We start from the raw sequence: 46,526 nt of genomic DNA on the forward strand, positions 1-46,526 counted from the left end.
AGAAAGGTGCATATTCTTCCATTGGATCACCCTTGGAGGAAGTTTAAAATAAACCCATATAAAAGATCATTTTTATCTAATACAAAATAGGACATTTCTATTTAACGGAAAACAGGACATTTTCATTTTGCTGTTACATAAAATTTGTTCAATAGATTCTTCAAAAGCATTTTCGTTGATTATACTCATTGCTCCACCTCATCAAGAAGTTTTCGTATCTGCTCTGGTGCCGGCAATTCTTTCTGACTTTCAGTTCAATGGCAACCAGACATTTTAACCTGCGGTGATAGAGTAAAATATCAATGAAAAATTCTTCACCCTCTATCTCAAGACGAAACTGATTGCCCATAAATGCAAATGCCCCACCCATTTCTACCAGAAACTTGTTAACCTTCGCTATCAATGCCCGTTCAAGCTCCATCTCTCTATGTTCTTCGCCTAATTCCAAAAAATCAAAGGTATATTCATCCTTGACCGCCAGTTTTGCCTGATTTTTGATTTTTTCAGGCAGGACTTTATTGAAATTCGTCTGACCCAGCAAGGTTTTTTCATAACTCTGATTTTCAATTTGGTGAATCAGGACATTCTTTGTCCAGCCGAATTTTTTGGTCATGCGGATATAGAATTCACGCTCAAGATCGTCTTTACATTTAGCCATAATAATAATATTATTATGTGTCCATCCAATTTCTGCAACCATTGGTTGCAGATTTGGCTTGTTCTCATATTCCACAAAGAAATTGCGCATGTACCATATATTTCTTTCGGAATAACCCTGTACACCAGGAAATTCAAGCTGTAAATCTTTAGCAAGGTTTTCTACTATGGATTTGCCCCAGCCATGCTTCTTTTGACGGTCAACAATCATCTTACCAATATCCCAGTAGAGGCTGATGAGTTCTTTATTGACCGCTCTCAAAGCTTCATATTGTGCCGAACGGATACGCTGCTTTACATCCTGCAACAAATTGCCATATTCATTTGTTGGAATTTTATTTATCATTGATGTTCACTCCTTACATCAATTTTTCCGGTTACTACATTGCTGATAAGAGACTGACGGTATTCTTTGAGGGTTTCGATTTGGGATTGGATGTTCTGAGTTAAATCATCAATCTTGGCAGTTTTCTGGTCAAGAAAGTTGGCGATGAATTGTTGTTCGGAGAGAGGAGGGAGAGGGATTAAAAGATTTTCGATAACATTCATGCCAATATTCTGTTGTGTGCCATAACTCCAAAACAACTGCACCGATGTTTGAAACTCCTTAGAATTCATTGCTGACAAAACAAACCTCGCATCAACTTTTTTTTGATGCACACGAATTACAGCTAATGGTGACCATATGTTAAATTCCTCATCGGTTTCAACAATAGCCAAATTTCCAGTTGTTGCCCCTGACTTAATCATATAAATGTCATCACGCTTGGGATGGTATTTCAAACTATATCTTCTATGATCATATTCTGAGATAAAACCTCTTTTTCTTTCAAAATTAATTTTGTTATCCCGAATAGCTTCCGCAGAGACAAATGGCACACCTTCATCAAGGATTTCAGGTGTTTCATGTGGTCCGTCCGTAACTGGTGTGTCAACGATTCTTTTTATTGGTGAAACTCCCCAATGCTCCGGCACCTTGCCAATCCATTCAACCCCTGAATCCTTCATCTCTACATTTGGGTCAAGTCCCTTTGTCACCGCGTGAGAGATAATCGCCTGCCGTTTTTCTTTCAGAAGCTCTACCAGCTTTTCATTCTTCTTAATCAGCTCATCAATTTTGGAAGTTTTCTGGTCAAGGAAGTTGGCGATAGATTGTTGTTCAGAAAAAGGGGGAAATGGAATAATGATACGAGATAAATCTGATTGAGTTAATTTGTCTCTTGTGCTTCCTGTAATATATTTTTCGTAATCAACACAATTCAGAGAATGCATGACAAATCTTATATCACTATTTTCATAGATTTTCAGAATGTGTGCATGATTATTCACCCAAAACTTGCCTTTTGCAGTGAATGCTACATCTTTATTTTCAAGAAAGAAGGGAGCCCCATCTTCACCAATCAACAAATATTCTCCATCAAATAGGTAATCATTTACATAGCCTATAATTCCTGTTGCTCCATAGTACGGATAAGAACCTTCCACTTGTCCTCGTTCTTCTGCACTTAATGGAACCCTAATATTATCGAGGTTCTCCGTAGCATACTTCAACCTCTTCACTTCCCACCCCTCTGGTATCTCTCCCAACCATTCAATCCCTGAATCTTTATATTTTGGATATTTCTTCATTTATTTTCGTCCCCGCCTTTCTGACCAAGGCAATTGTGTCAGCACTGCTGACACTTTTTCTTACAAACACATGTTTACTTAACACCCGTAATATATTAAAGTATAATATAAAAATCCATATTATACTTTAACGCCCCCAAAGTATAATATAAAAACCTATAGTTTACTTTGGAACAATTTTAGATAATCATCAAAAGCAAACAATTTGTTTCTTTTATATCCGGTTACTTCCTTTAATATTCCTAACTTCTCAAAATCATTAACCAAAGAAATGGCAGACCTCGGAGTTATCTTAAAAAGATTAACCACATCATCAATACTTACTATTGGTTTACTATAAAGATAAAAAATAAATTCCCTTCCTTTTTCTGCTTTTCTGTTGAGTTTCACTATTTTTGCGTCAATATCATTTTTAAGTTTTAATGTTTCTTGAAATGTTTTTTTTCCTTTCTCTGCGGTCGATATAATCCCGTTTAGGAAAAATTTCATCCAGTGTGATAGATCGTTAGTTTCTCGTACATGAGAAAGAGCGTCATAATAAGATGTTCTGTTTTTTTCAAAGAAATCAGACAAATACAATGAAGGTTTCCTAAGCAGTTTATTGGCAACTAAATAAAATGTTATCATTGCTCTGCCGCAGCGACCATTTCCATCATTAAATGGATGAACGGTCTCAAATTGATAATGTGCAATGGCTATTTTAATAAGATGAGGCACTTCTATCTCTTCGTTGTGCAAAAACTTCTCAATATCACTCATAAGTTCAGGCACTTCATCGTGGGTTGGTGGTACAAAAACAGCATCTGATGGGTTTGAACCCCCAATCCAGTTTTGGCTTCTACGAAATTCTCCCGGTAATTTGTGTTCCCCACGAACCCCGGTCAGTAAAATTTTATGCATCTCTTTTAATAATCTATTGCTTAATGGTAATTTCTCAAGTTGTCCAATAGTATGCTTCATTGCCGTTATATAGTTTTGTACCTCTTGCCAGTCATCTCTTCTTTCAGGAACTATAACACTCTTATCCATTATTGCTTCATCTATGTTAGTTTTTGTACCTTCAATTTTGCTTGATGCCTGTGCTTCTTTGACAATATGCATTTGAATAAAAACATCTACATCCGGGACTATTAATGAAAATGCGTTTAGTTCACCCAATGATTGAGTGGCTTTTTCTAATAAGACATTGATTTTGGGGTCATCCCAAATCCAGGAATGATTTATTTTTTCAGGTAGAAAACTTTTATATTGATATTGTTGTCTGTAAGCACCAGACTTATAATCTCTAAGGTTCATCTTAATACCTCTATCAATAACCCTTCTGTTTCTTTTTCCAACACCAGAATATCTTTGCGAATCTCTTCAAGGCTTCTGAGTGGTTTATATTTATAAAATTCTTTTGTAAAGCTGATTTCGTACCCAACCCTTGTCTTCTTCTCATCAATCCAGGCATCAGGCAGATGGGGTTTTACCTCTTTCTCAAAATATCCGTGTATATCCTCATTAAGGGGGACATTCTCATAATCCCGCAACTCAGGGTTTGGCTCAGGGTTGCCATGCTTGTTAGAGATTATGTCTGCTGTTTCGTCATGCTCTGAAAGGGCTTTTAATATTGCCTTATTCAAGGATTTGTCCGCATCAAGGTTTCGTTCTCTGAAAACATCAGCCAATACTGATTGAAATTTATCTCTGTTTTTATACACTGTATCCCCAATAGATTTGAGAGCTATGATAATCCTTTCCTGCAGATTTTTCCCTTCTTCTATCTCCTTAAGCTGTTCATCTATTTTCTTCTTCTTGCTTTCTGCCAATTTAAGAAAAGCCTGTTCATCCTTCAGCCGCTTGATACGCTCAGCACTTGCCTGAAAATTAAGCTGAAAAGGTCTTTCAACCGTAATCTTGTAATAGCCGAAAGTCTCATTTAAGAATATCTTACTCTTGTCTGATTCCTCAAAGGATTTGTAAATATCCACAATCTTACCCATCTGTTCATCTGTTATGTGATGCCGTTTATTCCCTAAGCTCTTTCGCATATTCTCAAAATATTCCCGGGCATCTATCAATTGAACCTTACCTTTTCTTTCTGTTGATTTTTTGTTGGTAACAATCCAGATATAGGTAGAAATCCCTGTGTTATAAAATAACTGGTCAGGTAAGCCAACTATTGCCTCAAGCAAGTCATTCTCAATAATCCATTTCCTAATCTCGCTTTCACCGCTTCCGGCATCGCCTGTAAAAAGCGGAGAGCCATTAAAGACAATGGCTATTCTGCTGCCATTTTCTCGGACAGGCTTCATTTTGGAGATCATATGCTGTAAAAATAACAATGAGCCGTCGCTGATACGGGGAAGCCCGGCACCAAACCTGCCCTCAAAGCCAAGTTCCTCAGCCTCCTTCCTGACATCGGATTCTACCTTTTTCCATTCAACACCAAAAGGCGGATTTGAGAGCATTAAATCATAGGTTTCACCAGCAAGCTGGTCTTCTGAAAAGCTATTGCCCTTTTTGATGTTATCAGCCTCTTCACCTTTTATTAAGATGTCCGACTTGGCGATGGCGAATGTTTTGGGATTAAGTTCCTGGCCAAAAAGAAAGATCTTTGCCGTAGGGTTTATATGTTCAAGGTCATCTTTGGCTGTAGTAAGCATTCCTCCTGTGCCGCAAGCCGGGTCATAAATAGTGCGGATAATATTCTTTTGTTTTAATCCGCCGTTGCCTGCGATGAGAAATCGTACCATTAACCTTATAACTTCACGCGGGGTAAAGTGTTCACCGGCTGTCTCGTTTGACTGCTCGCTGAATTTCCTGATAAGTTCTTCAAAGATTGTACCCATTTCATGGTTTGCGACAATATCTGGATGCAGGTTTGTTTCGTTAAACCGCTGGATAATCAGATAGAGAAGATTTGCTTCATCTAATTTCTTTATCTCATTTTCAAATTCAAAATTTTCCAATATGTTGTACATATTCTGGCTAAAACTGTTAATATAGGCTCTGAGATTTTTAGCGATGTTGTTAGCATCCTGCAATAAGCTCTGGAAGGTAAATTTAGAGATGTTGTAAAATGGATAGCCAGAGACCTTTGTGAGTATTAAGTCTTTATTTTCTATGCCTCGCTCCTTGAGTTCCTGATTCTTTTCCAAAACCCTTTCTTTCGTTGGCTCTAAGACATCATCAAGCCTTTTAAGAATAGTAAGGGGAAGAATCACATCCTGAAATTCTGCCTGTTTATAATCACCACGCAGTAGATCCGCAATACTCCAGATAAAATTAACCTTCTCCTGAAAATTATGATTCATAAGATATCTTTCTCCTTAAAACTGAATGAGTTATTATCGGCAACAATAATATGGTCTAACACATCTATTCCAACAATTTTGCCTGTCTCAAGTATTCTTTTGGTAATATCTATATCGGCATCTGACGGCTCAGGATTACCAGAGGGATGATTATGGATTAAAATTATTGAAGACGACAGGGATTGGATTGCCTCCTTAAAAACCTCACGCGGATGAACAAGGTTTGTATCTAATGTGCCTGTAGAGATGGTGCTTATTTTAATAAGATTGCTTCTTGTATCTAAGCAGAGTATCAAAAACTGTTCCTTCTTTTTGCCCTTTAGCTGTTGTTTTACTAATTTGATAACATCTTGATGGCTTCTAACCGCTATCTGTTCTCCGTCATGCCCATCTTTCCTTTTTGCCAGCTCAAAGGACGCTTTTAACTGGGAGGCTTTTGCTGGTCCTATTCCTTTTATGGCAGACAATTCCTCTATGGAAGCCTCTGATATATTTTTAATATTACCAAAGGCACTCAATAACCGCTGTGCCGTAACCATTACTGATTCGCCTTTTATCCCCCTGCCGAGTATCAAAGCCAGAATTTCCTGCGAAGAAAGTGCCTCTGCTCCGTGTTTTTGAAGCCGTTCCCTTGGCCTTTCAGATTTTGGCAGGTCATTGATGGTAAAGTTGCTATTTATTGTTTTAGACATCTAAATTATCCTCTTACATAATGAGACCAACTCAATTTTGCAGACACTGTCTACAAAATTGGATATGTTTTATAAAATAATAAGGCATTATATATATTTCTCCAAGCAATAGTCAAGTCCCTTGCCAGCTGTGTAACAGTAACTTTTAGTTCTTTGTCAACAATTCTAATTATGAAAACCTTGCAAGAAGATTGAGAGGACTGTGGCTAATGATAACACTATCTCTATTGATGGACAGGTTACTCAGATACCACCCAACAAAATAAGATTCTCTTTGGTTAAAACTAAGGTGACTGTTTGTATTCTTGAGGATGACAGGGTCTTTGTTTTATGTAAAAGCTCTATCATTTGTGAAGAGATCCTGTTAAAAGGAAACAAAAACAAGACAAAAAGGGTATTTTATGGACACGGATAGAGGGAAGTTCTGTTTTAGGTAAGTGTTCATAAGTATTTCTTATTCTTCCCTTCTTGTTTGTCTGGCGTAAACTAAAGCTATGGTGCGATAGACGAAGTGGGCTAATTTGGAATATGGGGCGTAAAAAAAGAGGAAGAATACGGATACTAAGTGGATAAAATAAATGGGATAGGCAAGGATAGCCATATCTGCCAACCTTGTAATTTCAGCAAGCAAGCCGGATAAGACTACGGCGTAAAGGACACCAATAAACAACCAGTCGAAATAACTGCCAATACTCGCCTGTTTCTTTACCTTAAGTCGGTTGATGACCATCAAACTAATTCCTACAAGGAGTATTACCCCACTAACATTACCAATGAGTTTTAGTGGAGATAATTGTGGATAGGGTGAATGCTGACCCAGGATATACAGGTAAAACACGGCTAAGGCTGTGGTAATAGCAAGTCCGATAAATCCATACAATACACCTATATGAGCCAGGGATCTTCCTTTGTTCACCTCGCACTTGTTAAACCTGCTGTGTGTCAATATCTCGATTATCACCGGGATAATGGAGGGAATAAGTCCAACCCCGACACACTTATTCTCGCCTTGTGTATGCAAATCCTTCCAGAATCGTAGGACACCTATTCCAAATGCCAGTGTTGCCAATATTGCTATTGGAAGAAATATAGCATCTACAAGGGTGTGCGGCAGGAAATGACCAAAAACTATCTTGCCTTGCGGGATATTCAAATGTCCGCTAACTCCAAGCACCGCCAGAAGAACCAGGACAGGAAAGGCAATAAGGAGTGGTAGATATTTTATTTGCCCAACCATCATCGCCAGGAATTTAGGGAAGGCATAATGGGCAATCGTGAGTTTTCTGATAGCACCAATTACCTCACCCGGCTTGGCTCCTCTTGGGCAATATGCCGTGCAGTCACTACATTGGTGGCAAAGCCAGATATCCGGGTCGCTGACTAATTTATCCTTCAGACCCCACTGAGCATTAATCATCTCCTTTCTTGGAAATGGGTTATTGTCCGGGGATAATTTACATATCACCGCACAGGTAGCGCATTGGTAGCATTTTTTAAGCGAGCTTCCACCTGCTGAAATTATTTGTTTGACAAATTTTAGGTCAGGCTTTATATTCGCCATTTTTTTCCTCCATATTTATCCGCAGATAAAGGATATAGGTTTTATAGGACATATAAGACTTGTATCCTTTATCTGTGAAATCTGTGGATTTAAAATCCCTTAAACGGATTCGGTCCTACCTTCTCTATCGTTTCCATAAACTCCTTAAATATCCCAGGCAATAAGTCATATTCGTTTATCGAAAGTTGCACCATCTTAACTCGATCAGATTCAAGTCTCAGTCTATCTAATGTCTCTTTAACCTTACTCAGCCTATAATTTGCCAGCTCACTTCCTTTGATAAAATGACATTGGTAATCATCCCCATGCTTACACCCTATCAGCATTATTCCATCAATCCCTTTTGACAGGGCATCGGATATCCAGACAAGGTTTATTGAGCCAAGACATCGGACAGGGATAACCCGAAGATATGGGGTAATCAGGAGTCGGTTAGCACCAGCCATATCAAGGGCAGGAATCGCATCGTTTTCACACATAAAAGCCAGTATCCTGGGTTTTTCCTCGTCCTCTTCCGGCACCTCAATTGCCTTCATCATAGATGAGATTATATCAATGGAATAATTCTTGAAATTGATTATTCGTTCCGGGCAGGCACCAAGACAAGTCCCACACCTTCTACATCTGGTCAGACCGGGCAATGGGTTAAATTTTTCGTCTTCATTAATAGCACCAAATGGACACTCGTCTGTGCATCTCTTACACTGGGTACATCTTTGCATAAAAAACTCCGGGTAGCTTTCGTCCCCTACCCTTGGATGGACAGCCTTGCCCTGGCTGATAAGTTCAATACATTGGATAGCCTTAAGTGCCGCACCGCGGGCATCATCCATACTTGCCCCCATATCCATCGGATGACGGACACAACCTGCGGCATATATTCCTGTGCGACGGGTTTCATACGGGAAGCAAATGAAGTGGGAATCAGGGAAGCCATACCTTAACTGCGGTAGCTCAGGCCCCTGTCGATAGTCAAGATTCAAGATGTCAGAACGAATGATAACCTCGTTAGGTGCGACTGCCTCTGCTACCTTACATTCCTCTCCTTCCTGCGTCGGTTCTTCGCCGGTTATAGCCTCATCAAGGCAAGCCTTTATCGCTGTTGCCGGCACTATCCCTGTTGCCAGAACAACCAAATCTGCCTCGACACGGATATTTTCTCCAAGCAAGGTATTTTCAACCGTAACGGCTAAATTATTCCCCTCAATCGGCTGGACATTAACTACCTCTCCCTTAGTTAAAAATATTCCCTCGTCCTCCTGGGCACGGATATAAAAATCCTCATATTGCCCCATAGTTCGCATATCCTTATAAAATATATAAGCCGCAGCATCTTGATTTTGCTCACGGACATAAATTGCCTGTTTCAGAGAGGTCATACAGCAAAAGGTTGAGCAATAGGGAAGATGGTCAGGGTCACGACTGCCGGCACATTGAATAAAGGCTATATTCATTGCCTCCTTACCATCAGATGGTCTGGTAATTTTGCCCTTTTTTGCCATCTCTTCCATTTGGACATTGGTAATCACATTTGGTGAGTTGCCAAATCCAAGATGGGAGAGTTTCGTGGCATCATACGGCACAAAGCCGGCGGCTAAAACGATTGCCCCCACACGAAATTGCGAAGGCTTGCCTTCCTGCTCCAGCGTTACATCAAACACCCCGGGTCCACCGGCAATTTTCTTAATCTTAGCCGAGGTATAGACCTTAATATTGGGGTTTGCCTCTATCTCCTTGACCATTGTTTCATAGGGTAGTGATTGCAGCTCTTGATACGGGGGTTGCTTGGGGAATTGTTTATAAAGCTTAGTAGCAAACCCTCCAAGTGTCTGTTCCTTTTCCACCAGTACCACCTGTCGACCGGCTTTACCTGCCTCAATAGCCGCAGTCATACCGCTAATGCCGCCACCAACCACCAGTATAGTTCTACTTATCTCACCCTCAGGTTTATAAGGGATTGACACCTCAGTCTTTTGTGCCTTAATGATACCCATACGGAGATAGTCTTCTGCCATCATCTGGGTATCTTCGTTATTTATCGGCTGACTCCAGATAACTTGTTCACGCAGATTCACCCGCTCCATGATTTTATTGGTATCAAAGGCGAATACATCCTGATTCACCCGTGAGGAACATGCGGCAATGACTATGGTATTTACTCCCTCCGTCTCGCTATCGTTATTAATAATTCCAATTCCTTCTTCGCCACACAAATACGGATGAGTTTTACACACAAGGGCTTTATACTTTCCGGTTGCCACCTTTGAGAGTTTTTCTATATCAATGGATTCTCCAATCCCACAGCCTGTACAAATATAGACGGCTAATTTCTTATCCATAGTTTTTTACCCCCTCACCACACTCTGAATAGCTCTCAAGGCGGTTCCGGTAGCGTCCTGAACAGATGAGGATACATCTGCCGGTCTTTTGGCTACACCAGCCGCATAAATTCCATTGCCCTGCTCAAAATTGATAAATCCATTTTTATCACGAACGAGGCAAGCCTCATTAATATTTACCGACAACCCATTCGTTGGTTGCATGCCGCAGGCTAAAACCACCATATCCACATTTACCCTGATTTTCTTGCCGGCCAATATGTCTTCAGCCTCAACAATCAATTCCTTAGTATTGGCATCCTCAACGAGGTGGTACACCTCCTCAACAGAGGCTACCTTACCTTTAATCAGAGATACCTTTTCATCGCCGGATACCTTTGTCAAAAAGTCCTCATACTTGCCGGGTGTTCGGACATCAATATAAAACATGTAGGCTTGCGAGTCAGGAATATTTTCCCGCACATAGGTAATCTGCTTCAAGGATGCCAGACAGCAGACAGCCGAGCAATATGGCAGGTGATTTTCATCACGCGAGCCGGCGCATTGCACAAAGGCTACCTTCTTTGGCTCTTTCCGGTCAGATGGACGCAGGATTTTACCTTGCGTGGGTCCGGTTGGCGCCGCCAACCGCTCCATCATTATATTGGTAATTACATCCTTATATTTGCCAAAGCCGAGGTTATCAATTCGTGTGGCATCGTAAGGCTGCCAGCCGGTGGCGACCACAATTGAGCCGACATTGATATTTTTAGTTTCTGCCTGCATCTCAAGGTCAATCGCTCCATATTTGCAGGCGTCAACGCAAGAGCCACATTTTATGCAGGCTTTCTCATCAATAACATAATTATACGGAAAGGCTAACTGATGGGGAAGATAAATGGCTTTGGTACCTGTCAACCCAAGATTAAACTCATCCGGTCGCTGGGCAGGACATACCTTGGCGCATTCTCCACAGGTAGTACATTTTTGTGTTACAAACCGTGGCTGAATCCGCAGGGTAACCTCGTAATCCTTTTCCTTGCCGGTAATTTTCTCTACCTCTGTGAGGGTAAAGTATTTAATCCGATTGTTTGTTCTGATGCGGCGGAGGTTTATCTCCAGCCCGCAGTAAGGTGGACAGAGTTTAGGGAAATAACGATTCATCTGAGCGACCCTGCCGCCAAGGTATGGGTTTTTCTCAACGAGAATAACATTATACCCGGTTTCAGCCGCCTCAACCGCAGTGGTTATGCCGCTGATTCCACCACCAATTACCAGAATATCCTTAGCCATCAATTTACCTCCAGTTCTTATCAGTCAGACAAGTCAGACTTGTCTGACTTGTCACTGTTACCTCTCTCACACCTGCCAAAAATTACTTACTTAGACACTAAATCCTTATGTGCCTTTTTCATCATTGTCCATTGACCTGTCTTTGTATCTACCTTGGAATTGACAAAACATTTCCAGTTCGCATCATCAATCAGGTTATAGTCTGCACGGTAGTAAAAGCCTGGATACCTTGATTCTTCACGGAATAAGATATGTCGCAGATGTGCCTCTGCTGTCCAGATTCTGTGATAATTCTCCCAGCATCTCAACAACTCGTGCAGGTCCTTAGCCCCCATCTTTCTGGCATCTTCCTTGAGTATATCAAGGAGTTCCAACGCCTTTCCCAACATAGTCTTACCGGTTACATACCATGTTCCACAACCACCACCATATTCATCCATAATCTTGTTAAGCCGAAACATCAACATTCTCGGCTTGATATAATTTGGATTAATCTCCGGGTCTGTCGAATACCCTTTATTTGCCTCATAATTAATGAACGGCAGGTAAATTTCATCTGCCAATTCCCTTTTGTCTTTGGTAATAGTTTGGACAAAATCCTTATGGTCAAGCACGAATTTAACCGCAGATTTAGCGGCAATTCTACCTTCAACATGAGAGCCTGATGAGAATTTGTGTCCTGATGCACCCACACCATCACCTGCCGTAAATAAACCTTGAACCGTAGTCATTCTATTGTATCCCCATTGCCATTCTGCCGGTGCAATATCCTCAGGACCACTAACCCAGAGTCCACAGCAACCTGAATGCGAACCTAGCAAATAGGGTTCTGTCGGCATAAGTTCAGACATTGTTTCCTCAGGAGCAATATTCATACCTGCCCAATGTCCTGCCTGTCCAATGCACATATCAAGGAAATCCTCCCATGCCTCAGATTCAAGTTCCCGGCATTTTTTCTTGTCATTACCATAAGATTCAAAGAGGTTTTTCATAGCGGTTGGAGTATCCATATAAATAGGACCCCTACCTTCTTTTAACTCCTTAAGCATCTGATGATTTCTCAGACATGTTGGAGTTACTTTAGAAGCACCATACGGCAAATAATCGTTAAGCATAGCCGCATTCTTTACACTGTAATCCTCACCTGCGGCATTCATTGCCTTTGCCTTAAACAGTAAAAACCATGCTCCCACCGGTCCTGCCCCATCTTTGAATCGAGCTGGGACAAATCGGTTTTCCATCATGGTTAATTCAGCCCCTGCCTGAGCGGCCATAGTGTATGTCGAGCCGGCATTCCAGATAGGATACCATGCCCTGCCCATACCTTCACCGGTTGACTGCCTTGGTCTGAATATATTTACAGCACCACCGCAAGCCATAATAACGGCATTAGCTCTAAAGATATAAATCTTATTCTCTCTTGTGCTAAAACCAACTGCCCCGGCAATCCTGTTTTCTTCCTTACCATCAAGCAATAAACTGACAATAAAAACCCGTTCATAGATATTGTCCATACCAATAGCTGTTTTAGCCGCTTCAGCCACAATGGTTTTATATGATTCACCATTAATCATTATTTGCCACTTACCGGTTCTGACAGGCTTGCCACCCTTTTCAAGTGGTATATCTTCAGAGCCGTGTTCTTTCCAGACCGGCAATCCCCATTCCTCAAATCTATGAACTGAATCATCAACATGTCTGCCAACATCATAAATCAGGTCATCACGCACCACACCCATAAGATCATTAGAAACCATTTTGACATAAGCCTCAGGTGTATTCTCTCCAAGGTAGGTATTGATGGCTGAAAGCCCTTGAGCAACAGCACCGCTTCTTTCCAAAGCCGCTTTATCCACCATGGTAATTTTCATATTTGGCGAAGCCCATTTTTTCACTTCAAATGCCGCTCCGCATGCTGCCATGCCACCACCGATAATTAAAATATCGGTTTTTATTTCTTCTATCTGTGGCTCTTTACAAAAATGTGAAGTATCTCTCGTTTGTACTGACATTTTTCGCCTCCTTTCTTATACCTTTGCCGGAACAGGAAGTGTCTTTCCTGCTTCCGTGAACAAGTTTAGATTATTAAGGTCAGCCTCTGTTGGTTGTGGCTTACCCTCATAAGGTTTAATTGAGCCCTCAGGTGTCGTCCGAATAGGAAACTTAAACCTTTTAATATTTCCATTTCTGAACTGGACTGTCCACATAATAGAATCCGTACCTCTTAAGGGAATAATTTTACCTCCCATAGGCACGATATCTGCATAGGCTCTAATCTCAATAGCCTGTTGGGCACATATCTTGGCACAGCAGTAACACTCCCAACATTGCTCAGGCTCCTGATTGAAAGCCTTAGTCTTCTCCTCATTCAACCTATACAGATCGTTCGGACAGATATACTGACAAGCCGTCTTATCCTGCCCTTTACACCCATCACACTTTTCTGCGATAACAAAACTTGGCATTTATTTTACCTCCTTTTAATTTCGAATGTTTAATGTTTAATGTCGAATTTCGAATGTTAATTCATTTCAATCCGCAATTCGCTTTTTAATTTCGAATGTTTAATGTTTAATGTCGAATGTTAATTCATTTCAATCCGCAATTCGCTTTTTAATTTCGAATGTTTAATGTTTAATGTCGAATTTCGAATGTCGAATGTTAATTCATTTCAATCCGCAATTCGCTTTTTAATTTCGAATGTTTAATGTTTAATGTCGAATGTTAATTCATTTCAATCCGCAATTCGCAATTCGCAATTCGCAATTCCCTAAATCACCTCCCTTTAGTAGGAGTTTAGGGTGTTTTCTTCCACCCCAACCCTGATTATTTCTCTCCCCGCGCATGTTTATGTAACTTGATTTCCACCTTTTCCTCTAATGTCGCGTAATACTCCTTTAATACCTCCAACACCTCAGGTCGGCTGAAGTGGTCAGGAATTTTCTCGTCTTCGGACAGCATTTTTCTAAGCATTGTGCCACTCAAATTCACTCGGTCTGCCTTATCGTGAGGGCAGGTCTTGGTTGACGCCATACCGTCACACTTAAGGCAATAGAAAGTCAGGTCAATCTTAAGCGGTTGAAGTAAAAGAGAGCCGCTGGGAATTTCATTAAAGATGTGTTGGGCATCATAAGGACCGTAATAATCACCGACTCCGGCGTGGTCCCGACCAACAAGTAAATGGCTGCAGCCATAGTTCTGACGAAAAACCCCATGCAGTAATGCCTCGCGTGGCCCACCGTAACGCATCTCCATAGGATAAACACCCTGAATACAGGTATCCTTGACAAAATACTTTTCCACTAACAGGTCAATTGCCTTTACTCGGACATCTCCGGGTATATCCCCTTCTTTGAGTTTACCGACTAATTGATGAATATACACGCCATCGCAAATCTCAACAGCTATTTTAGCCAGATATTCATGTGCCCGATGCATAGGATTTCGTAATTGCAGAGCGGCTACCGTGCTCCAGCCTTTTTCCTGAAAAAGTGCTCTGGTCTGTGCAGGACGCATATATTTATCACCATATTCAGCCGGGTAATGAAGTTCATTCAATACCTTTACCGGTCCGGCAAGATTTACCTCTTCCTGAGTCATAACCTTATGCACCCCGGGATGGGCATGGTCGGTTGTCCGGAATACTTGCCTGCACTCATGCTCCTTGTCAATCGTGTATTTCTCCGTTACCTTCATTGTGCCCATTAATTCGCCGGTTTCCTCATCAATCAAGGCAACCTCTTCACCCTTTTTCAAACTATCCGCCTGTCCCTTGGTTGTAGAAAGTGTAATCGGAATAGGCCAAAACAGATCGTTAGTCATCTTATATTCATCGCAAACACCCTTCCAGTCATCATAACCCATAAAACCATCCAATGGGGTAAAGGCACCCATACCCATCATAATCAAATCAGATGTCTCCCGAGAACTCATTTTAACCTCGGTTAAGGTTTTTGCCTTCTTCCGCTCTTCGTGGAGTTCATCTCCTTGAAGTAGTAAAGGCTTTAGATTTCCACCACCATGTGGTGCAATTAATTTTGACATACCTTTTTCCTCCTTTATCATGAATTTTAGTCAGCGTTTAAGATTATCGCTGATTCAGTAATCAGTAATTTGATAATTAATTTATATTATTCAGTAGCATAAATTTTTTTATCTGGCAAATTATAAGATTTTATATGTAGATAAATTTTCTTTATGGAGTAGATTTTTTGTTCAGGCGATAAATAGGGAGCAGGAAGCAAGTTCCTTACTCTCTGCCTCCTTGCTCCTTGCTCCTTGCTTCTTGCTCCTTACTCGAGGTTGGACTGAGGAAACTCAAGAATTGTTCCATAGGTTTGGTTCTAAAATGCCCATGTTTTAAAATGATGGTAAAGTCTCTTTGGAATCTGAGACCCTTTATTCGAAGTATTTTGAGGGAATTTAGTTTCTTTTCTTTTAATACCGCCCATTGTGAGATAATGCCTATGCCAAGTCCTGTCTCTACTGCCGACTTGATTGCCTCTGATGAGCCTAATTCCATCTTGATATTCAAATCAGACAATTTTATTTCCGCCTTCTCTAATATCTCTTCTATCACCTTTCGAGTTCCAGAACCTTGTTCACGGAAGATAATCGGTTCCTTCTTAAACTCATCTTGTTCTATTTCCTTTTCTTCTTGCCAGTGGTGTTTTACAGAGGCAATAACGACTAATTCATCTTCAATAAACTTCTCAACCAGGATGTCCCTATGGCTTACCGGTCCTTCAACCAAGCCTAAATCGATTAAATTATTTAAAAGTTGGGAGGTTATCTCTTTTGTATTGGCATTGGTAAGAAAAATCTCAAATTTGGGGTATAGGTCTTTAAATTTACCCAATATAGTAGGTAAAAGATACTGACCAATGGTAGTAGATGCACCAATCACTAATCTGCCATGAGAGGTTTGAGTTAAATCCGCTATTTCCTTTTCTGCCTTTTGATAAAGGTTTAAAATATCCCGGGCATATTTAAAAAGAATCTCTCCTGCCGGTGTCAGGCTAACTTCACCCTTTATACGGTCAAATAATCTTGCCTCCAAAGCTTCCTCTAGGATATGAATTTGATGACTAACCGCCGGCTGACTTAGACATAAAATATTAGCGGTATTAGAAAAGCTCTTTTCATTTGATAGTGTATAAAATGTCCTTAAGGAAAAACGGTCTAACATAACAAATTACCCCTTACTACCCTTCTTCATAATTACTTCCTTATTTACATCAATATGTTTTATAAAGAAAAATTATCTCTACATAAAATTTTAGAAATTGACACACAGGAAATTTTATAGTAATATTTTATATCTAAGTCGTTTAAATATCAAGTGTTTTTTGGGGTGCCGCAGGTATGGAGATAAAAGACACAAGCGTTATTCTTTTACCGGAGGAGATTATTCAACTGATAGGTATCTGTGAAGATGCCAACAAGGATAATGCCTTATCTTTCTTAAAAGAACTTCGCAAAAAAGTAGAAAAGGTTCAAAGTGGGGCTCGTTCTTCATACCAACGAGGTGGACACATAGGACAAGCTAAATTTTAGAGGGCAGATAAGCCTGATTTTATACCATTAACCAACTAATAAAGCACTTATTAATGAAAATTTGACATAGAGCAAATTAATTTGAGGGCAAACAAGTTTATCTTTTATTGCTCGGTATTATTTCCTATGTCCGGTTTTCGTTAATAACTACTATAAAGGAATAAACAGATGTTATCGCAAAAACTGAAAAAATTAATCCTACCCATACTCTTTTTAAATTTAATTATCGTGCCTGCATTTGCCTCTCAAGGAACTTCTGCCCCTACTGTTTCAGGTCCACAGGTGGTCTGGTGGGTCTGGCCATTAGTCCTTTTTTTGGTTACATTCATTTTAGGCATACTGGCGGTGCTGGGTGGGGTTGGAGGAGGGGTACTTTATGTACCAATTATTGGTGGTTTTTTCCCTTTTCATCTTGACTTTGTGAGAGGAGCAGGATTATTTGTTGCTCTTTCTGGTGCTTTGGCAGCAGGACCAGGTCTTTTAAAAAGGAATTTAGCTAATCTACGGTTGGCATTACCTGTAGCATTAATTGCCTCTACTTCGGCAATAGTCGGGGCAATAGTTGGACTGGCTATTCCCACAAATATCATCCAGACACTGCTTGGTATAACTATTATATTTATTGTGATTATTATGGGGTTGGCAAAAAAGTCTGATTTTCCAAATGTTCCCAAACCAGATAAATTATCTCAATCTCTGGCTATTATGGGGATTTATCGGGAAGAATCATTAGGAAAAGATGTCCAATGGTGCATTCATAGAACACCTCAAGGATTAGCTTTATTTGTTCTTATTGGTATTATGGCCGGTATGTTTGGGCTGGGAGCAGGTTGGGCTAATGTTCCAGTATTAAATCTGCTCATGGGTGCTCCTTTGAAAATCGCGGTTGGGACAAGTAAATTTTTGCTTTCAATTACCGATACCTCTGCCGCCTGGATATATCTTAATGAGGGAGCAGTTTTACCTATGATTGTTGTTCCCTCTGTTGTAGGAATAATGCTTGGCTCTATGGTTGGGGTTAAACTATTAGTTAAGGCAAAACCAAAGAGTATCAAATGGGTGTTGCTTGGCATTTTAACCTTTGCAGGTCTAAGGGCGTTACTCAAGGGTGTGGGAGTGTGGCCATAATAAGGAATAAGCGTTCAGGTGTCAGGTAAAACCAGGAAATTCAAAAAAGCAAAGAATATGATGCCTCTCTTTGCTTCTCTACATAAAATACTCTAATTTTCTTAATACCTGACACCTGAACGCTTACAATAAGGAGAATAAAAAATGACTGAGGATAGAACAAAGCCTTCAGAAAAACAACTGATATATGCTAATATTTTAAATATTGGTATGTGGACCGGACTTTTAATCCTTATAGTTAGTTTTGTAATTTACATCTCTGGAATACTACCAGGTTTTATCCCTATTGAGGATATACCTAAATATTGGGGAATGAAATCTAAGGAGTATATTCATCTCCTTAATGCCCCAACTAAATGGGGATGGATAACTATGGTAGGTAAGGGAGATTACCTGAATTTTATTGGTATTGCTATCTTAGCCGGTTTGAGCGTAGTCTGCTATCTATTTATTTTACCTTCCTTAATTCGTAAGAAAGATAAATTTTATATTGTTATTGTTGTTTTAGAAATAATTGTTTTATCACTTGCCGCAAGTGGAATTCTCACCGTAGGTGGACATTAAGAATTAAAAATTGAGGAATTAAATGCAATCTGATAAATAACTTAACATAATAGTTGTATTTCCACCCCCTACCCCCGCCAGCGGGGGATAAGTTTGTACGAGGCTGTCCCCCGCTGGCGGGGGTAGGGGGTGGATTTTCCCTACGAGGTATGTCAACTTAATTAATGGATTGCATATAAAAAATAATTCTCAATTTTTAATTCTTTTATCTTACAGCATATCAATATATCCGCAAGGGCATTCCTCGGCGCATTTCTTACAACCCTGACATAGTGCCAGATTAAACTCGTAATGTTGACCCTTGGGTTGTTTCTTGACGGCACTATCCGAGCAGAAGGTATAGCAGTTATCGCAATCAAAGCACAGCCCGCAACTTAAACATCTTTTCGTTTCTGTTATTGCCGCAGATTCATCAATAGTAAAGGCAACCTCGTTAAAATTATTTACCCGTTCTGCCGGGGCTAAGTATGAAGTTTGTGTTCGTGGCAGGATATCGTAGTAATTAAGATTCATATTGGTCTGGCGAATTACTGTGGGAGCAATAATTTTGGCTAATTCTCTTTCCCGCAGGTAATTGTCCATTGTCTCAGCGGCTTTTCTGCCAAGCCCAATTGCCTCGGTAGCAAGCCCAAGTTGGTTGGTAACATCACCACCGGCAAATACCCCTTTTAGCCCTGTCTGCCCTCTCTCATCAACAGTAATCCAGCCCTTTTCATTTTTAAGTTCTTCTAACCCTGTCCAGACAGGCGACTGGCTGATGGCGGCGATGATTGCCGTGGCATCCACCGTAAATTCAGAACCCGCAATAGGTATCGGTTTTCTTCGTCCACTTTCATCCGGCTCACCCAATTCCATGCGGATACATTTCAGTCCTACCGCTTTATTGCCTTTCCTTAAAACTTCCACCGGGGCAACCAACAGTTCTAAATGGATTCCTTCCTCTTCTGCTTGATTAACCTCGTGGGCAATAGCCGGCATCTCTACCTTAGTTCGTCGGTAGAGGATAGTTACATCTGCCCCTTGTCTTCTGGCGACCCTGGCGGCATCTATGGCACTGTTTCCACCGCCGATGACCAGTACTTTGTTTCCCAACTCCACCTGTTGGCCGGAATTAATTTTATTCAGGTAATCAGCCCCGGTAAAGACATTGACTACATCTTCACCCGGGATATTTAGACCAAGCCCTTGATGAGCACCAATAGCCACATAGATGGCATTATATTCCTTTTGCAACTGTTCAATATTCCCAACCCTGGTGTTGTATTTAATCTCCACGCCCAGGGCTAAAATCTTGTTAATTTCAGCGTCTAAGATATCCTCTGATAATCTATATCTCGGTATGCCATAACGGAGCATACCACCTGATTTCTCATACGTCTCAAAAATCGTTACCCGGTAGCCTCTTCTGGCTAACTGGTAAGCACAGGAAAGCCCTGACGGACCAGAGCCGATAACCGCTACCTTTTCTGGATATATGTCCGGATAAAGCCGTTTATGTGCCAGATTGTTCTTGATACCGTAGTCACCAATAAATCGCTCCATATTGTTGATAGAAACAGCCTCGTCCTTTTCCTGTCGCGTCAGTTCCTTGCGGTTACATTCCTTTTCACAAGGATGTGGGCAAACCCTGCCGCAAACCGCTGGAAATGGGTTTTTATCCACCAAAATATACCAACCCATTTCAAACGACTGAGCATAGTTCCTTTTATAACCTTCGGATTGACTGATAGTGGTTAAATATCCCCTTATATCTATTCCACTGGGACAGGTAAATGTACACGGTGGTGTTTTAGGGGTATATTTAGGTCGAAGTGTAGAGGTTTCTCTACCTCCCCGCAAACCAATTTTGGTTAAATCTCTTTTTCTTATTTTAATTACTATAGCCATAGCAACCTCCTTTCTTAATTTCGAATTTCGAATTTCAAATTTGGGGAAATTCCAATCCCCAATCCTATATCCTCAATCCAAAATCCAAAATTACATCGCCGCTCCTTCCTGATGCGGTATCTCAATAAATGTCCCTCCAAAATAAGTATAAACACATCTCTCTGAATCTATCAACATTCTTACCGCTCCCCTTGCATCTTCTTTGGAGACCATATCCTCACCAAATTGAGCAACCATCTCTTTCGGCAAGTCATTGGGTTTAAACTTCTTTTTACCAGCATACTCTGCTATCATTTTATACATTGCCTCGGCTATTTCCTCAACAGACATTTTATCTGCCATTTTTGCTTACCTCCTCCCTTACTTCATCTGTGTTGTTGTTCTATAGGTTTTGCCCGCGTGCTTGAAGTCATCGATGTGGTATTTAGTGAACTTAATTCCAGTCAGGTCAAAGAATTTTGGCCAGCCAATCCTATTTATCCACTCACCTACACGCTCATATTTTCTGGCTCCTTGAGCGTATATTTCAACAATACTTTTAACCGCAGACACAGTTTCAGGCCATCTTGGTGGATTATTAGGTAGAAATGGTATGGCTAATTTAGTGAACATAGGAGTTGTTCTGGCATTAGAAACCTTACCACCTACCCAGATAGAGATCCCATCATTTAATGGGTCAGCAATCGGCATCGCCGGACAAACCGTGTAGCAATTGCCGCAATACATACAATTATCTTCATCAACTTCTACAGATTTCTTGCCATCAATTATAGTTGGTCTTATCGCCGCCAGCGGACAAGAGGCTATAACCGAAGGAATTTCACAAAGATTTGACAACCTTTCACGATTAATCTTTGGTGGTCTGCGGTGGACTCCCAAAATAGCAATATCCGAGCAATGCACCGCACCGCACATATTCAGACAGCAAGCAACCGCAATCCTTAATTTATGCGGCAATTCTATCTTCCCGGTAAAGTAGTCGCACAATTCATCCATCACCGCCTTGACAATCCCTGAGGCATCAGTAGCTGAAGAATGGCAGTGAACCCAACCCTGGGTGTGGACAATATTAGAGATGGTATTCTTCGTGCCTCCTACCGGAATACCATTGGCAGATAAATCATTGATTAATGGGTCAATATTATCCTTGTTACCCAGCATAAATTCAACATTGTTTCTTGAGGTAAATCTCAAATATCCCTCACAATATTTCTCGGCTAAATCGCATAATAGTCGGACAAAATCGCTACTCATCAACCTGGGTGAACCTGCCCGCACGGTATAAATCTTATCATCGCTTTCTGCTACATGAACCAATACCCCCGGTTTTAATACCTCATGATATTTCCATTTACCATAGTTATTTTTGATAATTGGGTGTAGAAACTTTTCATAATGTGGTGGACCTATATCAGTCCGTCTTTTTTGTGGTGTTGCCATGTTAAACCTCCTTTTTAAATTTCGAATTTCGAATGTTGAATGTTGAATGTTAAATTTAATCTTTTTTCAATTCGCAATCCGCAATCCGCAATTCGCAATTATTTATTAATTTTAGCCGTTTTACCTGTTGAAATAAAGATGGCTAAAAGTTCTTTGGCTTCATTCATAAGATTTTCAACCTTTAACAGGTTTATAATATTAGATTCAGTCAGTAGTTCCAGCCAATATATAGTTTCATCTACTTCTTGCGTGACAATTCCAAATCTTAGAGATAAAATCTGCTTTTGATCTCGCCCGTGTAGCCTCACGATAATTTGCTCCCACAGATGTGCCTGACCGTAAGACTTGATTTCCAAGTATACTTGACTCTTTTGTGTTAGGTAATGTACCAACAAGTCTAATAATTCTTAAAGCAAATTCCTTCGTTCTTTTCCGAAGTTCCTCTTGATTCATTCCTATTTCCTTCTTCTACATTTCGAATTTCGAATGTTGAATGTTGAATGTTAAATTAAATCTTTTTTCAATTCGCAATCCGCAATCCGCAATTCGCAATTTTCAATTCGCAATTCGCAATCCGCGATTATCCCCCTTCTTCCTCGTAATATTCCTCGTAGAATATATACGGATTGTCTCTGGGTTGAAAGACCATTTGTGGCACAGGTTCAAGCCCTATTTTTTCCAGAAAATTGCCCAAACCTATCCGTTGAATACATTCACCAATCCGTTCTCTTGCCTTGCCATATTCATCCCAGAAGTCCCAGATTCTTCGGATAAGGGATTTTAGCTCATCATAAGGTGGCTCAAGTTTCATAAATGGCACGAGCACCGAAGAAAGTTGAGCACCTTCGACGATGGGCGCCTTTGCTCCAATAAGAAGACAAGCACCTTTATCTTCTCCCGGTCGAAGTGCTTTGGGCATAACATTGATACAGTGCATACATTTACTACAGCCTTCATCATCTATCTTTAATTCCTTTCCATCCCATTGGATACACCTTTTAGGACAGAGATTTGCTACATTAGATTGAATATCAAACCCTGAATCGGCATATTCCTTAACCGCACTCTGGTCTATGCGGATGTTATCCCGCCATATTCCGATAATCGAGAAATCACTTCTGGCAATCGAGGCGACACAATCATTAGGACAACCAGCCATTTTAAATTTCCATTTGTATGGGAAAAATGGGCGATGTAACTCGTCCTGATAGGTCATAGTTAAATCATAAGTAAGTGCCATCGTATCATAGCAGGCAAATTCACATCGAGCAGGTCCCAGGCAACAACTTGGGGTTCGCACATCAGACCCTGAACCACCTAAATCCCAATCTGCATTTGATAAATCAGTAAACAGGGGTTCTAATTTATCCGTATCTGCTCCCAGAAATATCAAATCACCGGTAGAGCCGTGCATATTAAGTATTCCTGAGCCGTATTTGTCCCAGATATCCATTAATTCCCTTAATGCCGTTGCGGTGTAAAACCAGCCTGAAGGTTGATTAACCCGAACAGTATGAAAATGGGCAGCTCCCGGGAATTGGTCACCTACATCTGAAAATCTGCCGATAACTCCCCCACCATAGCCTTTGACACCTACTATACCACCATGTTTCCAGTGAGTCATCTTGTCCTTATAAGAAAGCTCAAGTTGCCCCAGTAGGTCTTTTGCCTTTGGACTCCGCTCGGCCAATTTCTTTAAATCCTTCACAAAACTTGGCCATGGACCCTCTTCTAATTCGTCTAAAAGCGGTGTTTTCAAATCAGACATTTTTTTATTCCTCCTTTTTCTTTTGTAGATATAGGTTGCCTTATTTTTTTGCCTCTGTTGGCAATAAGGCAAAGAGTTTTAGCCCTAAGACATACAGCAGACCAACAATCGCTAAAATCCCGACTGCCTGAATAACCTCTAACGGACTAATCAAATAACTGCCTATTGCCCCATCCATAAATGGACTACTGACCTCATAACCCGGAAATAGTTCTACTGGAAATACCTGGCCCGGGATAACAATAATGAATCTTTCACACAGCACGCCAATAACTACCAATACCGATGAAAACACAATCCAGCCAATTGAATCTTTAGTTTTTGGGTTAAAAAGTATAATAGCCGGGATAATAGAGCCAATAAGTATCAGCCCAATCCAAAAGACTAAGCAATATTCATTGCCACTAAATAAAAGGAAATGTGCTGCCTCGTAAGTTGCCGGGGCATAAAGTCGGGTCAGGTTTTCAATGACAATAAGGTAGAAAACAACGAGGATAAATGCCACTAATAATCTACTCAAACCTATAATTAATTGCGGGTCTAAATATCGCTTAGTGCATTTAAAAGTCAGCAAAAGCAAGATAATGATTAACGCCGTTCCGGAGGATAGTGCGGCGGCAACAAAACTCGGTGGAGTCAAAGGCGAATGGTATAATTCACGACCACTGACAAAGCCAAAAATAGCCCCAGTCCCACTATGAACACAAATTGCCCAGACAACGGCTAATGTCCCTATTGCCTTAACCCATTTTGCCCTCTCGGTGAACATTGCCCAGAGATAGACAATGCAGATAACAATATAGGCTGAATACAGAAAACCGTTCCAGGAGAAGATAGAGGTTGGGTTCAGGTAGAAAAATGCCATCGTAATCCGCTCCGGTCTGCCGAGGTCAAGACTGAGAGATAATAATGCTCCCACTAAAAGCAGTGCGGCTAAATAAGCCGCTACCCTGGCGAAGCTTTTGTATTCTGTTTGCCCAAATACGGATGATAAAGAAGATAGCACCAGTGAGCCGGCACTTAAGCCAATTAAATAAATGGTCAGGACAATCGGCATTCCCCATGGTACCTGGTTATTCATTCCGGTTAGATAATGCCCCTTGGTGTACATCAGGTAAGAGGAATACAGACCACCTGAGGCTAACACAGTCAGCACTGCTACTAACAGATAAAATCTAATTGTTTTACCCTCTATTTTAGTGAAATATATCTTCATCCTTTAGTTACCCTCATCAGAAAAATAGGTCTTATAAGACTTATCGCCATTACTTTACAATCCTAAGTAATAGACCTTTGGCTTTGAGCTTAAATCAGGTCGAATGGTTTTAGTTTTACCTGAGGCAATTAATTTAGCTATCTCGCTTTGTGAGTTATTCAAATTGCCAAAAACCATAGCCTTTTCCGGGCAAGCATCAACACAAGCCGGCATAAGCCCTTTATCTATTCTGTGGACACAAAAATTACATTTTTCCACTACCCCATGCATTCGTTTGGGAACATCAGGGTTAGTCCATTTATTAGTTTTCTTAAACACAAACGACCTCGATTTATAAGGACAGACAATCATACAATATCTACACCCAATACATCTATGTTCATCAATCAAGACAATCCCGTCCTTACGTTTAAAGGATGCCTTAACCAAGCAGACCTTAACGCAAAATGGGTCTTCGCAATGGTTACATAGCAAAGGAATAGGTCGGTTTTGGGCATTAGGGAATTTGGGTTTTATGTTAGCCACCCTGAGCCAATAGTTATCTGGTGGGACATTATTTTCTTTGCGGCAGGCGTCTACACATATGGTACAGCCTGGCTTACATTTGTTTAAATCAATCACCATACCTAATTTAGTCTTTCCAGAAGCAGTATCTTCTGCCCGTAAAAGGGAGACTAATTGAGGTAATGGGGCTATGGCTGCTCCTAATACCAATCCACCACCTATTTTAAGAAAAGTCCTTCTATCCATAATTACCTCTTCTCAATTGTCCGACTTGTCAGACTTATAACAATTAACGCCCCCGACCCTCTGAATAATAATGGCACTCAAAGCATTCCGGTTTCACACCAACATAGTTATGACATCTGTTACAAAATTCCTCACGATTAGCGTGGCAGGTGCGGCAGTTTGCCAGACTATGAGCAGTATTCCTTCTGCCACAACGAACTACCTTTTCCCGTTCTTTTTTAAGAATATCCATGTGATTTGCCCGCATGTAATTTGTCTCTTCCACGCATTTGCCTGGTTTATGAATTACCATGTCAGGTTTTGGCACTTTGTGACCTACTCCTCCACGCAAGACATTCAATAACACCGGGGATGTAATTATTACTAAAAAGATTAGGACGCCGATGATAGCTAATAGCTTTTTCACAATTATCCTCCAGTCAGACGAGTCCGACAAGTCAGATCTGTATAGCCTTTGAGACAAGTTGATGGACACCGCCAACCATCTCCATTGGCAAGCCATATTTAGGGAATACGGCGGTGAACTGGGCTTTACAGACAGCACAAATAAGGGCGAAGAAATTTACTCCGTGGCTATCCACCACTTGTTTTAAGGCTTGCATTCTGGGCATTACCCCGGCTACCCGCACTTGCATAAGTTCATCTGTAAGTAAGCCGGCACCTGCCCCACAGCAAAATGTATTTTCTTTAATCGTTTCCTCCGCCATATCCACATATTTATTACAAACCGCTTTAATCAATGCCCTGGGGATTTCAAATTGACCACCTGCACAATTACCCATTCTGGATGCCCGGGCAACATTACAGGAATCATGGAATGTTACGCTGAACTCGTCATTTGCCGATTTATCAATCTTCAACACCCCACGATTTATCAAATCCATAGTGAACTCACAAATATGTTGTGGTCCCGGATATTTTGGGTCAAGGGTATCAAACGGACCAACCAATGTATTCCAGAAGCTGTAGGCAACCCGCCAGGCATGACCACATTCACCTACAATAAGTCGTTTTACCTTTAAATTGCGGACTGCATCGGCAATTCTTTGGGAAACCTTCTGCATAATACTATAATTTCCGATAAACATCCCAAAGTTACCAAACTCAGCCGCATGGGAACTTATTGTCCAACTTATTCCAGCCTGATGGAAGACCTTGGCGTAACCAATTAATGATTCTATATGAGGTGAGGCAAAGAAATCCGCAGAAGGGGTAACCAAAAGTATCTCTGCTCCCTCCTCATCCATCGGCAGCCGAACATCTACACCTGTGGCTTCCTTTATCTCTTCCTCAACAAATTCAAGGGTATTCTTCAAAGCATTTGGCTGAAGCCCTAAATTATTGCCTATGGTTAAAACCTTGCCTAAAACCTCTGTGGTATATTTCTGCCCGACACCTATGGCATCCATTATTTCCCTTGCCGCCATGCAAATCTCAGCGGTATCTATACCATAAGGGCAATAAACAGAACATCTTCGGCATTGGGAACACTGATAAAAATAGACATACCATTCATTCAGCACATCCTCGGTCAAATCCTCAGCATTAGCCAATTTACCGAGCATCTTACCTGCCGGGGTAAAATATCTACGATAGACCTTCCTCAATAACTCCTGTCTGGCTACCGGCATATTCTTTGGGTCTTTGGTACCGAGGAAGAATTGGCATTTATCCGCACACGAACCACATCTGACGCAAGTGTCTAAATAGACCTGAAGGGACTTATACTTTTTTAGCAGTTCACCCATTTTGGCAATAGCCTTTTGCCTCCAATCCTCCACCCGCTGAGTTGGAAAGCCAAGGATAGCCATATCCTTTTCCTTGCATGGATAGCTTCTGAACTTATCGCCGGAAGCCGCCCCTTCTTTAATCCTGGGTATCTCGATTCTACCTGTAATTTCAGGAATTTCTATTTCTACCTTCGCCATTTTAATTCATCCTTATTACTAATTTCGAATGTCGAATGTTGAATTTATTTTCAATTCGACATTCGACATTAGTAATTCAATCCCACGGATTCACATGCCGTTTTTCCCTTGAATTATCTACCTGATGTCTGGTTGGGCTAAAGAATATTCCACCGGCATGCATTAATTTGCTAAACGGAAAATAGATAAGCAAAATCAATATCAATGTAAGATGTATCAAAAATATTGGGTTTGTCGGCACTGCCTCAGGCTTGAAGGAAATCAAGCCTAATGTAAATGCCTTGACACTAACCAAATCAGGTCGGGTGATATATTTAAGCAAAACACCACTGGCGCCAATGCAAAATATAAGTGCCAGGATAAAATAATCCGCTAAGATAGATATGTAGGCTGTTTGGTCGATAAATATCCTTCGTAGTCCAAGATACCCAATAGCCAAAAGGAGGATATAGCCGGCATAATGTCCTATATTTTGGAAGAATACCTGAAAATACATCAGGCACTCCGGCACAGGATGGATAAAATATCTGGTATGACTGATTAAAATCACAAGCAGTGATGCATGAAGAACAGCACCACCAAGCCAGATAAATTTATTGCCTTTGAACAAACTGCGGAAGAATAATGCCTCGCAAGCGACACGAATGCCCGCTCCAAAGGCAGTGGTAGGGGCTGGAGTAGTAGGAATTTTAAGTGGGGATGGGGTTGCTCCATATTTCCAAATCTTAGTCAGGAAACCAAGAATAAAAATAGCTATAGCTATGTAAGTAAAGATAGTATAAAATACCGTTAAAGGATTCACAGCTACCTCCTTTAATTTTAGATTTTGAATTGAAATCTTTCCGAAATCTAAAATCCGCAATCCAAAATTTCTTCCTTATACACAACCTGTCGGTTTAGGAAGTCCTGCAATCTTACATGCCTGCTTGGCTGGTCCAGCAGGAAAAAGCTCATAAAGATATTTGTTATTGCCTTTTTCAGGGCCAAACATCTTTGCCATCTCTTTTATCAAAATCTTAATCATCGGTGCAATCTGATACTCTTTATAATAACTCTTTAAGAAATTCACTACTTCCCACTGTTTCTCATCCATCTCAATATCTTCTGTTTTGGCAATCTCCAGAGCTATCTCTTCGTTCCAATCATCAAGATTCAGAAGATACCCCTCTTCGTCTGTCTCATAAAATTTCCCCTTTAATTCAAATCCTTCCATAATTTTTACCTCCTTTCCTTTTTTTATTTATATCACAGTAATTTAAATATAGTAAATTAAAAAATTTTTATAGTCCGATAAATAAAATTAATAAACCTTCCTCTTTTTCACACACCTTTGAATAAAGGCAACAAATTGGGATGCCCACTGAGGAACACCAACACTGTGTAAATGGGTATAGCCGGCGATAACATTTTTATAGATAATTCCATCGTGAGAACCATCTATACCTTTGCCACGAATAACCCTGAAAGCAAAATCCAACCCCTGTGGATTAATAATTTGTGAATAGTGGAATTCATGTCCGGGGATTTCTCCATCAAAGCAAAACCAGTTAGACTTACCTGTTTGTTCCAAAGTTACATAACCATGTCCTTGTGGTTTTTCATAGACCTTGACATCACAGGGTAGAGCACCAACCATCTCTTTAGTTGTCCCGTTGTAGGATATACTTTTGGCTAAATACATCAAACCACCGCATTCAGCATAAACAGGCATACCTTGTTCTATTGCGGTTTGAATCTCCTGCCGCAGAATTCTATTTTCTGACAGGGTTTCTATAAACATCTCCGGGAAACCACCGCCAAAGTATAAACCGTCCACCTCCGGTAACCGACTATCCGTCAAGGTATTAAACGGTATAAGTTCTGCTCCTGCCTGCTGAAGTGCAACTAAGTTCTCAGGATAGTAAAAGGTAAATGCCGTGTCCCTGGCTATTCCAAGTCGCACGGTTGGGGAAGAGAAATATCCCCCGCTGGCGGGGGTTAGGGGGTGGATTCCGTTCTGTTCTAATTCAGGCAAAAAAGGGGAGGATTGCCTCACTGCTGATGCAGATAGTTTCAGCACCGCATCTAAATCTACATATCTTTTCACGGCATTAGCGAGAGATTCAATTATCGGCATTAACCGGAAATCCTCTTTTAGGGGCATTAATCCTAAATGCCGTTCTTTAATCTCAATCTCATCTAATTTTGGTAAAACACCCAATACCTCTACATCGCAGTATTGAGTAATAGCGGATTTTAGCTTTTCTTCATGCCGTGTGCCGGCAACCTTATTTAATATAATGCCTCTGATTAAATTATCCGGCTCAAATTGTTGATAACCAAGCAAAAGGGGTGCTATCCCTCGTGTCATTCGACTTGCATCTATAACTAAGATAGCAGGTGCTTTCAATAGTTTAGATAGATATGAGGTGCTGTCCTTGCCTTCCCTGTCCAAGCCATCATAGAAGCCCATATTTCCTTCTATAACGCTCAAATCAGCATCCTGACCGGCTAATTGAAAAACCTCAATGAGTTTTTCCTCACCCATCATAAAGAAATCTAAATTATGGCATTGGGTCTTGGCAGCCGCAGTCAACCACATCGGGTCGATATAATCAGGCCCTTTTTTAAAGGGCGCCACCTTCAAACCTTGTTCTTTTAGTGCGGCACATAACCCTATGGAGATGGTTGTCTTACCCGAACTTCTCCCTGGGGCAGAGATAATGATTCTCATTTACTCTTCCTTAGTCGTCGTGCCTTTTATAACCCTTATCTTTAGCTTTTCTTCAATATCCTTAGCACTCTGGTCAATATGTTTACATCTCGGTGGCTTGTAGCAACAGGAAGCCAACATAATCACATCTGCCTGCACTAAATCCTTCATCACCTCTGCCTTCTCAAACCTACCCTTACCCGGACAGCCATTACAGGAGCAAAAGGCAACAATAACCGGATTATCAAGCTCTTCAAATCTACCCTTTTTGTTCATACAGGCAAGAAAACAACTAACATGTGAGCTATATTTTGCACAGCCCATATCCCAACGCAATTTGCAGGCAATAATACCTACCTTGGTCATAAATCTACCTCCTTTTAAATCTTTCTGACCAGTCAGACAAGTCAAACTTGTCAGAAAGACACTGTATTCATTTTTACGGCTAATTTTGCCAGGTCATAGACCTTACCGATAAGCCATCGCAGCCTTTCTTTCCGGGCTACCATTAAGGCAATATTCATCTTTTCCTCAAGGTCATTCCTCTCTGCCAGTGGTGGTAAATCCTGAATCCGTTGCGTAAATCCAGAGACCACCTCAGCAAATCGTGCCCCTTCTGCGGCAGAGACCCAATCAAGCATAAATCGTTCATGCTCAATGCTGCATTGCTTAAGCACCTTTTCCACAAAATGCATCTTCTTTTCTGCCTGACAATTACCGTTTTGATAGTGGCAGTCACCCGGATGACAGCCTAGAACAAGCACCCCATCAGCCTTGGACTTAAATGCCCGAAAGATAAAGACAGGATCAATTCGACCTGAACACATCACCCTGATTACCCTCAGATATGGTGGATATTGGATACGAGAAACCCCAGCCATGTCTGCACCAGCATAGGCACACCAATTACATAAAAAACCGATTATTTTAGGTTCAGAGTTTTTAATCCCATGATATTTGCTCCTTTAACTTGTAAGATTAGATAGTGAACTTCTACAAGTAGGCAAATAGTTTCACTCCACCGTCTTTTTCTTTTCTTCCATATTTGTCAACTGAATTCCGTAATCAAGGTTTGATTTCGATACTTCTTTACCTTCGCAAATAATTGTATTTACCCACTTATGCAATTCTATAAGCAATACGAAGATTCCATCAAAATCAACAGGTTCTTCCTCCTCTTGATAAATATCATAACGAAATTCAACAGCAAAAGGAGTCAAAAAACGAATATCTTCTAATTTTTCTGGTAAAATAATACCATGTTTTTTACCCAAGTCTATCAAGTCTGTCAATCGATGAGTAAATGGAACTTCAATCCCCTGATAGGCTAAGACTGCTTTAAGCATCTTCTCAGCCGTTTGCTGAGCATGAAAACCTAAGATTTCTTCAGCAATGTCTGGGTCTTGCCGCCATTTTTCAAGAACAATCATATCTTGAATAGCCTTACACAAAAACATTTCTGCAAGTTTACGATTTTTCATAACACAATCGCCCTTCAGTTTTTGCCCTATACATAACAGTTCCAGGTACATCAGACCATTCGTTAAATGTGGATTCACTCATTACCAAGATATCTACAGGAATACACATTGAACGAATTGCATCATGGAGACGAACCATCTCCTTCCGTCGGCTCTTTAGTACTTGCTCGACGACTAAAAAGTCTAAATCAGATTGCTTTCGAGCATCTCCACGAGCATAGGAACCAAACAAATATATCTTTTGTGGTTTTGCTGCTTTTATCAACTGCTCGATTGCTTTTTTAATTATCTCTTCAGAAATCATGGATTAACTCCATTTTTTGTAACTGTTCAGACTATACATCAGAAGTGTAAAAAGGGGGATAAGAAAATAAGAAAAGATATGGTTATTATTCATTTTTAATTTATAATTTCCTTATCCCTTTTTCTTACACTACCTGACTGTTACAAATTATCTCGCATAATTTACTCCTAAAAGCCTTCAGCCTGCCAATGGCATGAGAGGCAGCAGCATTAGCTTGAGATATGGACTCATGGATTGATTTTGGGCAGTGAGCCAGACCACACAAAAAGATCCCATCTGTGGCAAAGTCAACCGGTCGCAGCTTAGCATGTGCCTCTAAGAAAAAGCCGTCTTGATTCAAGGGTACCTTCAACTGTTTGGCCAGAACCTTATTATCAGATTGCGGCACAATAGCCGGAGCAAGAACGATCATATCCGCAGCTAACACCACATTCACACCAAGTATCGGGTCAAATACCTCTACCTTTAATTTGTCTGACAAGTCAGACTTGTCAGAAAGACACTGTATTCATTCGGACAGCTAATTTTGCCAGGTCATAGACCCCGGAGAACTTTGCCCCTTCTACCAGGTCTTCTTCTTTAATTCCTCTAGCTTCCGCGCAAGGCTTACAAACCAGAATAGGTATCTTGAGAATCTGGCAAATCTCAAAGGCATCGCTAAACGCCGCCAAGCCCACACCTTGAATAGTCTCTTGTTGAGCAATCCCTTGTTTAGCGAAAATAGCCGCATCATTAGCCAGAAAGATAGTTACCGTATCTTTATTCTCTTTTGCCGCCTTGGCGGTTAAGAAAGCCAGGGATGCCCGATTGGGATCATCTAATCCACAGGTACACAAAACTAAAAGTTCTGCCATTAAAACACCTCCGAACTCCTGGAATTAATTCTTTAGAATTTCATTCGTTGCAATGAAAGGCTAACGCCTGAACTCCAATTAAACTCCGAATAAGGATTTACCCTCTTTGAGCATAGATACCTTTTTGCCTCTGGGACTGCAACGATTGGTGAGGATAGGGTCCCCCGGCAACTTACAGGTAAGAAGTTGATTCCAGTATGCCCATCTGAAGCCAAGTTTACCCTGATGATTTATCCTGGTTTCTTTTAGCAGAGAAAATGGTCCAATCACAGGGAATGGAAATTTACCCGGCACCGGTTCTACCTTGTAATTAAAATCAATAAGCAATGCCTTGTTAAACCCGGATTCAATAAAGCAATTGGAATGTCCATCAAATTTTGCCGTTGGCTCTTTACCCTCTATTTCACTTAAAAGATTCTCAGTCATTACCTCAGATTCAAAATGAGCCACAGAGCCGGCTTTTGATGTAGGCAGGTCCGTGCCGTCACCAATAGAATAGATATTGTCGTGGCCAATAGCCTTCAGGGTCTGCTTATCGGTCCGAATATATCCTGCACCATTACCTAACCCGGAGTTCTCAATTACCTCGGCACCCTCAGTAGGTGGAATAGCCACCAAAAGGTCATAATCCACTTCCTGTTTAGTATAAGATTTGATTTTTTTATTCACAAAATCAACCTCACCAAGGTTAAAGTCCGGGGTTATCTTAATTTCCTTCTTTTTAGCTATTTCACTAAAAACACTACTGGCTATTGGTTTTGTGAATGCCCCTGCAAGAGGGGTAACAAGCTCTATCTCTACCTTATGACGAATACCCCTTTTATGAAAATAATAATCAGCGAGAAAAACAAATTCTATCGGTGCTACCGGACATTTAATAGGATACTCAGCGATATTGAAGACCAATTTACCTTTTTCAAATCGTTCCAGTGCCCGTTGAATTTTTATAGCACCTTTAGGGGTGTAGAAATCAAATACATTTTTCTCATACCCATCCATCATCCCATCTATCTGTTCAGGGATAATCCTGCAACCCAGTGAGCTAACCAGCCAATCATATTGAAAGTCACCTGCTTTAGTCTTGACTTGTTTGTTTTGGTGAGCTATCTCTGTTATCTCTGAATTAACAAAATCTACACCTTTTGGAAGTAGTGTCCTTATCGGTCTGGAGATATCCGGTAGTTCCTTGTATCCACGAAACTTGAATGGAAGAAACAAAAGACCCGGCTGATAATAATGCAACGAATTCTTGTCTATAACTGTAATTTCCCATTCCTGTGGACTTAATTTCTTGCGGAGATGATGAGCAGACATCACTCCTCCTGTTCCTGCACCTAAGATAACTATCTTCTTCATTTATACTACCTCCTTTAACAATTGATAATTACTACTTACTACCCACACCTGCTCCCTGAACCCTTAAGGCTCTTCCGGAATATAGTGGGTAGATAAAAGATATAGACAAATTGCATCTGGATGAGATAAAATAACACTCCTAAATCATCACAAAGAAAGGAGTGATACCCGCCAGCAATTCTAATTATGACTCGCTAATAATGGTTAGGCAAAGTAACAATCTTGAACAGTGGGTTAAGTGCACTCCGCGCCACATTATTAATTTTATTGTGGCGGCAGTTGACCCGAAGAAAGACGAAACGATTTGTGATCCTGCTTGCAGAACGGCTGGATTTTTGATTTCCGCTTATAAACATATTCTCAAACAATATGAAATCCCCCTTAATCCCCCTTTTGATAAAGGGGGAAAGTAGCAAAGCTGCAGGGGGATTTAAATCGCTTACTTGTTTATTTATTCCTTACCTGATTGGAGTGATAAGTATCTTGTTTTTGGCACTGGACTAGAATCTGTTTTGTAAATTTTCATAATTAGAATTGCTGAGTGATACCCACCAGATACAAGAAAGAAATTATCTCACAGAACTTTTAGGGTTGCAATGATTTTTTGTAACAATAGGATATTTTTATTTTGGCTTGTCAGGATTATATTTTAGATCTATTTACATTACAAATTTTGAGAGAAACAATGATTTATGGACAAGATAAAAAAATTCTTTAGCTCAATCAAAGTAACGATAGCATTATTAATCATATTGACCCTATCTTCCATTATTGGAACTATTATTCCTCAAAATGGCGAGGAGCAAGCCTATATAAATAAATACGGAGAAAGTCTGTCTTACGTCTTCACTCTGCTCTCTATCACCGATCTTTACCATTCCTGGTGGTTTATAGGGATTTTAGCCTTACTGAACCTGAATATTATTGTTTGCACACTCCATAGGCTACCTTCTGTTTTTAAGCTAATCAATCGGCCTAAAAAAGAGATAGATACCCAGTACATTTCAAGCCTGCCATTAAATAGTAGGAACTTCTACCCTCTAGATATAGTTGATGCTCGTAATTTTCTGACAGACAGACTTCGTAAAAAAAATTATCATCTGTCAGTGATTAGCCAGAAACCAACAGAAATAACCCTTTTTGCAGAAAAAGGAAGATTTGGCAGAATGGGTTCATTTATAATCCATTCAGGCATTTTCATCATTCTGTCAGGTGGTGTAATTGGGGGCTTGTTTGGGTTTAAGGAGTATCTAGAGATAAATGAGAAAGAGATAGTTACTGTTCCTCATACTGATTTTCGCTTGCGGGTTGATGATTTTAATGTTGAATTTTACCCTGCCTCTAAAATGCCTAAAGATTATAAGAGCACCTTAACCATTATAGATGAAGGTAAAGATATACTGACAAAGACCATAGAGGTGAATCATCCACTGGTTTATAAGGGGGTGTGGTTTTATCAGGCAAGCTATGGTGTGGGTGAGGTGAAGGGGATAAATATAAACGTGCAAAAGAGCAATAATGATAAGGGGCAAGATTTCACGGTCAAAACAGGGGAGAGCATTATCATTCCGCAAACTAATTTCTCTTTTAAAATGGCACAATTCTTGCCGGATTTTATTATGGAGAGGACTAAAATATATTCTATTTCAAAAGAACTTAATAACCCAGCAGCTAAACTTAATGTGTATAAAGAGGGAAAATTCATATTTACCCAGTGGGTCTTTTATAATTTCCCGGATTTTCATCCACTAAAGGTAGATACAGAGCTAAAATTTAAGCTGGTTGGATTTGACGCCCCTCAATACACAGGCTTGAAAATAGTAAAAGACCCTGGGGTGCCAATTGTCTGGACAGGTTGCGGACTGTTGATAATTGGACTGATTCTCTCATTCTTCGTATTCCATCGCAGGTTATGGATTATATTGACAAAAAAGGATAAAGATACAACCGCCTTAATTGGTGGAACGACTAACAAGAATAGATTTGACTTTGAGCAGGAGTTTGGGGAATTGGTAGAAGGAGGTAAGAATGGATAGTTCTGTATGGTTTGGCATTGCCTTGGTAGTTTATGGATTGAGCACCTTGCTATACATAGGATCTTTGTTGTTCAAAAAGCTCAATTTAAGTCGAGTAGCTACCTTTGTGATAATAATAGGAGCTTGTGCCCATACAATAGGACTATTAATAAGAACAATAAAGGCAGGTCATGCTCCCTTTTCTAATTTATATGAGTCAATGGTCTTCTTCTCCTTGTCAATTGTTATTGTCTATTTTCTTATTGAATACAGGTATAAATTAAAGGTTATCGGCGCTTTTGTTAGTCCAATCGCCTTTTTAGCCATTGCCTATGCCTCCCTGCTTCCACCCCAATACAAGAAGATTACCCCGCTGGCCCCTGCTTTGCAGAGCTATTGGTTAGAAATACATGTCATTACCTGCTTTTTAGGTTATGCAGCTTTTACTGTTGCCTTTGGGGCAAGCGTTATGTATTTAGTTAAAGAGTGGCTTTCAAAAAGACCTCATGGCTTTTATCAAAAATTGCCGATAGAAGATTTACTTGATGAGTTAGGTTATAGGACTATTGCTATTGGGATGGTGTTTCTAACGCTTGGCATAATTACCGGTGCAGCCTGGGCAAATTATGCCTGGGGAACTTACTGGAGTTGGGATCCAAAAGAAACATGGGCATTAATTACCTGGCTTATCTATGCTATCTACCTCCATGCCAGGGTAACTACTGGCTGGCGAAAGAAAAAGGCTGCCTGGCTATCTATAATCGGATTTGCAGCCGTTATCTTTACCTATCTGGGGGTAAATTTCCTGATGGCTGGGCTGCATAGTTATGTGTAACCCCAAATGACCATAGAGTGCAGAGAGATTACTTCAAAGATAAAAAATTCTATATATAGTAGTTATTAACGAAAAAAGAATATTTTTGAAATTTTAGTAAAATATCTTTGTGATTTAGTGTCAAGTTGTTTATAATTACCTTAATTAAACATATAAAGGTCTAAAATGATTGGTCTTACGAAACTACTCTGTGGCACTGCTACAGTCTCTGATGCTATAAAATTTGGCAGGGATAGTTCCCAGCTGCCACCCAATATGCTGCAATTTTCATCTGGTGAGCACCCATTAGTAGTCTGGAATATGACTAATAGATGCAATTTGCATTGTAAACATTGTTATATTAATGCCAATGACTATGAATATAAAGATGAACTTTCGACAGAGGAAGCAACTCGTCTCATTGATGATTTAGTTACAATCCAATCACCAGTGCTATTGTTTTCTGGCGGAGAACCCTTACTTCGTGAAGATATTCTTGAACTCGGTACTTATGCTTCTTATAAAGGATTACGTCCTGTCATATCGAGTAATGGGACACTTATTACCTTGGAGATTGCACAGAAGATTAAAGATGCTGGATTTCAATATGTTGGTATTAGCCTTGATGGTAGTCGTAAGACTCATGATGAATTTAGAGGAATTCAAGGAGCTTTTGATAGTGCAATTTGTGGAATTAAGAATTGTTTAGAGGCGGGATTGAGAACGGGTATACGATTTACAATCACTAAATATAATTATTTGGATTTACCTTTAATTATTGAGTTACTAATTAAGGAGAAAATTCCGCGATTCTGTATGTATCACTTAGTCTATGCCGGTAGAGGGAGAGGATTAGCCAAAGATGATATTACCCTTGAGCAAAAAAGAAATGTGATTAACTTCTTAATCAATAAAACCCAAGAATTATTTAATCAAGGTATAGAGGTTGAGATTTTAACAACAGATAATCATGCCGATGGAATCTATCTCTATCAGTTAATTAAAGCTAAATATCCAAGTAGAACTGAGGAAGTAATGCAATTACTTAAGATGCATGGAGGTTGTTCTGCAGGTAAGAAATTTGCTAATATCGATTCTCAAGGTAATGTCCATGCATGTCAATTTTGGGGGCATAAAGACCTTGGTAATATTAGAGAGAGAAAATTTAGTGAGATTTGGAGGGATAGATCTAACGAACTAATATGTGAATTACGCAATATAAAGAGTAAGATTAAAGGCCGATGTAGTAAATGTAATTACCTTGAGGTATGTGGTGGCTGTCGTATTCGTGCCGAGGTAGCCTATGGAGATATATGGGCAGAAGATCCTGCTTGTTATCTAACCGATGAGGAGATACTCGGATAAATGAAGGAGGTAGCAAAGAAGATATGAACGTTCTCCTTCCTAACTTGATCGCCTGGGAGATTACCAGAAGCTGTAATCTCAATTGTAAGCATTGCCGTGCAAAAGCCAGTTTAGGACCTTATCCAGGCGAGCTTTCTACTCAGGAATGTTTTAAACTTTTAGATGATATTGCTGCTTTAGCTAAGCCTATAATTATCTTAACAGGCGGAGAGCCGATGCTCAGGGAGGATATATATGATATTGCTAAACATGGAAACTCACTTGGGTTCAAGGTAGTCATGGCTCCCTGCGGTCTATTGATAAATGAGAAGACTGCCAGAAAGATAAAGGAGGCAAATATCCAGAGGATAAGTGTCTCTTTAGACGGAGCCACTGAAGAATTACATGATTTAATTAGAGGATTTAATGGGGCTTTCAAGGGAGCCCTAAGAGGTATTAAGTATGCTAAAGAGGCTGGGATAGACTTCCAGATAAACACCACTGTGAGTAAGTATAATCTGAAGGAGATACCTCATATATTAGATTTAGCTCAGGAGTTAGGCGCTTCTGTCTTTGACCTTTTCCTTCTTGTTCCCACAGGTAGGGGCAAAGAGTTAGTTGATTGCGAGATCTCTGCCCAGGAGTATGAAGAGGTAATGAACTGGGTTTATGATAAATCCAAAGACTCTCACCTGAGGATAAAACTGACCTGTGCACCACATTATAACCGGGTCTTACTCCAAAGGGAAGAACATCCTTCGAATTCTATGACCAAGGGGTGCATGGGTGGTGTAACATTTGCTTTCATATCTCATATTGGCAAGGTGCAGATCTGTGGATTCTTAGAGATTGAATGTGGAGATATCAGAAGAAAGACTTTTCCTTATATTTGGGAGAACTCCGAGGTCTTCAAGATAATAAGAAAGATAGATTCCTATTGTGGAAGATGCGGATATTGCGAATATCGAAAGGTATGTGGTGGGTGCAGGGCTAGAGCATATGGAATAACTGGGGACTATTTAGCTGAAGAGCCGTATTGTGTATATGAGCCTAAATAAGATGGAACTTTTAACCTTACTCCAAAGAGATTTTCCTTTAATCTCAAAACCTTTTTCTGTATTAGCAGAGAGGTTAGCTATCTCAGAGAGAGATCTCTTGGCTAAGATAGAGAAGATTCTCTCTGAGCAGAGAATAGTCCGGATAGGACCTGTCTTCGACTCTAAAAGGTTGGGTTATAAAAGCACTCTTTTAGCAGCTAAAGTATCTCAAGAAAAGTTAGAACAGGTAGTACCTGTAATTAACCATCTTAGAAGTGTTACTCATAACTATTTGAGAGAGGATGAGTATAACTTATGGTTTGTCTTAATTGCCCCATCTGAGTTAGTTCTAAATAAAACTATTGCTGAATTAAAGGAAAGAACAAAGATAAGAAAGTTTCTCAACCTGAAACCCAAGAAGAGGTTTAAGATAAATACTAGCTTCGCATCGATCCAAAAGATTAATGAGATTAGAAAAACCTCTCCCGATCTACGGCTGGCAGAAGAGGATAGAAGACTGATTAACAAGTTGACCTATTCTATCCCATTAGTATCCGCTCCTTTCAAGAGGATTGGAGAAGGGTTAGGACTTGAGGAAGAGGAGGTCTTAAATAAGATCTCAAACTGGCTAAAACAAGGGATAATCAGAAGATTTTCAGCCGTAGTTAATCCGACTAAGATAGGATTTGAAGGTTCGGCTTTGGGGGTATGGAAGGTGGAGAAGGAAGAGGTAAATAAGGTTGGGAGATTGATGGCTGAATTTACAGAGGTAAGCCATTGCTACCAGAGGATTACCTGTCCTGAGTGGGGGTATAATTTCTATACTATGCTTCATGGAAAAGATAGAAAGGATTGCCAGAGGATTGCAGAGAAACTATCTCTAGAATCAGGTGCCACTGAATTTAAGCTTCTTTTTACCTTAAAGGAGCTGAAGAAAGAGACTATACACTATTTTGAGGAGGAAGGTGAGAAAGAGAGATGACTCAATTAATGGAATAAGAAGAAAATGCTACGATAACAGTCCACCAATTCTCATTATGAAAATTTCTTTTGCCGATTATAGCTCTTCTACGAAAGAAAAAAAGTGAATAAAATTAAGGATCGTATTCAAGAATTAATAAACTTAATTAATTACCATGATAGGAAGTATTACTTAGAAGCCCAATTAGAGATTTCAGACTTTGAATATGATCAGCTTTTTAAAGAGTTAAAGAATTTAGAAGAAGCACATCCTGCTTATCTTCAAACAAACTCTCCTACCCAAAGAGCAGGAGGGACTCCTTTAGATCATTTCCAACAAGTAGCTCATAAAATTCCGATGCTGAGCTTAGATAACACTTATTCTAAAGAGGAGTTAATAGAATTTGACCGCAGAGTAAAGAGATTGCTCAAAGAAGATAAGATTGAGTATGTAGCTGAACTTAAGATTGATGGAGTAGGCGCATCTCTTATCTATAAAGATGGTCTCTTTGTTCAAGGGGTAACCAGAGGAGATGGTCTCAGGGGGGATGATATTACTTTAAATTTAAAGACTATCCATAGCATTCCTTTATCTTTAAAGGAAAAAGTTAACTTTGAAGTTCGAGGAGAAGTACTTCTGAAAAAGAGTGATTTTATAAAGATAAACGAAGAGAGAATAAAGAATAATGAGCTTCCTTTTGCTAATCCAAGAAATGCTACCGCTGGAACATTGCACTTGTTAGATTCAAAGGAAGTAAGCAAGAGAAGATTGTCTATCTTTATTCACTCCGTATGTTATCTAGAAAATGAGCAATTTACCACTTATGAGGAGTCAATTAAGAAGTTTGAAAGACTTGGGTTAGTAACCGAAAGACACCGTAAGCTTTGTCGAAGAATAGAAGAGGTAATTACCTACTGCCAGGAATGTGAAGAAATAAAAAATAAATTAGATTATGAAGTGGATGGTATGGTAGTCAAGGTAAATTTAATTTCTCATCAAAGAATTCTTGGTTTTACAGCTCGTAGTCCTCGTTGGGCTATTGCTTATAAGTTTACTGCCCAACAAGGAACAACTATAATTAAAGATATCATCATTCAAGTAGGCAGAACAGGAGTCCTAACTCCAGTAGCTATTTTAGAACCGGTAAGAATAGCTGGTGCTTGGATTAAGAAAGCTACCTTGCATAATGAAGATGAAATTAAGAGAAAAGATGTGAGGGTGAATGATAGAGTGATAGTGGAAAGAAGTGGAGATGTAATCCCTAAAATAGTAGCGGTCTTGCCAAGCAAGGAACGGTCTTCTTCTTTTGAGTTTCCAAAAAGTTGCCCGGTATGCGGAAGTAGTGTTGTCAGAAAAACAGATGATGCAAAAACATTTTGTCCTTCCGTTGATTGCCGGGCTCAAGTTAAACGTCGGATAGCTTATTTTGCCAGTAAATCTTGTTTAGATATAGATGGATTAGGAGAAAAGATTGTAGATCAATTAGTAGAAGAGAAAATAATTACTAATATTTCAAGCTTATATCAGATTTATCAAGAAAAGGAGAAGATCTTATCTTTAGAAGGATGGCAAGAAAGATCGTTTCAAAATTTATGCCAAAGTATTGAAGCTTCTAAAAAAGCACCCTTGGCTAAGCTTATTAATGCCTTAGGCATACCCAATGTAGGAAGCCAAACCGCCCAAGTCTTAGTTTCTTACTTTAGCTCTTTAAAAAGACTTATGGAAGTTTCTCTGGAAGAGCTTATGGAGATAAAGGATGTTGGTCCTGCAGTCGCAGAGAGGATAGTAAATTTTTTTAGCCAAAAAGAAACTAAAGATCTTGTTACTGACTTAGAAAGTTATGGATTTGAATGTTTAAAAAAAGAAGATAAAAGACAAGAGATTAAAGAAAATATCTTCCTTGATAAAGAGTTAGTCATTACGGGAAATCTTAAAGAGTTTACCAGGGAGAAAGCTAAAGAGATCATAAGGGAGATGGGCGGAAAGATAAACTCTGAGGTGGGAAGAAATACTGACTATTTAATAGTTGGAGAAAAACCAGGTTCTAAATTAAAAAAGGCTAAAGAATTAGGAATAAAGATCTTGGAAGCAGAGATATTTAAAGAGGAGATAAAAAGATGGCTTGTTTCTTAATAACTAAGCTATACTCAGACACTACCGAAAATCTATTAGTCAGATAAACTTTAAGGTAAGGTTATGTATCAAATACTTATTTTAATTTTTCTTTTTATCACCCTTTTTATCACTCCTGATGCCTTCTCTCAAGATTTAAGAGTTAAGATTGGTAGTTTTAAAAATATCTATCTTTCTTCTCCCTTGCCTTATGGAATTGTTCAAAAAGAGAGTCAAGAGGTTTTATATCAAGGCGATCTAACTAAAGAGGTTACAGTTCTTGGGAGAGGCATTGATATTTCTGGAATAGGGATTTATAGAGATCCTTTAGTAATAGAGTCTAGTTCAAAATCTTTTATAAAAATAAATAACAAAAGGTATCGGGGAAGCTTAGAACTTAGTGTTTCTGGGGATAATATTAAAGTAATTAATATTATTGATCTAGAGCAATTTCTATCTGGAGTAATCGGTGGAGAGATGCCTCCTAAATGGCCTGAGGAGGCTCTTAAGGCTCAAGTTATAGCTTCAAGAACATTTGCTTTAAAAAATAGAGGTAAGCATAAAGAAGAAGGATATGACTTTTGCAATGGTTGGCATTGTCAAGTTTATAAAGGGGTAGATGCCGAAACTTTGGAAATAAGAAAGATTATAGATGAAACTAAGGGGTTGGTTTTAGTTTATAACAATATACTTGCTAATACTCCTTTTCATTCTTGTTGTGGCGGAGTTACGGCTAAGAGTAGCTTAGTTTGGAATAGCACAAGTGAATACCCATATTTAGAGTATGCGATAGATCCTTTTTGCAAAGAAGCCCCTCATCAAAGATGGAGAGAAATAGTTTCGGAAGATACCATAAGAAAGAAACTATCAAAAAGGGACAGTAGCTTAGGGGAAATATATAATATTACTCCTATCAATATAGGATTAGATGGAAGGGCTAAGAATATCTCAATTAACCACTCCAATGGAGAATTAATCTTAAATGGCAATGAATTTAGGTTAATTTTAGATCCAACCGTGATAAGAAGTACTCACTTTATTGGCATTGAAAAGATAAAAGATAGATTTGTCTTTTCTGGATATGGATGGGGACATGGCGTAGGGCTTTGCCAATGGGGAGCAAAAGGCATGGCGGAAAGTGGTAAAAATTATCAAGAAATTTTAAGATTTTATTATCCAGGAACAAGCTTAAAAGATAGCTCTACCTCAAACTAATCTGGTGAGGCCAAATTGCCATCACTGGTGAAGACTTTAAAATTAATTTGCTTTAGATCAAATTTTCATTAATAAGTGCTATAAGGTTATATGAAACTACATGAGTTAGATTATCATCTACCCTCTGCTTTAATTGCTTATGAAGCTTTAAAAAAGAGAAGTCAAGCTCGATTATTAATTTTAAATAAAAAAGATGGTGGCCTTGAACATAAAACATTTAAAGATATTATAGATCATCTTTACCCAGGTGATGTTTTAGTCTTAAATGATACCAAAGTATTTCCAGCTAGACTAAAAGGTATAGATCTCTTAAATTACTCTAAAGTAGAAATTTTATTATTAGAAGGTTTAGCTTCATCCAATATCTGGAAGGCTTTAGTTAAACCAAAAAAAAGATTAAAGATCGGTCAGGTCTTTAATTTTAAGAATAAGATATTTGCCTATGTTTTAGACATTATCGATAATGTGGCTGTCTTAGAGCTAAATTATCAAGGAGAACTCTTTGAGCTCTTAGACCAGATAGGAGAAATGCCTCTTCCTCCTTATATTAAAAGAAAGGAAAAAAAGAGTGATAAGACAGACTATCAAACAATTTATGCTAAAGAAAATGGTTCCATTGCTGCTCCTACCGCGGGACTTCATTTTACTAAAGCCCTTTTAAAAGAAATAAGAAAGAAGGGAATAAGTATTGCCTATCTTACTCTCCATGTAGGATGGGGAAGTTTTAAACCAATAAAATGCGAAGAGATAAAAGACCATGAGATGTGGTCGGAATTTTATCAAATAAGCCAAGAGGAAGCTGAGATTATCAACCAATGCCAAGGAAGAGTAATAGCAGTAGGGACAACTACTACCAGGGCTTTAGAATCTGCTTATTCCGAAAAAGAAAAGAAAGTTTTAAGCGGAGAAAGAACTACTAATATCTTTATTTATCCTGATTATAAATTTAAAGTTGTTGATGCCTTAATTACCAATTTTCACTTGCCAAAGTCAACTTTATTAGCTTTGGTTTATGCTTTTGCTACAAAGAAGAAAGCCCAGAATGCTTATCAAGAAGCGATAGGTAAGGAGTATAAGTTTTATAGTTTTGGTGATGCTATGTATATTTATTAGTTTAAAGAAAGATAAAGATGAAAGGCAGGGATCTTAAGTTATTATTGTCTGCTACCGCTGATAATTTTATATTATTAAAGAAAGATAAAGATGAGAGGCAAGGATCTTAAGTTATTATTATTTAGTTTTATATTAATTGCTTGCTTGGGTATTGCTTTACCTCCAAAGGCTATTTGTCTAAAACTTGATGTTTATGCCAAGCTGGACTTAGAAAAGAAAGGCGGCAAGGAAGAATTAGCACCCGAAGAATCTGATCTTAGCAAGGAAGCAAAAGAAAATGGGAATAAGGAAAGTGAGTTTAAAGAAATAAACATTAAAGAAGAGTTTGAAAAATGGAAGAAGGTTCTTTCATCCGTAGAAGAAGTAGTAAGAAAAAGCGAAGAAAAACAAGCCTTTGTCTTATTATGGCAAGCAAAAGAACTTTTTATGAAAGCTAAAATAGATGATGAGCAAGGTAAGATAGATAAAGTTTTAAGCTTCTTGCAAGAAATGGCTGAATTTATCTCTAAAGCTAATAACCTTGCTTGTTCTTCTCTAGATCTCTCTAAAAAGATAACCTTAAGATTAATTTATTTAAATAAGTTAATCTTGGAAGTAGAAAATCTTCTTATTAACGAACCTAATAAAGAGATGGTGGAAAAAGCTAAAAATTTACTCTGGAAGGCTAAAAAAACTCAGGTGCAATCTCGGATGTTTTTAGATGATCGCGAAAAAGAGAAAGCCTTATCTTGTCTAAATGAAGGAGCAGCTTATTTAAAAGAAGCCTTGCTTGATCTTGGAAAAGACGAGCAGTTAGATAATAGAGAGCTGGCTTATTTAAGATTAGTTAAATTGGCGACTTTAATTGCTGAAACAGAAAAAAGGTTAAGATCTGTTAACCACAAACAAGCTCAGGATATCTTTAATGATGTCTTACAGGTAAGGAAGCTGGCTTTAAAGGCTTTTAAAGAGGAAGACTATTGGAAAGCCTTAGAAGGGACTAAAATTAGTACTAATTTGATAAGCAAAGTAAGCAAAGCGATAGAAGTTATTCCTCATCATAATAAAGATAGGAACAAGGATGATAATAAAGGAAATGCTCTTAAAGAAGGAGACCCTTCTCGTTTAGTTTATCTGGAATTAGGTAAAGGCTGGGGCTTAATTAAGAAAGCTAAAGAAAGATTAAGCTTAAATAAAGATAATCGTCTTCAAAAGATCTTAACCTTGAGTGAAAAATATTTTTCTAAAGCTTACCAATGTTATCAGAATAAAGACCTAAAGGAAGCTATGAGTAATTTAAGATTATCAAAATCTTTTGCTCTCAAGGTATTAGAAATAGCCAATGAGTAAAGTTTAATAATGAGTAAAGTTTAATCATGAAAAGATTATAATTAGAATTGCTGAGATGGATGATACTTTGATTCAGCAATTCTAATTATGAAAACTTACAAGACAGATTAACCTAATTTCTACGATTTTCATAGAAACATTAATGAATTTTCCCAAAGTTTGAATTAAAAAGAAACTTAATTTGATTCTAGTTCAGCCTTTTTAATCACACCT

Annotated in this window: 43 protein-coding genes and 1 pseudogene; 14 read left to right on the forward strand and 30 right to left on the reverse strand. The window is 39.4% G+C overall.

What is annotated here, in order from left to right:
* Positions 1-160: 160 nt before the first annotated feature.
* The 5 genes from KJ849_07970 to radC all read right to left on the reverse strand — a co-directional run bounded on the left by KJ849_07970 (position 161) and on the right by radC (position 6,265).
* Entirely contained in the window at positions 161-1,003 is an 843-nt protein-coding gene (locus tag KJ849_07970) for a DUF1016 family protein (protein MBU2600494.1), read from the reverse strand.
* The gene (locus tag KJ849_07975) at positions 1,000-2,286 is read right to left on the reverse strand and encodes a restriction endonuclease subunit S (GenBank protein ID MBU2600495.1); all 1,287 of its coding nucleotides are present in this window, start codon (positions 2,284-2,286) and stop codon (positions 1,000-1,002) included. The genes KJ849_07970 and KJ849_07975 overlap by 4 nt, the downstream gene beginning before the upstream one ends.
* 156 nt (positions 2,287-2,442) lie before the next feature.
* Positions 2,443-3,582 carry a Fic family protein gene (locus KJ849_07980; protein ID MBU2600496.1) on the reverse strand — a complete coding sequence of 380 codons (1,140 nt, stop codon included), beginning with the start codon at positions 3,580-3,582 and terminating at the stop codon, positions 2,443-2,445.
* Entirely contained in the window at positions 3,579-5,585 is a 2,007-nt protein-coding gene (locus KJ849_07985; GenBank protein ID MBU2600497.1) for a type I restriction-modification system subunit M, read from the reverse strand. Before KJ849_07985 ends, KJ849_07980 begins: the two co-directional genes overlap by 4 nt.
* A complete protein-coding gene (gene radC, locus KJ849_07990; protein MBU2600498.1) occupies positions 5,582-6,265 on the reverse strand; it encodes a DNA repair protein RadC in 684 nt (227 codons plus the stop codon). Before radC ends, KJ849_07985 begins: the two co-directional genes overlap by 4 nt.
* 214 nt (positions 6,266-6,479) lie before the next feature.
* Between radC and KJ849_07995 the strand changes: the two genes are divergently transcribed.
* Positions 6,480-6,692 carry a hypothetical protein gene (locus KJ849_07995; GenBank protein ID MBU2600499.1) on the forward strand — a complete coding sequence of 71 codons (213 nt, stop codon included), beginning with the start codon at positions 6,480-6,482 and terminating at the stop codon, positions 6,690-6,692.
* Positions 6,693-6,731: 39 nt separating this feature from the next.
* On the opposite strand, the gene qmoC is transcribed toward KJ849_07995, so the two are convergent.
* The 7 genes from qmoC to KJ849_08030 all read right to left on the reverse strand — a co-directional run bounded on the left by qmoC (position 6,732) and on the right by KJ849_08030 (position 16,637).
* On the reverse strand, positions 6,732-7,838 hold the full coding sequence (gene qmoC, locus KJ849_08000) for a quinone-interacting membrane-bound oxidoreductase complex subunit QmoC (GenBank protein MBU2600500.1): 1,107 nt from the start codon (positions 7,836-7,838) through the stop codon (positions 6,732-6,734).
* Positions 7,839-7,927: 89 nt separating this feature from the next.
* Positions 7,928-10,177 carry a hydrogenase iron-sulfur subunit gene (locus KJ849_08005; GenBank protein ID MBU2600501.1) on the reverse strand — a complete coding sequence of 750 codons (2,250 nt, stop codon included), beginning with the start codon at positions 10,175-10,177 and terminating at the stop codon, positions 7,928-7,930.
* A gap of 6 nt (positions 10,178-10,183) precedes the next feature.
* Positions 10,184-11,452, reverse strand: a complete 1,269-nt coding sequence (locus KJ849_08010) for a CoB--CoM heterodisulfide reductase iron-sulfur subunit A family protein (protein MBU2600502.1) — start codon at positions 11,450-11,452, stop codon at positions 10,184-10,186.
* Between the two features lie 83 nt (positions 11,453-11,535).
* Entirely contained in the window at positions 11,536-13,461 is a 1,926-nt protein-coding gene (gene aprA / locus KJ849_08015) for an adenylyl-sulfate reductase subunit alpha (GenBank protein MBU2600503.1), read from the reverse strand.
* A gap of 15 nt (positions 13,462-13,476) precedes the next feature.
* The gene (aprB, locus tag KJ849_08020) at positions 13,477-13,914 is read right to left on the reverse strand and encodes an adenylyl-sulfate reductase subunit beta (protein MBU2600504.1); all 438 of its coding nucleotides are present in this window, start codon (positions 13,912-13,914) and stop codon (positions 13,477-13,479) included.
* A gap of 361 nt (positions 13,915-14,275) precedes the next feature.
* Positions 14,276-15,493 carry a sulfate adenylyltransferase gene (gene sat / locus KJ849_08025; protein MBU2600505.1) on the reverse strand — a complete coding sequence of 406 codons (1,218 nt, stop codon included), beginning with the start codon at positions 15,491-15,493 and terminating at the stop codon, positions 14,276-14,278.
* Between the two features lie 205 nt (positions 15,494-15,698).
* Complete coding sequence (locus KJ849_08030; protein ID MBU2600506.1) at positions 15,699-16,637, reverse strand: LysR family transcriptional regulator; 939 nt, start codon at positions 16,635-16,637, stop codon at positions 15,699-15,701.
* Between the two features lie 176 nt (positions 16,638-16,813).
* Here KJ849_08030 and KJ849_08035 point away from each other — a divergent pair, with 176 nt between their 5' ends.
* The 3 genes from KJ849_08035 (at position 16,814) to KJ849_08045 (ending at position 18,697) form a co-directional block, all read left to right on the forward strand.
* Entirely contained in the window at positions 16,814-17,005 is a 192-nt protein-coding gene (locus KJ849_08035) for a hypothetical protein (GenBank protein ID MBU2600507.1), read from the forward strand.
* 168 nt (positions 17,006-17,173) lie between these two features.
* Positions 17,174-18,133 carry a sulfite exporter TauE/SafE family protein gene (locus KJ849_08040; GenBank protein MBU2600508.1) on the forward strand — a complete coding sequence of 320 codons (960 nt, stop codon included), beginning with the start codon at positions 17,174-17,176 and terminating at the stop codon, positions 18,131-18,133.
* Between the two features lie 144 nt (positions 18,134-18,277).
* On the forward strand, positions 18,278-18,697 hold the full coding sequence (locus tag KJ849_08045; GenBank protein ID MBU2600509.1) for a DUF1634 domain-containing protein: 420 nt from the start codon (positions 18,278-18,280) through the stop codon (positions 18,695-18,697).
* 210 nt (positions 18,698-18,907) lie between these two features.
* On the opposite strand, the gene KJ849_08050 is transcribed toward KJ849_08045, so the two are convergent.
* From KJ849_08050 to KJ849_08135, 18 genes and pseudogenes are all read right to left on the reverse strand, one after another.
* Positions 18,908-20,584 (reverse strand): FAD-dependent oxidoreductase, encoded by a 1,677-nt coding sequence (locus KJ849_08050; protein MBU2600510.1) that lies wholly within the window; start codon positions 20,582-20,584, stop codon positions 18,908-18,910.
* Positions 20,585-20,674: 90 nt separating this feature from the next.
* Complete coding sequence (locus KJ849_08055) at positions 20,675-20,926, reverse strand: hypothetical protein (protein MBU2600511.1); 252 nt, start codon at positions 20,924-20,926, stop codon at positions 20,675-20,677.
* 18 nt (positions 20,927-20,944) lie between these two features.
* Positions 20,945-22,024: a dissimilatory-type sulfite reductase subunit beta gene (gene dsrB, locus KJ849_08060; protein MBU2600512.1), complete on the reverse strand. Its 1,080-nt coding sequence runs from the start codon at positions 22,022-22,024 to the stop codon at positions 20,945-20,947.
* 98 nt (positions 22,025-22,122) lie between these two features.
* A pseudogene (locus tag KJ849_08065) lies at positions 22,123-22,477 on the reverse strand (four helix bundle protein).
* 127 nt (positions 22,478-22,604) lie between these two features.
* Positions 22,605-23,792, reverse strand: a complete 1,188-nt coding sequence (dsrA, locus tag KJ849_08070) for a dissimilatory-type sulfite reductase subunit alpha (protein MBU2600513.1) — start codon at positions 23,790-23,792, stop codon at positions 22,605-22,607.
* A 40-nt stretch (positions 23,793-23,832) separates the two neighbouring features.
* The gene (gene nrfD / locus KJ849_08075) at positions 23,833-25,008 is read right to left on the reverse strand and encodes a polysulfide reductase NrfD (protein MBU2600514.1); all 1,176 of its coding nucleotides are present in this window, start codon (positions 25,006-25,008) and stop codon (positions 23,833-23,835) included.
* A gap of 54 nt (positions 25,009-25,062) precedes the next feature.
* On the reverse strand, positions 25,063-25,758 hold the full coding sequence (locus KJ849_08080; protein MBU2600515.1) for a 4Fe-4S dicluster domain-containing protein: 696 nt from the start codon (positions 25,756-25,758) through the stop codon (positions 25,063-25,065).
* Between the two features lie 437 nt (positions 25,759-26,195).
* Positions 26,196-27,686: a (Fe-S)-binding protein gene (locus tag KJ849_08085; protein ID MBU2600516.1), complete on the reverse strand. Its 1,491-nt coding sequence runs from the start codon at positions 27,684-27,686 to the stop codon at positions 26,196-26,198.
* Between the two features lie 76 nt (positions 27,687-27,762).
* Complete coding sequence (locus KJ849_08090; protein ID MBU2600517.1) at positions 27,763-28,488, reverse strand: respiratory nitrate reductase subunit gamma; 726 nt, start codon at positions 28,486-28,488, stop codon at positions 27,763-27,765.
* Between the two features lie 75 nt (positions 28,489-28,563).
* Complete coding sequence (locus tag KJ849_08095) at positions 28,564-28,899, reverse strand: TusE/DsrC/DsvC family sulfur relay protein (GenBank protein MBU2600518.1); 336 nt, start codon at positions 28,897-28,899, stop codon at positions 28,564-28,566.
* A gap of 87 nt (positions 28,900-28,986) precedes the next feature.
* Positions 28,987-30,399, reverse strand: a complete 1,413-nt coding sequence (cobB, locus tag KJ849_08100) for a hydrogenobyrinic acid a,c-diamide synthase (glutamine-hydrolyzing) (GenBank protein MBU2600519.1) — start codon at positions 30,397-30,399, stop codon at positions 28,987-28,989.
* Positions 30,400-30,744: a CGGC domain-containing protein gene (locus tag KJ849_08105; GenBank protein MBU2600520.1), complete on the reverse strand. Its 345-nt coding sequence runs from the start codon at positions 30,742-30,744 to the stop codon at positions 30,400-30,402. It abuts the gene before it with no gap.
* Between the two features lie 50 nt (positions 30,745-30,794).
* Positions 30,795-31,325, reverse strand: coding sequence for a hydrogenase iron-sulfur subunit (locus KJ849_08110; GenBank protein MBU2600521.1), 531 nt, complete (start codon positions 31,323-31,325; stop codon positions 30,795-30,797).
* A 66-nt stretch (positions 31,326-31,391) separates the two neighbouring features.
* Positions 31,392-31,859: a HEPN domain-containing protein gene (locus KJ849_08115; protein ID MBU2600522.1), complete on the reverse strand. Its 468-nt coding sequence runs from the start codon at positions 31,857-31,859 to the stop codon at positions 31,392-31,394.
* The gene (locus KJ849_08120) at positions 31,846-32,163 is read right to left on the reverse strand and encodes a nucleotidyltransferase domain-containing protein (GenBank protein MBU2600523.1); all 318 of its coding nucleotides are present in this window, start codon (positions 32,161-32,163) and stop codon (positions 31,846-31,848) included. Before KJ849_08120 ends, KJ849_08115 begins: the two co-directional genes overlap by 14 nt.
* A gap of 124 nt (positions 32,164-32,287) precedes the next feature.
* Entirely contained in the window at positions 32,288-32,644 is a 357-nt protein-coding gene (locus KJ849_08125) for a hypothetical protein (GenBank protein ID MBU2600524.1), read from the reverse strand.
* Between the two features lie 10 nt (positions 32,645-32,654).
* The gene (locus KJ849_08130; protein ID MBU2600525.1) at positions 32,655-33,017 is read right to left on the reverse strand and encodes a DsrE family protein; all 363 of its coding nucleotides are present in this window, start codon (positions 33,015-33,017) and stop codon (positions 32,655-32,657) included.
* Positions 33,018-33,095: 78 nt separating this feature from the next.
* The gene (locus tag KJ849_08135; protein ID MBU2600526.1) at positions 33,096-34,373 is read right to left on the reverse strand and encodes an NAD(P)/FAD-dependent oxidoreductase; all 1,278 of its coding nucleotides are present in this window, start codon (positions 34,371-34,373) and stop codon (positions 33,096-33,098) included.
* Between the two features lie 200 nt (positions 34,374-34,573).
* Here KJ849_08135 and KJ849_08140 point away from each other — a divergent pair, with 200 nt between their 5' ends.
* From KJ849_08140 to KJ849_08185, 10 genes are all read left to right on the forward strand, one after another.
* Positions 34,574-34,786 carry an N-6 DNA methylase gene (locus tag KJ849_08140; GenBank protein MBU2600527.1) on the forward strand — a complete coding sequence of 71 codons (213 nt, stop codon included), beginning with the start codon at positions 34,574-34,576 and terminating at the stop codon, positions 34,784-34,786.
* 279 nt (positions 34,787-35,065) lie between these two features.
* Positions 35,066-36,409: a cytochrome c biogenesis protein ResB gene (locus KJ849_08145; GenBank protein ID MBU2600528.1), complete on the forward strand. Its 1,344-nt coding sequence runs from the start codon at positions 35,066-35,068 to the stop codon at positions 36,407-36,409.
* The gene (ccsB, locus tag KJ849_08150; GenBank protein ID MBU2600529.1) at positions 36,402-37,223 is read left to right on the forward strand and encodes a c-type cytochrome biogenesis protein CcsB; all 822 of its coding nucleotides are present in this window, start codon (positions 36,402-36,404) and stop codon (positions 37,221-37,223) included. The genes KJ849_08145 and ccsB overlap by 8 nt, the downstream gene beginning before the upstream one ends.
* Positions 37,224-37,388: 165 nt before the next feature.
* Positions 37,389-38,567 (forward strand): radical SAM protein, encoded by a 1,179-nt coding sequence (locus KJ849_08155; GenBank protein MBU2600530.1) that lies wholly within the window; start codon positions 37,389-37,391, stop codon positions 38,565-38,567.
* Positions 38,568-38,590: 23 nt separating this feature from the next.
* Positions 38,591-39,604, forward strand: a complete 1,014-nt coding sequence (locus KJ849_08160) for a radical SAM protein (GenBank protein ID MBU2600531.1) — start codon at positions 38,591-38,593, stop codon at positions 39,602-39,604.
* Between the two features lies 1 nt (position 39,605).
* On the forward strand, positions 39,606-40,565 hold the full coding sequence (locus tag KJ849_08165) for a hypothetical protein (protein MBU2600532.1): 960 nt from the start codon (positions 39,606-39,608) through the stop codon (positions 40,563-40,565).
* A gap of 102 nt (positions 40,566-40,667) precedes the next feature.
* Entirely contained in the window at positions 40,668-42,677 is a 2,010-nt protein-coding gene (gene ligA / locus KJ849_08170; GenBank protein ID MBU2600533.1) for an NAD-dependent DNA ligase LigA, read from the forward strand.
* A gap of 63 nt (positions 42,678-42,740) precedes the next feature.
* Positions 42,741-43,871, forward strand: coding sequence for a SpoIID/LytB domain-containing protein (locus tag KJ849_08175; GenBank protein MBU2600534.1), 1,131 nt, complete (start codon positions 42,741-42,743; stop codon positions 43,869-43,871).
* Between the two features lie 90 nt (positions 43,872-43,961).
* Positions 43,962-44,984 (forward strand): tRNA preQ1(34) S-adenosylmethionine ribosyltransferase-isomerase QueA, encoded by a 1,023-nt coding sequence (queA, locus tag KJ849_08180; protein ID MBU2600535.1) that lies wholly within the window; start codon positions 43,962-43,964, stop codon positions 44,982-44,984.
* 90 nt (positions 44,985-45,074) lie between these two features.
* Positions 45,075-46,313 (forward strand): hypothetical protein, encoded by a 1,239-nt coding sequence (locus tag KJ849_08185; GenBank protein MBU2600536.1) that lies wholly within the window; start codon positions 45,075-45,077, stop codon positions 46,311-46,313.
* Positions 46,314-46,526 lie beyond the last annotated feature (213 nt).

This window comes from bacterium, from assembly GCA_018830565.1.
Classification (GTDB): domain Bacteria; phylum UBA9089; class JAHJRX01; order JAHJRX01; family JAHJRX01; genus JAHJRX01.

Excerpts from the sequence above, each read along its gene's own strand:
- KJ849_08160 (MBU2600531.1), top strand. The coding sequence starts at position 38,591 with ATGAACGTTCTCCTTCCTAACTTGATCGCCTGGGAGATTACCAGAAGC.
- KJ849_08080 (MBU2600515.1), bottom strand. The coding sequence starts at position 25,758 with ATGGATAGAAGGACTTTTCTTAAAATAGGTGGTGGATTGGTATTAGGA.
- KJ849_08095 (MBU2600518.1), bottom strand. The coding sequence starts at position 28,899 with ATGGAAGGATTTGAATTAAAGGGGAAATTTTATGAGACAGACGAAGAG.
- queA (MBU2600535.1), top strand. The coding sequence starts at position 43,962 with ATGAAACTACATGAGTTAGATTATCATCTACCCTCTGCTTTAATTGCT.
- KJ849_07980 (MBU2600496.1), bottom strand. The coding sequence starts at position 3,582 with ATGAACCTTAGAGATTATAAGTCTGGTGCTTACAGACAACAATATCAA.
- dsrA (MBU2600513.1), bottom strand. The coding sequence starts at position 23,792 with ATGTCTGATTTGAAAACACCGCTTTTAGACGAATTAGAAGAGGGTCCA.
- KJ849_08045 (MBU2600509.1), top strand. The coding sequence starts at position 18,278 with ATGACTGAGGATAGAACAAAGCCTTCAGAAAAACAACTGATATATGCT.
- nrfD (MBU2600514.1), bottom strand. The coding sequence starts at position 25,008 with ATGAAGATATATTTCACTAAAATAGAGGGTAAAACAATTAGATTTTAT.
- ccsB (MBU2600529.1), top strand. The coding sequence starts at position 36,402 with ATGGATAGTTCTGTATGGTTTGGCATTGCCTTGGTAGTTTATGGATTG.
- sat (MBU2600505.1), bottom strand. The coding sequence starts at position 15,493 with ATGTCAAAATTAATTGCACCACATGGTGGTGGAAATCTAAAGCCTTTA.
- KJ849_08005 (MBU2600501.1), bottom strand. The coding sequence starts at position 10,177 with ATGGATAAGAAATTAGCCGTCTATATTTGTACAGGCTGTGGGATTGGA.
- KJ849_08145 (MBU2600528.1), top strand. The coding sequence starts at position 35,066 with ATGGACAAGATAAAAAAATTCTTTAGCTCAATCAAAGTAACGATAGCA.
- KJ849_08105 (MBU2600520.1), bottom strand. The coding sequence starts at position 30,744 with ATGACCAAGGTAGGTATTATTGCCTGCAAATTGCGTTGGGATATGGGC.
- dsrB (MBU2600512.1), bottom strand. The coding sequence starts at position 22,024 with ATGGCAACACCACAAAAAAGACGGACTGATATAGGTCCACCACATTAT.
- qmoC (MBU2600500.1), bottom strand. The coding sequence starts at position 7,838 with ATGGCGAATATAAAGCCTGACCTAAAATTTGTCAAACAAATAATTTCA.
- KJ849_08115 (MBU2600522.1), bottom strand. The coding sequence starts at position 31,859 with ATGAAAAATCGTAAACTTGCAGAAATGTTTTTGTGTAAGGCTATTCAA.
- KJ849_07985 (MBU2600497.1), bottom strand. The coding sequence starts at position 5,585 with ATGAATCATAATTTTCAGGAGAAGGTTAATTTTATCTGGAGTATTGCG.
- cobB (MBU2600519.1), bottom strand. The coding sequence starts at position 30,399 with ATGAGAATCATTATCTCTGCCCCAGGGAGAAGTTCGGGTAAGACAACC.
- KJ849_08175 (MBU2600534.1), top strand. The coding sequence starts at position 42,741 with ATGTATCAAATACTTATTTTAATTTTTCTTTTTATCACCCTTTTTATC.
- KJ849_08130 (MBU2600525.1), bottom strand. The coding sequence starts at position 33,017 with ATGGCAGAACTTTTAGTTTTGTGTACCTGTGGATTAGATGATCCCAAT.
- KJ849_08030 (MBU2600506.1), bottom strand. The coding sequence starts at position 16,637 with ATGTTAGACCGTTTTTCCTTAAGGACATTTTATACACTATCAAATGAA.
- KJ849_08040 (MBU2600508.1), top strand. The coding sequence starts at position 17,174 with ATGTTATCGCAAAAACTGAAAAAATTAATCCTACCCATACTCTTTTTA.
- KJ849_08085 (MBU2600516.1), bottom strand. The coding sequence starts at position 27,686 with ATGGCGAAGGTAGAAATAGAAATTCCTGAAATTACAGGTAGAATCGAG.
- KJ849_07970 (MBU2600494.1), bottom strand. The coding sequence starts at position 1,003 with ATGATAAATAAAATTCCAACAAATGAATATGGCAATTTGTTGCAGGAT.
- aprA (MBU2600503.1), bottom strand. The coding sequence starts at position 13,461 with ATGTCAGTACAAACGAGAGATACTTCACATTTTTGTAAAGAGCCACAG.
- KJ849_08055 (MBU2600511.1), bottom strand. The coding sequence starts at position 20,926 with ATGGCAGATAAAATGTCTGTTGAGGAAATAGCCGAGGCAATGTATAAA.
- KJ849_08135 (MBU2600526.1), bottom strand. The coding sequence starts at position 34,373 with ATGAAGAAGATAGTTATCTTAGGTGCAGGAACAGGAGGAGTGATGTCT.
- KJ849_07975 (MBU2600495.1), bottom strand. The coding sequence starts at position 2,286 with ATGAAGAAATATCCAAAATATAAAGATTCAGGGATTGAATGGTTGGGA.
- KJ849_08140 (MBU2600527.1), top strand. The coding sequence starts at position 34,574 with ATGGTTAGGCAAAGTAACAATCTTGAACAGTGGGTTAAGTGCACTCCG.
- KJ849_08185 (MBU2600536.1), top strand. The coding sequence starts at position 45,075 with ATGAGAGGCAAGGATCTTAAGTTATTATTATTTAGTTTTATATTAATT.
- KJ849_08165 (MBU2600532.1), top strand. The coding sequence starts at position 39,606 with ATGGAACTTTTAACCTTACTCCAAAGAGATTTTCCTTTAATCTCAAAA.
- KJ849_08155 (MBU2600530.1), top strand. The coding sequence starts at position 37,389 with ATGATTGGTCTTACGAAACTACTCTGTGGCACTGCTACAGTCTCTGAT.
- aprB (MBU2600504.1), bottom strand. The coding sequence starts at position 13,914 with ATGCCAAGTTTTGTTATCGCAGAAAAGTGTGATGGGTGTAAAGGGCAG.
- KJ849_08035 (MBU2600507.1), top strand. The coding sequence starts at position 16,814 with ATGGAGATAAAAGACACAAGCGTTATTCTTTTACCGGAGGAGATTATT.
- KJ849_08120 (MBU2600523.1), bottom strand. The coding sequence starts at position 32,163 with ATGATTTCTGAAGAGATAATTAAAAAAGCAATCGAGCAGTTGATAAAA.
- KJ849_08050 (MBU2600510.1), bottom strand. The coding sequence starts at position 20,584 with ATGGCTATAGTAATTAAAATAAGAAAAAGAGATTTAACCAAAATTGGT.